The following is a 56,938-nucleotide window of genomic DNA, read 5'->3' on the forward strand; positions in this document are numbered from 1 at the left end:
GTGTCTGACGTATGAGCGATGCCTTCGTTAAGGCCAACCTGAACCTCTACGCGGTCCTGAGGAATCTGGAGGATCTGCCGGGTCTCGATCCGTCGGTCGCAGCGGCGATCCGCACCTGGGATATCTCCATTCAGTTTACGGTGATGCGCGGCCCCAAAGGGTACCTCGTGTTTAAAAACGGCGCCTGCTCGTTCGGCGAAGGGGTCCATCCGTCGCCAGACGTCCGTCTTTTTTTTACCTCTCCGGCCCACTTCAACAAGATGATGGACGGCAAATCGTCGCCCATTCCCCTGAAAGGCCTGACCCGGCTGAAATTTCTCATGAAAGATTTCCCCAAAGTCACGGACCGGCTGGAACATTACCTGAAACCCGACGCCGAAAAGATGAAGGATCCGGCCTACATGAAAATCAATACGACGTTCACCTTGAACACCGCCGTGTTTGCGGTGAAGGAGCTGGCAGTCCATGACCCCGTCGGCAAACTGAACGCCGCCCACATCATGAACGGCACCGTGCTGTTTGACGTGCAGCCCGACGGCCCCCAGGTTTTTCTGACCTTCCACGACGGAGATATTTTCGCAACCAAAGGCAGGCCGGACAAGCCCCTGGCCCTCATGCAGTTCAGGGACCTTCAGTCGGCCAATGATCTGTTGAACAATGTCAGTGATCCGTTTACGGCGGTGGCCGGCGGCGATGTGCTGCTGCGGGGACGCATTGCCATGATCGATGCGATCAATCAGATTCTTGACCGGGTTCCACACTATTTATCCTGAACGGGGAGGCATGAGCGATGACATCAACCTATCACTACACCAAATCCCAGGACCTGTTCCGCCGGGCGGCCAAAGTGATCCCCTGCGGGATTCCGGGCCACATGAGCCCCACGGTCAACATGCCCCCCACCGATTATCCGATGTATGCCGTCAAATCGGAAGGCGCCCGGTTCACGGACATCGACGGCAATGTTTTTATCGACTACCTTTGCGCCTACGGCCCCATGATTCTCGGCTACAACCATCCCGTGGTGGACGGGGCGGCCAAAGCACAGCTTGAAGACGCCAACCTGACCATGTGCGCCTCGCCCCGCATGGTGGAATTGGCCGAATATCTGGTGGATACCATCCCGGCGGCCCAGTGGGCGTTTTTTGCCAAAAACGGGGGCGATGTGACCAACTACGCCACCATGATCGCACGGTCCGCAACGGGCCGGAAAAAGATCGTGATGATTAAGGGCGGTTACCACGGGGTGGCGGCCTGGATGCAGGCCCCCGGCCACCACGGCGTGGTCGAGGACGATTACGCCAACATCGTCCGGATTCCCTGGAATGACGTGGGCGCGTTCAAACGGGCGATCGCCGACCATCCGGCCGACATTGCCGGATTCATTGCAACCCCCTACCACGTCCCCACCTTCTTCGACAGCGAACTGCCCGCCGAAGGCTACTGGCAGGAGATCCAGGCCATCTGCAACAACGAGGGCATCGTGTTGATCGTCGATGATATCCGCCACGGGTTCCGACTGCACATGGGCGGGTCCTGCGAGTATTTCGGGTTCACGCCGGATCTGATCTGCTTCTGCAAGGCCCTGGCCAACGGCTATGCCATCTCGGCCCTGGTGGGTAGAGACAGCCTTAAAAACGAAGCCGCCAAGGTCTTTTACACGGGAAGCTACTGGTATCAGGCCGTGCCCATGGCCGCGGCCCTGGCCTGCCTCAAGGAACTGAAACGCCTGGATGCCCCGAAGGTATTGATCGAAACCGGTAAAACCATCTTCGAGGGCATCGCGGATATCGCCAAAACCTATGGCTATACCCTCACCATTTCCGGGGCCTTTTCCATGCCGACCATCCGCATCGCCAACGACGACAGCCTGATGCTGCACCAGGACTGGTGCGCCGAATGCACCAAACGGGGCGCCTTCATCCAGTCCCACCACAATCTGTTTATATCCATGGCCCATCACGACGAGGCGGTGATCAACCAGACCCTCGCTATCGCAGATCAGGCCTTTAAAGCGGTTAAAGAAAAATACGGGGACGCATTTTAAGATTTTGGGCCTCCGGCGGCCCTCCCGGGGGGGCAGCTTTTAAAAAGCTGGGCAAATGGATTGAAAAAAATCATGGGCAGGGGCACGGCATGCCGTGCCCCTGCCAAACTTGTTTTGTCAAACTTTTTCAAAAAGTTTGGCCCCCGGCAGGGCCGCCGGAGGCACACCTTAAATCATAGACTGGAGGAGGCGACATGGCCATTTCGGATCAGGAGATCAGGGCGCTTGAGGAACGGGCGCGGGGGATACGTAAGGATATTGTCGATGTCACTGAATGGGCCGGAGGGGCGCACATCGGGGGAGGCCTTAGCATGGTGGAGATTCTGGTGATTCTTTATTTCAAGTACCTGGCCATCGACCCGGCGAACCCTGATATGGCCGAGCGGGACCGGGTGGTTTTGAGCAAGGGCCATGGCGGGGTGGGGTATGCGCCGGTTCTGGCCCGGCGGGGGTATTTTGATTTTGACATGCTCAGAACCTTCAACCAGTTCAAGTCCCCTTTCGGCATGCATCTGGACGGTCGCAAGGTCAAGGGGGTCGATGTGTCCACCGGTTCGCTGGGCCACGGCCTGTCCATGGCCGTGGGGCTGGCCCTGGGGGCGCGTCTCCAGAAAAAAAGCTGGAAGACCTACTGCATATTGGGTGACGGCGAGTGCAACGAAGGGTCGGTCTGGGAGGCGGCCATGTCGGCTGCCATGTTCAAGGTGACCAACCTTGTGACCCTCGTGGACCGGAACCGGCTGATGATCGACGGGAAAACCGAGGACGTCATGGCCCTGGAGCCCTTTGCCGACAAGTGGAAGGCCTTCGGATTCACCGTCAGAAACATCGACGGCCACAGCTTCAGGGAACTGGCCGAGGCCATCGAGTTTGCCCACGGTCACACGGACGCTCCAGTGGTCATCATCGCCAACACCGTCAAAGGCAAAGGCGTGGACTACATGGAAGACAATGTGAAATGGCATTACGGCAGCATGGATTCCAGGCTGGCCGAGGCAGCCCGGGCCTCCATCGACCGGATGGCCGGCGCGACCCTCAACTGATACCCCTGTTTTCAGGATGATATTCGAAGGAGATCTTATGAGCGAAGTCACAGGCACGACCTGGACGGTCTACGACGCCAACAAAATGACCCAGGCCGAGATTTACGGCCGGGTTTTATGTGAACTCGGTGAAACCCACCCCGCCATCGTGGGGCTCACCGCAGATCTTGCCAACTCCACCAAAATCGGGCTGTTCGGCGAAAAATACCCGGACCGTTTTTTCAACGTGGGCATTGCCGAGCAGAACCTGTTCGGCGTGGCGGCAGGTCTTGCCAAATCGGGACTGCTGCCCTTTGTGTCCACCATGGCGGCCTTTGTGTCCATGCGGGCCTGCGAACAGGTCAGAACCGACATCTGTTACCAGAATCTCGACTGCAAGATCATCGCCACCCACGGCGGTATCTCCTTTGGAACGGCGGGAAGCACCCACAACGCCCAGGAGGATCTGGCCATCATGCGGTCCTTTCCCAACATGACCGTCATCGTGCCCGCCGACGGCATTGAAACCGCCAACGCGGTCAGGGCCTGCGTGAAGCATCCCGGCCCCGTGTATATCCGGGTGGGCCGGGGATTCGAACCCACCTATTATCCGTCCGAAGACTACGGCTTTGAGATCGGGAAAGCGGTGACCGTCCATGAGGGCACCGATATCACGCTGATCTGCTGCGGCGTCACCGTGCTCCAGGCGGCCGAAGCGGCCAAGGTCCTGAAAGAGGAAGACGGGCTGAGCGTTCGGGTTCTCAACATCCACACCCTCAAACCCATCGATCAGGCGGCCATTCTCAAGGCCGTCGTGGACACCCGGCGGATCATCACCCTTGAAGAACACACGGTCATCGGCGGCCTGGGCTCGGCCGTGGCCGACGTCATCGCCGCAAGCGGCAAGGGCTGCGCCTTTGAAAAAGTCGGGCTTCAGGATGAATTCTCACTGGTCGGCTACCCGGAAGATCTTTACGCCCATTACAAAATGGACACGAGCGGCATCATCGAAAAAGTAAGGGAAGTGATGGGCCGGGACTTCGAGGAAGACGACGACTGGGAAGACGAGGTGTGACATGGCTGACGACAGAACCCTCCTTGCGACACGCATCATCCTTCGAGCCATTTTGCCGGTCATGAAGGTGGTTCTCTCCGATGACCCCGCCATGAAAAAACGTTTTGAATCCGTCACGGCCCGTGTCCAGTTCACGGCGAAAAACGGAACCGGAAGCCTGGGGGCCGCCCTGGTGTTCAATCGGGGGGAGCTGACCATCGAACAGGGCGTGGGAGAGCCGGCCGACCTCACCTTCTCCTTTGGCTCACCGGAAAAATTCAACGCCTTTCTGGCGGGAAAATCGGTGATCCCCATGATCAAAGGCGTGAAAAACATCCGTCTTCTGGCCAGGGTGGTGTCCCTGCTGCTGGCCATGAAGATTCTCCTGCCCACGGCCCGGCCCAGGACACCGGACAAAAAACGACTGAAAGTCAAGATGATCCTCTACATGATCACCACGGCCCTGAGCCAGTACAACAAAGGCGGCGATCCGGCCATGGCCGCCTGGACCGGCAAGCAGCCGGACCGGATCTACCAGATGTCGGTGGACAAGGAAGACGATATGGCCGCATACCTCCGGGTCAAAGCCGGAAAAACCAAAGCGGGGCGAGGCTTCTACACCCGGCGCAGACCCTTTGTCCACATCCGTTTCGCCGGCGTCGATGACGCCCTGCCCATTTTGCTGAACGACATCGCCTTCGTCGAAGCCGTGGGCCGGAATCTGGTCACCATCGAAGGCTCACCGGAATACGGCGCGAATCTCAATGATTTCATGCAACGCATCCAGGCCCTGGTGGTATAGTTTGGCTCTGTATCTTGACAAACATTTCAATGCCTCCGGCGGCCCTGCCGGGAGCCAAACTTTTTGAAAAAGTTTGACAAAACAGGCGATGGGGTTCATTCCAATGCACCCTGTCGCATCATCACTCCCCAACCCGTTTGTCCGGATTTTTAAAATCCGGTCCCCCGGAAGGGCCGCCGGAGGCACAATTTTCAAAGTCACAACAGGTAGGACGTCGGTTTCATCCATTTCTCATCCCTTTCGGTACACTGCCGGGAGACACAAGGAGGCCTGTCATGCTGAAAAAATGTGTTTGTGGTGTCATTGTCTTTCTATGTGCAACCGCCGGAAATCTTTTCGCCAACATCGACAACCTGTCCAACATGAGCGCCGAATGGATCAGGACTGGGAACCGCAACGCCGCCACCGATGCGGCGGACATCGTGATCTACAACCCCGGCGGCATCACCGAGCTTCCCGACGGATTCCAGATCAACATCGGCAACCAGACCCTGATGAGAAAACCCAGGCACAGCTACGATCTCACCGCCTACGGCATGGGCCCCGAGAGCCATGAGCAGGACGGCACCGACTGGTTTCTTCCCAATGTCTACGTGACGTACAACAAGGATAACTGGGCCCTGTTCGGCGGGTATTACATTCCCGGCGGCGGGGCGGTGGCGGATTATCCGGACGGGACGATCGAAACCGATATGATCGGAATGGGACTGGTACAGGCCATGGTTTTCGACGGGTACACCGGCGAGTCTCTGAAAGCCGAATCCATCTACAACACCCTGACCTTCGGCGGAACGTACAAAATCAACGAGACCGTCTCCGCAGCCGTCGGCCTGCGTTACATTCTGGTGAAAAACAACATCAAGGCGGGCCTGACCGGACTCACCGACCTTGGCGGCGGCGTATTCAACCCGACGCCCCTTACCGTCGATGTTGATGAAGAGGCCGACGGTGTGGGATTTCTGGCCGGTGTCAATGTGAACCTCACGCCTCGAATCAATCTCGGCTTCCAGTACCTGTCCAGGGTGGGGCTGGATCTGGAAACATCGGTGAACCGTGACGATCTGGCGTTCCTGGGTCTGTTCACCGACGGCGAGAAAAATCCCCGGGACCTGCCGGGCATGCTGGGCCTGGGCCTTGGCTGGGACCTGTCCGACGCCCTCTATGCGGAGATCAATTACAGCTACTGGTTCCAGAAGGACTGCGACTGGGGAAACGATGGCGCCGGACGGGACATCGCCCACATGGCCGGAGACGCCCAGTCCGCAGGGCTTACGGCATCCTACCGGTTCAATCCGGCGCTTCTTTTCAGTGCGGGTGCCACCTACACCCATTTCATGTGGAACGACATCGACGGATACTACGAGGCCAACCTGGGGTCCTACGATGTGCTGTACACCGACAACTGGCACATCGGAGGCGGAGTCGCATACTCCCTTACGGACCATGTGGTGATGAACCTGAGCCTGGGCCGAACCCTCTGGGAGGACAAGGACCTGACCAACTCTCAGCTCCCCGGCGTGACCATTGCCACAAAAAACAGCACCACCATCGTGGCTGTCGGATTCAACGTGGGATTTTAAGAGCTTTGCCTGCGGCGCCACCTGCGGGGAAATCAGCAGATTCGTCAACCACCCGTTCCTGTCATTGGAAAAGGCTGTTTTTTCAGATTATAAAAATGGACATGATAGGTGAACACCGCCTGCTCAGTGGTAATGGCCAATCCCGCCCAGTTGAGATCCCGGCCGACCTCTTTGCCTGCGGCGATCTGAACGCATTGCGGGTGATCATCGCCCGGAAAAGACAGATAGTATCCGATCTGAAGGGCTGGATTTTCAATGGCTGTTTCAATGGAGCATTCCTGCCAGGGCAGAAAATCATGACCCTCCCGGAGACCCGTTGCCGATTTCAATCTCGGAAAGCAGGTCCCAGGGACTTCGTTCAATAGAATCAGTTCTCCAAGGTGCCGGAGGGATTGCCCGTTGACGCTTATTTTCAAGCGATCAGCTTCTGCTGTGTAACGGACCCGGCAGTAGCCATAACTTTTGCCGGGTTTCATCGTGCTGCGAATCTGAAAAAGCTTGAAAAAGGCATTTCTGATTTTCAAACCGATTGGCTGGCATAGGGGCCGCTTCATATAAACACCGACCAGTTTTTCCATCATGATCCTGAAATAAGAGGGGGCTGCAACCCCTGAAATCTGCCAGGTATCCATTAAATTCAGATGATAAACGATTTCAAATGTTTCGGGGCTTATCACTTTTGAAGACCAAAGAGAGGGGAACAGGGTCAGGTTGTCTGATTTTATCACAGGAAGCCCGAACCCGGCGCATTCTCCGGCAAATACCTCCTTGTGATGACAAAGGGTAAGGCCCTTTGCCATCCCTTTGGTTTTCCCTTCTCCGGTTGACGAAGAGTGCATGAGAAATAGATCTTCTGAAATAGCTAACACGTTGACCTCGTATATGTGACCTGGCCTGAAACCATTCGGGGACCCGGGATAAATGTTTATCCGGGGCCCTTATCGCTTTGACTTGGACGGGTTACCGGAACCCTGCTTGGGTTTACGCCTGTCGTTGAACTGTTTATAGACACGTTCAATACGTTTTTTTAAATAATCTTCGTCAAACTCGGACTGAAAAACCATCCGGTTTTCATTTTCAAATGTCCAGTCAAGGGTTTTGTCCACGTGCATGACCCGATCATACAACCGTGTTCCGGGTAGCGGGTAGGGAATGGTGAAAGAGACTTCATCAAGCGGCAGGGAAAGGGCCCATTCAAATGTATTTTCGATGGTTTCGTACGTTTCACCAGGGTATCCCACGATGAAAAAGCCGGCGGTTCGGATATCGCTTTGGGCAAACAGTTCTATGGTTTTTTGCGCGTCATCGATCGTGGTCTTTTTGTTCATTAATTTCAGGATGTCATTATTGCCTGACTCCAGTCCGAAAAAGACCTTCCGGCACCCGGAATCCTGCCACAGTTCGATGTCTGACGGGGAAATTCTGTCCACCCTGGACAGACAAAACCATGCCATATCCAGTTTTTCCGAAATCAAACGGTGACAAAAGCACCGGGTATGATCCGGATCGAGGCTGAAGCAGTCATCGGCTATCCAGAGTCCCTCGTACCCTCGGGCTTTGATATCCCGGATTTCTTCAAAAATTCTGTCCATGTGGCGAAGACGAAGACGATTCCCAAAGATAGGTTTTGAACAGAAATCGCAGTCAAACGGGCACCCGTAACTTGTCATGATACTTGCCAGTGAAAGCTCTTCCCGATCATGCCAGAACTGTTGATAGTTTGAATGATCATAATCGTCGCGGTCGGGAATGGGAAGGCGGTCAAGGGCGTTTTTGTCAGAAGACTCGCTTGGGATCTGAACCACGGCGCCATTTTGATGATCGTTAAAATAAATCCCCGGATAGTTTTTGAGGTTTGTTCCACATCCCGAAAGACGATCCGGGGAACGCTCTGATCGCAGATAATCCAGGCAAAACCGGGGAAAAGAGACATCCGATTCACCGCGAAACACCACGTCAAAGGCCGTTGAAAAATGTTCGGGCTTCAACGTCGGTAACGGACCACCGCATGTCAAAAGGGCTCCCGGGAGAGCGCTTCGGATATTGGCGGCAAGCGTCATGGCGTTTTCCGACATGGACAGCATCACATAAATTCCCACGATCCGGGGATTGGCATGGATAATTTTTGAAATAACATCATCATGGTTTTTAAATGTGCAGTCAATGACGTGGGTGTGCAGGGCGTTCTTTCGTAAAACAGCGGCCAACTGGGCGATGCCAAGGGGATGGAAAAGCATGGCTTTGGGTGCATGGGTATAAAAATACGGGTATATCAGCAGGACATCCGTCTGGTCGGATTGGCCTGATCTGTTGTTGGGCAGGTTCAGCGGGAGTTTTGTTGCCATAATTACTGTTTCCTGGGCAGTCGGGTTGCGATTTCAGCAGCGTGTTTACGGTTTGTGCTGGAGATAAAATGGGCAAGGCCGGTTTTACCTGAATTCGTCGAGTTTTTATTCAGCTGATTTTCCAGGTAAGCACCCCTCTGCGTCAGGGCCTTGACCTGTTCGATCAAAGATAGAACCCAATGCTCGAGGGACTCTATGGAGCCTCGAACTGGTTTCGGTGTGGATATCCAATCTTTATTTGAAAAGGCTCAGTTTAATATCATGAAGAAAGCAATAACACACTATCAAGCGAAAGTCTGGATTTATTTCAATTATTTCAATGTGTTACGCATTTACATTTTTTTTTAATTATTTCAAACGGTTAGCCCAGCAAGATTATACCCTGTCAAAGGATGATGAACTCGTAAAAAGTCATCATAAGGATAGAAGGTCAGGTTGAAAACGTTGCCTAACCGCCCAACCACCCCTTGAATCAAATTCGACAGGCGCCAAGGTCAATCATGGAGCAGGGAAGGGCCCTGGCCCTAAGAAATCAGGGCAATTTTTTTAGCAAGCGGGTCTTCATTTTTACGATGCATCCGGCGTTTAGGCACAACGATCCCAGGGATGGTGGATGGCATGACGTTTTGATTGGGAGAAATGATTCAGGGAAAGCGTCTCAGGGCATAGACCCCCGATAGGCCGCTGATCGGATTGGGGATTTTTTCGCGTTTGTGTTTGAAATGGTCTTTGAAGTGGTCGTACATGCGGCTGACAAATGCTTTGGATCCGATGATCTTCGAGTCCGTGAAATAGCGGGTCTGTTTGAAAAACCGGTCGGCCGTCGTGACCTCGAAATTCTTATTTTCGGCCTTTGAAAATGTTTTTTTCAGGAATCGAGCTGCCTTAGATGAGGCGGTTGCTTGACCTTAGTGTTGTTTAGGATTTTACGGCATTGGGCTGTGGGGCCTATCTGTGATCACAGAGCTCGTTCTTGGATAGTCGGACAAATCCGATATCGTGGTTTACCGACGGGGTTTGGCGGCACCGGGTTTCCGTGGCATGCTTTGAAGCGATTCCCCTGAACGACTTGATTTGTTATCTGTTTCCAAGCGATGCTAATAATTATTTCTTCATGTCATGGAAACGACTTGACGGGAAAAACACTGTGGCGTACCATGCGTCCCATCCTTTTTTTGTGGATCTTGTTTTTGACAAATAAAGCATTAATCATTTAAATGGGGCGACATGTCGTTCGCATCTTATTTTTTTGATAATAGTGAATTATTAGATTTCATGGGTTTGAAGGCTCGAAAAAAGTGAATGCAATCAAGATAGAATCTAAATGTGCAAAAGAGACATTCAATGACTTGAACGATCTTTTGAGAAAACATAAAAAGCTTTATTACGTCCGATTTGGAGATGGCGAAATATTATCCATGCAGGGGAAGGACGACTGTAATTATACTTCGAGCGAGGCATTGACACATGAGCTGATCGAAGCATTTACGATTGATGATCCGCAATATTTGATTGCATGCGCTATAAATCCTCCCAAAGAAAGAAAAACGTCAAAAGGTGTTTTTAATATTGTGGGTCATAACCAAGAAATGGAAGATTTTTTGGTTGGGCAAAAATTAGTCACAAAAAAAATGTGTTATGAAAATGCCATTTGTTTTCATTACGCTGGGGTTTTTCATACCAGAAAGGCGCTCCTTTTTTTTGATGAACATATCAGGCCCAAGAAAAAAATGTTTATTGGAGGCACACCTAAGGATGTTGCCGAAAAGTTATACGGAACCATCCATTATTATGTGCAAGTCCCCATCAAAAACGCATATAACAGCATCGATGAGTGGTGGCCAGGGATTGAGCGAGATGTCGACGATGTTGATCTCGTCATTACAAGCGCAGGTGCGGCCAGTAATGTTATCTGTAAACGTTTGTGGGTTCTTAACAAAGAAATTCATCTTCTGGATATCGGGTCAATGATAGATGCCGTTGAAGGTTATATGTCTCGTAAATGGATCAGATTGCTTGGTCACAGAATTAACAATATGCTACCCATGGAACACAGAGACAACAGCCTTTCGTTTAAGATAAAATTTTGTTATAAAGATATATACTATTATTTCAGGCGGTTGTTTATTTGATTTAATCTTCTGTGCTGGATTGAGCAGAAACAACTGTTTCCATCATCTGTTTTTTATTGCGCTGCCGAGGTTTTATTACCCAGCCTCATGGGGCTCAAAAAAGGCGCCGCAGGCCATAGTTTTGCTAAGCTTTTTCAAAAGCGTCCAATACCCCGTCCACTTGCGGCGGGGTAGTTTATTTGTTTAATTTTTCCGGACCTTCCCGGTAACAATTCCTGCCAGCGATATAGAGTTCGACCTCCCCATACATTCTTCTATGATTATTATAGAGCACCAAACCTGTCACAAAAATCAGTGTTATGCGTGTATTCTTCACGGTTTTTTCAGAAAAGAAGCGGTTCGTCGGTGAAGAGGCCGTCGGCGCCCATGGCGAGGAGTGCCCGGCCGGTGGGGCCGTGGTTGACGGTGTAGGTGAGGACCTTTAAGCCGTTACGGTGGGCCCGGGCGATCTGGTCCGGGGTGAGGACGGGGTGGTCGGGGTTCCAGGAAAAGACGTTGTTGCGGACCATGAAATCGAGCAGGGCGTCGTCTAAGGGCCGGTGTTCGGTCAGAAGGGCGGTGCGCAGGCCGGGGACGGCCATGCGGGCGATCTGCTCGATGACCCGGGGCTCGAAGCTGGAGATGATCACCGATCGGGGGTCGAACCGGCCGGTGACGGATTCGATGACCTGACGCTCGACGGCGTCGGAGGGATGGTGGGCTTCGAAGGCTTCGGGTTTGATTTCGATGTTGAGGGCGCAGCGGTTCCGGCAGAGGTCGAGGACCTCGGTAAGGGTGGGGATCGGTTCGCCGGTAAAGACCGGGGAAAACCAGCGTCCGGCGTCCAGGGTTTTAAGTTCGGCCAGGGTAAACCCGGCAACCGGGCCGTGGCCGCTGGTGGTCCGGTCAAGGGTTTCGTCGTGGATGACCACAAGCTGCCGGTCCCGGCTCAGGCAGACATCCAGCTCGATCATGGCCGTCGGGATATTCAAGGCGGCCCGGAAGGCGGCCAGAGTGTTTTCCGGGTAACGGGCCCGGTAGCCCCGGTGGGCGATGATAAGGGGTTGGGAGGAGGGGCTGGTCATACGAACCTCATTTCAAGCCATCTCAAAAAAAATGATTTTGTGTGCCTCCAGCGGTCTTGCCCGTGGACAACCCTTTGAAAAGGTTGCCAAACATGTCTTTTTGTATTTTGTCAGCCTATTCGTATGCCGACAAACAATGGCTGTCTATGGAGCTTTCATCATCATGCGCCAACAGGTTGAATTAAAAACCTATTTGCCCGGCTTTTTAAAAGCCGGCCGCCGGAGGCAACCATCAACAAAATAATTTTGAGATGGGCTCTACAACGCCGCATCCCTTGAGGCAAGCGGCGTTGCGGGTTGCTATCGGCCGGAGGCGCAGCCCCGGCCCACATGAACCTTGTCGGGCACCCGGGCCGGAGCCGGGGTCGGAAGGGGGGCGGGGGCGACGTCCGTCGAGATGCCCGGGGTGTAATTGCCCTTGCTGTACATCTTCCGGTTGGCCTGAACCGCATCGAGAATATCCTGGTAGAAAATCAGTTCGTGGTTGTAGACCTTGATTTGGGTGATGCTTTTGTCGATGGAGCGTTTTTTACAGTCCTCACCCTTGTAACAGGGCACCAGTTCGATCATGCCCAGGTATTTTCCCTGTTCGAAGAGCCTGTAGACCCCGTAACGGATCATCTCACCGATTTTAAGGTTGTCCCTGCTCATTTCGTAGTCCAGAAGCACCCGTTTTTTCGTATCCCGGGCACTGGTGGCCATGATGTCGTTGTCGTCGATCAGGATATCGGTTTTTTCAAGAAACAGGCCTTTGCTGATCAGGGTTTCGTTTTTGATGTTTTTCCTCTCATCGTTTTTCAGGCGTTTGAAATCCGTGACCACAAAGCCCTTGAATTCACAGAGTCGTTCCAGGTTCAGGGTCTTGTTGTCCGTGGACACGGCGGCGAGGATCTTGTTGTCCTTGAGCTCAATGCCGTATTCTCCCTTGATGATGGGGAACCGGTAGGTGGCGATGTACTGGGCGTTGTCCTGGGTCTGTCGGGTCCCCCGGGAGACGTTTTTGTAATTCCGGCGGTTGAAGAAATGGACGATTTCACTGAAATGGATGCTGTTCCCCTCCTTTTCCCCCAGGCCGGTGAAGGCGCCCTTGTAGTAACTGAAATAGGCCTTGTTGAACGGGCTTTCCCGGTCATAGTCGGGAATTTTCAGGTAGGCGTTGATGTACTGGATGTCCGAGGGGAAAAAGTATTTCAAGCGCAGGGTCAGGAAATTCAGGTTGCCGCTGATGATCCGGAACAGGCGTTTGAGTTCGACCGTCAGGGGGAAATCGGTGAGTTTTCCTTCGATATCGATGAGCTTGACGGTGAAGTTCCCGGAAAAAATGTCCTTGTTCTGCAACAGATCGTAGGACATGGCAAAGTCCCCGGTTTTCATGTAGGAATAGGCCAGCATCTGGTAGATCTGGAGTTCCAGATCGGAGAAGGCCGATCCGGCATCGGGACTGTTGCCCGAGGTGCTCTTGAAGGTGACGTATTCCTCGAACAGGGCGTCGAGCTGACCTTCAAAGTGTTTGAGCTCCTTGGAATACCGGTCGATTTCATCCTGGGCGATGGGAGCCTCGTCCTCGATGTTCTGCCAGAACTTGGGATAGTCCCGTCGGATGAACAGTTCAATCCCTTCAAGAAAAATCCGGCAATCGTCAAAAATGCTCTGAAGGTAGGATGATTTCAGTTCCCGCATCTTGTCGGCGCTATCGGCGGATGTGGCCGTCGCCGCGGAAAAAACCGTTGAAAGAACCATAACCATTGTCAACAGGTGCCGTGTGAATGAATCCTTCATCGATGTCTCTTTCTCCTTGACGGGCCCGTGTCGGCCCCGTCATTTCCGTGCGTTTAAAGACCCTTGCTGATGTGTCTGATGATCCGGTCGGCGTTGAATTCCCTGGGTGTGACCGCGTCCGGGCTGGTCTGGTATTTTTTCTGAAATTCCAGAAACAGCTTCAGGTAGGCATCCGCGCCCGGAAGATCGAAAAAGGCCAACCAGCCGTCCGGGTCCCCGGAACGGGTCAGTGCCGCCTTTTCACAGGGGGCCATGAAGGCCCGTTTGGCGTGGTACATGGCCAGGGATTCATTGTAGGCGCCCTCTTTTCGGGAATAAAACATCGCAAGGGCGCTGTGAATGATCGAGGCGTATTCCCAGTGCTGGGTGGTCTTTGAAATCAGCATCGGGGTCAGCTGTTCGGCAATATCCCGATATTGATCGGAATTCTGATCAAGGCCCGACCGGCGTTTTTTGTCGAGGATATTAGCAAGTAAATAGGCCATAGTCAAACGGGAAGAACCCTTGATTTTCGGGTCGGACGGGTCTTCACTTTCCTGAAGGCGCATGGACAGAACCCCGTACTGGTAAAGCACGTCTTCCATCAGTTGCAGGTTGTCGATGCCGATGCCGAACAAAATCAGTTCATTGTAGACGATGCTCCGGTAGGGGATGTTGTAGGTGATGCGGGCGGCCGCCCCGTCGTAAAGCGCGTGATACAGCTCGAACAGTTCATAGCGGGGCAGGGAAAAGTTCAGGTCCCGGGTGGCGAAATACCCCCGCCTTGCCAGGTAGAGATTGACCAGAAAGGTGGTGTTGTTCAGATCCCGGGTGGCTTCCCGGGTATAGTGGGCGTAAAAGCCTTTTCGTCCAAGGCCGGTGCGTTTCTGAAGGTCGGCGAGCCGATTGAGAAGGGTCCGGGTCTGGGAATCGAGCAGGGGATCGTTTTCGTTGAAATCCCGAAGGTAGCGGCCGAAAAAATGGTACCGCAGGTATAGTTCGTACAAGGCATACAGGGTCCGGGCCGAGGGCGTGTAGGCCGTGGAACCGGTTTCCGCCTTGAAGTGCCGTTTCCACAGGCTGTCCAGCCAGTTCCAGGTTTTCTTGTCATACTGGGCGGACAAAAGGGCGCTTTGGGAGATGTCTCCCCACTTTCCCCCGAATTTTTCACATTCGAGCATCATGGCCAGGAAGTACACGTTCAGGTAAAGATCCGTGTGGGTGCGGAAGGGGAAACTGACGTCGTCGGTGGCCCGGAGCAGGGTTTTGCCCTGGACGAACACATCGGGCGCGTCCACGGCGTCCCCCTTGAGAAATTCCTTGAGATAGTATTCGGACAGGGTCAGGTACTGTTCGAGTTCCTTGTCCGTCACGGGGATGTCGTCGTACATGGACAGGTCTGCCGATCGGGTCAGTCCGTACTTTTCATGAAGGTAGTGAAGGTAGAGAAGAAAGTACTCGTAAGCCATGTCGAAGGCCATCCGCTGAGCCTCTTCTCCTTCCTTGGTGATTTCGATCTTCCGGGTCAGGGTTTCAATACGCGAGACGATGGTCTGAACATCGTCATAGGGCAGCAGTATGCTCCGGTCGGGGATATAGGACATCATGTCCAGATGGGCCCTGTCCGCCCGGGCGTGGATCAGGCCGCCGTGCTGTGTCTCTGCGCTGCGGGCCTGAGGCGCTCGGGCCGTCTGCTTGACCGTGTGCAGCAGGTAGATGCTGGTCGCCCGTTTTTTGAAATCATCGAGGTAGGCCGCATGACCTTCGCGCGTGCACAGACAGACGACGAACAGGGCGAGGCAGAGCGCGGCTTTGGGACGCTGAATCATAACAAAAATCCTTCGGGGTTTCTCAGGTTCTGGAGTCGGTTGTACAGCTGGATGTCTTCACTGGGGAGCAGCAGCCAGATTTTTTTGCCGAGTTTCAGGGCGATTTCCTGGTAGAATTCATACTGGCGTTCGAAATCGTCGATCTCGGTGCAGTTGTTGTTCAATGCGCCGGGAATGTCCCCCATGGCGTAGCCGGCGGACCGGGCGGCGGCCATATAATAGTTCCGGGCCAGGCTGTAGCTTTTTTCGGCCACCTTGAGGGCCCGGGTCTGAAGCTGCTTGTTGGACAGATAGGTGTTGGCGATGATCCGGTAGATGTCGTAACGGTCGTCATCGGTGTGTGCGACCAGGGAACCGAGCTGGTACTGCTCGTTGTGAATGAAGGTCTCCAGTTCTTCTTCAAATTTCATGATGTCGCTGATCTTGCCCTGGGCGGCCAGTTCCTTGAACAGAAGATCGTAGGCGTAAAGCAGATTCGTGTGGTTGATCTTTTTGTCGTCGGCCTTGACGAAGGCCGCCTTGAAATCGAACAGGCAGTTGTTCCGCGAGTTGGCCAGCGGAAAGCGGATCTGGGGCAGGTCCCTGTCATACAGGCCGAACTGGAGGTATTCGTAATAGTAGCTGATTTCTCCCCGGTAGCGGTGAAACACATGGTTGATGCTGGTGGATTTCTGTTCCTGGCCGAACACCTGGACCTTGCCGAACAGTTTTTCCAGGTCGGAAAAGACGATGGTGATCCTGTCCAGGGCATCGGCGTACAGATAGGCGACTTTTTTGTTGAAAATCTCGTTTCGCTGCGTGATCGAATAGGTGTCCCACACTCTGGCGTACTCTTTCATTTCCTCCAGGGGTTTGCGGCAGGAATACAGGTTGAAGAAAATCCAACCCGAGGGACAGACCTCCAGTTCGTCGAGGATTTCCTTGTATTTCATCCGGTCCTCGACCTTGATGCCCTGTTCGACCTGTTTGCGAAGCCAGGTTTTCAGGGCGGACATCACCACCACATCGACTTCCCGGTTGTCGAGCTTCAGTTTGTTCAGGGTGTCGCTGAACAGTTTTTCAACGCTCATCTGGCGGGCCCCGTCGTTGGTGAACAGCATCAGGGGGAGCATGGCCCGGTGGGACAGGGCCTGGTCGATCCAGGTCTCCCGGATGTCGTGGGCGATAACCTGGGCACTGATGGACAAGGGGACATTGGCACGGAACCAGGGGTAGCTGAACAGGGCGATGTGGGTGTCGATATCGGTAAAATAGCCGATGCTGTCGTTGAGCCAGGCCCGTTCATCGGCGGAGAAGATCTTTTCGTAAGGGGATTCGATGGCTTTGGCGCCCTTGATCCTCAGGTCGTCGAGCTCGGCGCAGACCTTGACGACGGCGTTGAAGGTCAGGATGTCCTCGGCGCCGAAATCGGGCGGCGTGTCGGGGGTCTTGTTCAACCGGTTGACGGCGGCGGTGATGCGGTTGATCAGTCCGTCCTGGGCGATGAGCAGATAATAGTAAAGGACCTTGTAGTAGTGCTCTTCCCGGGTGAACAGGGATCGGTTGGGATAGAAACCGTGTTCGAAGTAGTTTCTGAACCGTTTTGCCTCGGCTTTCCGGAAAAGGGCACACATTTCGAAATAAATGTAGTTGTAGCCGGTCAGGTTCTGTTTGTCGTCAAAGTAGATGTTGCTGAAAGGTTTGTCCGGATCTTCGCTGTATTCTTTGAGAGCGGCCTGGGCTTCCCGGGCCGTGACCAGGTCGAGGGTGCCGTCCGAACGGATCCCCAGATGGTTTTCAAGCAGGGTGAACAGGTTGGTCCGTTCCTCGGCCGACAGCTGGTCCTTGAGATAGAGTTTGCCGATTTTGGGAATCCATTCGCTGGGCTTTTCCTTGGCGGGCCCGGGCAGGGGCTCTTTTTTCACCACGGGGTTCAGCGTCTTTTTTTCCGCACTGTAGGCGGGGTTTTTGGCCCGGCGGGTTCGAGAGAAAGTGGTGGGCTGAGCCTTTTTCGCCGCCGGGGCCGGACCGGGCTGTTCCCAGGCCGGATCGGTATCGGTGATGGGCGTCAGGGCCGGGGCGGTAGAAGCGCTCAGGCCGAAGACCGCGACAACAAAAAGGACAAGCATACGATGTCTGTACGTCATGGTAAACCTCTATCTGGGTAACATACGTTCAAGGGCCGACACCACGTCGAAGGGGGCGTCGGCCGGTGAAAAGTCGATGATGATTTTCCCCTGGACCCCGTCCTCCACGATAAGGGTGCAGGTATAGCCCCTGACCTTATAGATGTAGGGACTTTTTGACGGATCCATGTTCCGGGCCTTTTTCATGATGGCCCGCTTGAGGGTTTTGACCCGTTCGGAATTGCCGATGAGGCTGCTTTTGATGATTACCAGGTCTTCGTCGGGGGCGTCCTCTTCGGCCGGGGCGATGTGCCGGATGGGCGCCTGGGGAGCGGCCGGGGCCATTCTGGGGCCGGCAGCCGGGAGGCCCGGGGCCTTTTCGGCCGGAACCGGGGGTTTATACGCCTCCCACTGGGTCAGGGTGGGCAGAGGGTCTTTGGAGGCCGGTGCGGAGGCGATCAGCGGCGCCGGAGCCGGGCTTCCCGCAGGCGCGGCCACCGCCCGACCCGTTCGGGTTATCTCGGGAATGGCGGTGAACGTGGAAGCCGAGGCCGTGACCCGGGGGGCGCGTGCCGCCGTGGGGGGCGGCGTGAGAGGTACGGATTTTAAGGCCGCAGGAATGTCCGCCCGGGCCTGGAGCGGCGCCTTTATCGGGTCGATGCGTTTGGGTTCAATGGGCCTTGCGTCGATTTTTTTTGCAGCGGGTGCAAGGGGCTTGATCTGGTTTCGGGCGATGGCCCTGGGCTCGATTTTTTTCGGGAGGGCCTTGAGCGGATCAATTTTTTTGGGCTCGATTTTTTTGGGGGTAATTTTTTTCGGCTCGATCTTTTTGGGAACGATTTTTTGGATTTCCCGACGTTTGGGCTCCACGGTTTTTTTGGCTGCGTCCTTGAGCACCTTGATCAGCGGGATGTTTTTCGGCACGGTGGGTTCGGGAGCTTTCTCGGTCTGGGGCAGGATGATGATGGTCTGGGTCAGTTTGAACAGCTTTTTGCTGGACGTGGTGACCTTGAGGCTGACGACGATCAGTACGGCCAGAAAGAAAATCACCAGAGACGGGCTGACCGGCCATTCGTTCCGGGGGGTCCGGGCCAGGGCCCGGGGCATGGGAATCCGTCCCGCTCCCCGTCCGTATTGCTGCATGCTCCGGATCATGGCCATGGTCAGTTCAAGCCGCCCGTGCGCTGGATGGTGATTTTATTGCCGTCCTCATAGACCTTCTCGATGACGGACATGGCCATCAGGGTGTCCTTGCTCAGGGAAAAAATATCCGGGACCAGGATGGGTCGCTGTTTTCCCTCCTGCCTCATGAGGGTCAGGCGGTCGATCAGCTGCTGGACGGAAACCGGTTCGGGCTCCACGGATTCCTCGGTGCCCCGCATGATCACGAACTGATAGGGGTTGGTTTCCGGAATGGTGGGCTTGAGTACCCGGATCTGGATGGACTCGAACGGTTGATCGAGCGAGGCCACGTTCCGGTTTTCAACCACTTTGGGCACGGTGATTTCACCGATATGAACCGGTTTTTTGCCCATGGTCGAGGCCTGGGTGAAGGCGATCAACAGAAGAAAGGCCAGGTCGGCAAAGGAAAACAGCCAGATTTTCGAATCTTCATACCTCATAGGGGGTCACACCTCGATCCTTCACGGCGTCCGCCGTTATATCAACTGGGACGTGATGCCCAGGGCCTTGTCGATCCGAACCTCAGACAGGTTGATCAGATTTTTTTTCATGACCTCGATCACAACGAAACAGGACAGGGCGATGAGGGTGGTGAACAGCGCCGCGCCAAGGCCGCTGGTGTTGAGGTTGCTGTTCGGGTCGGCCTTGGCCAGGAAAATCATGATCATGCCGAAGATGGTGCCGATGAAGCCCATGGGCGGGAGAAGGTTGCTGATCATGGTGATTTTGTTGACGAATTTTGTGTGAAAGGTGTTTTCGACCAGTTGAAAGGTCGCGTCGGCCAGGAAGGATTTGGAATACCCGTTGCCCTTGTGTTCCAGATGGGCGGAATAGAAGGTTTTGGCGGCCATGAGCATCAGGGGGTCGTCCAGGGAGCTTTCCCGGCTGATCTGGGCCTTCATCTGTTCGGGGGGCACCGGCCGGATATGCCGGTGGGCCCGGATGACCACCCACAGGGCGTTGAGAAAGAGTACGGCGCTGCCGATATAGACGATTCCCTGCACCAGCGCGCTGATGACATTGGGATACATTCTGAACAGGTGAAGGACGAATTCCATGGATGAAGACCCTCGTTGAAGCCGAAAAAAGTGTATGCCGGTTGTTTGGTCCGCTGGTCATGTGTCAGCACACTGTAACGCTGTTGGTGACCCGGAACGGATTCACTATTCCATTATGTTGATATCGACGGGATGTCAATATTAATTTTTTTGGAAAGCACCGGAAATACGGCATTATCCATGTTTGAACACCCGGTCTGTGTTTCCGTCTGAAAGAACAGGATGGCGGATGGTTGGCGGGGAGGGCGGGATGCGATCGGGCGTTCGGCCTGATCGTGTCCCGCCCGGTCGGTCAACTCGGAAGAAGTCCTTCGGGGGGAAGGGTGATGAATTCCGTTTGTTCCATGGCCAGTTCCAGTTGAAAACGATCATGATCGATGCTGAATGAAATCCGTCGGTTGTCCCTATAGTCCGAATCGATGCTCAGGGTGATGGTGCTGTTTAAGGCAAGGACTTTCGGCTGGCCGGAGACGGCGACCAGCTGAAACGTCTCGGCGATGCTCCGCATGAATTCCCCGATGATCTGGTTGACCACCTCGCCGATGCTGTCGGTGACCTCGTTCGAGGTGAAATGGCTGGACAGCTCGCTTTTCGGCATGCCCATGGACACCATATAGCTGGTATAGATGTTCATGGCCGCCGCCGAGGAAAAGTTGAACACCAGAAGCCCGTGATAGTCCCCGCTGACGGGCACGAAACAGCCGATATCCGGACGCATGGTGATTTTGGGGATGCTCTGGATGGTCGGGGAATAGGTGATGGTTTTCCGGGTGCTGGCCGTCAGAACGGTCTTGACGGCCTCGCAGAGAATGTTGGAAACCCGGTCAATGGTTTTGTAGGCGTAGGTCATGGCGGTCTCGTCTGCTCCCTGTGGACCGGGGTCCGGTTATCGGTTCAGAAGGGTTTGAAGCATGGTCTTGATTTCGGCCAGTTCACGGTTCATGGCGTCATGCTCTTTCTCCACCCGCTGAAGGGCGGTGAGCATATCGCCGTGCTGACGGTTCACGGATGTGAAGGCCTCAATCATGGCGGTGTGTTCCTGATGCACTTTGTCAAAGTCGTGTCGCAGAGCGTTTTTAGCGGTGTCGCTGTCCATAGAATCTCCTTCACGTTCGAACGGGTCAATGATGGGTCCATGCCGATCGGTCATCGACCGGGGGGACGGACGGTGTCGGCAAGGTCGCCAACGGCTTTCATGTAAGGGTCGAGCCCACGGTAGAAGATCGTGTTGTGGTCGGCGCCCTCGATTTTCAGCAGTCGCTTGTTTTCGGCCGGGGAATGGTGAAAAAGGGCCTCCCCGTCGGAAAAGGGGATGATGTGATCGAACTCGGCGTGGATGATCAGCGTCGGCGTGTCGATGGTTTTGATCTTTTCCAGGTTTTTCGGGCCGTTTTCCTCACACATCCCCTCCATGGGGTCGTCAAGCCCCAGAAGGTGCAGGAGGGGCATGATGAACGCGAACCCGCTTTCGATGATCAAAGCGTCGATGTGTCCGCATCGTTCCCGGGCGATTTCAAGGGCCGACGCGCTGCCCAGGGAACGCCCCATGATGATGAGTGCGCCCGTGTACCCATCGGCGCGGAGCTGTAAGCGGAGGTGGTCGAACAGGGCCGTGGCGTCGGACATCATGCGGCTGACGGTGGGACGCCCCGTGGACAGTCCGTAACCCCTGTAATCGCAGACGATGAAATTGATGCTCATGCCGGTGTACAGGGGGCCAAGATCATCGTAATCCGAAGCGATTTCGCCGTTGCCGTGAAAAAAGACGATGATGGGATCATGGGCGCCGGCGTGGTGAAACCGGGTGCCGATGCGGGTTCCGTCGTCCATCGTAACGAGCAGGTCGGACAGGGTCGGCCCCGATGCGGGGGCCCGCCGCTCGGCGCGGGGATGGAACAGCACGTCGAGGACGGCCGGGGTGTCGAAAACGCGGTAATCATGCTGATCCGGCTGGGTCATGGCCGTTTCTCCTTGAGAATGATCCGGGCATCGACCACATCGATGCCACGGGGGTGGACGATCACGGGGTTCAGGTCCATTTCTTCGATATCCGGATAGGCTTCGATGATGTCCGAGACCACCAGCAGCAGATCGCAGATGGCCCGTTTGTCCAGGGGAGGCGCCCCCCGGAATCCCTCGAGGATGGGGGCGGATTTGATTTCCCGGATCATTTTTCCGGCGGCCGACCGGGAGATGGGCAGAACGCGGAAGGACACATCCTTGACCACCTCGACCAGAATACCGCCGATGCCGAACATGATCACCGGGCCGAACTGCCGGTCGATTTTCGTGCCGATGATGATTTCGATGCCGCCCTCCATCATCGGGCAGACAAGGCAGCCGATGATCCGGGCCGTGGAATCGAAGGCCTTGGCGTTGGCGATGATCTCCCGGAAAGCGCTACGGACCTCCTGGTCCGATCCGAGTTTCAGGCGCACCCCGCCCGCGTCGCTTTTGTGCAGAATGTCCGGGGACACGATTTTCAGGACCACATCCCCGTCCACGTCCCGTGCGATTCGGACCGCATCGTCTTCGGTTTTCGCCAGCCGGTCCTGGGACACGGGGGCCCCGTGCATGCGCAGCAGATCCTTGGCTTCGTGTTCGAGCAGCACCCGTCGTTTTTCGTATCGGGCCAGGGCGATGACGTCGTCCCCCTCCTTGACGGCCCGGGCCCGCCACCTAAGTTCGAAGCTGGTCTTGGTCTCGTAGGTGGACAGGTAATGGCCGTAGCGGGCCAGTTCCGCCATGCACCGGCAGGCGATGTCCAGCGATTCGTACACCGGAACCCCGTAATAGCGCAAAAGTTCCAGGGAGTGGGGCTTGACGGCATTGTAAAGACTCTGAAGAATCAACGGTTTGCCCGTGGTACGAACCAGCTTGCCCATGCGGTGAGCCGCGTCTTCTTCCATGAATCTCAACTGTTCGGCGAACCGGATGCTGTACCCGCCGAACAGGCCGACGATCAGGAGTCCCCCGACGTTCCGGTCCTCTAGCAGAATCCGGGCGCAGTCGGCAAAAATCGACGGGTTGGCGTCGGTGCCGCCGGCCACGTCCACCGGATTGACCACCGAGGCGTTGGCCGGCAGGATCTCCCGGAGCAGGGCCTGGGTCTTTTTGCTGAGGGTCGGCAGGTCGATGCCGTTGTCGGACAGGAGGTCGGCGGCGATGGTGGCGTGCCCGCCCCCGTCGGCCAGGACCGCGATGCGGTTGTTTTTGATGGGCGGCAGGCTGGACAGGGTCTCGGCCACGGGAAAAAGTTCGGCGGGGTTTTCGATGTTGATGATTCCGGCCCGTTCGAAGCAGGTCCGGGCCACCTCTGAAATGCCTGCCAGCGCGCCGGTGTGGGACCCGGCGGATTTCTGACCCGTGGACGAACGGCCGCTTTTTAAAAGGATGATGGGTTTTTCCCGTGAGGTCCGGTAGGCCTGCTGAAGAAAGGTCCGGCCGTCTCTGAGGCCTTCGACGTACATCAAAATGGCCTTGGTGGCCGGATCGTTTCGGAAGTATTCCAGGTATTCGTGGAATTTGATGTCGGCCTCGTTACCCACCCCCACATAGCAGGAAAACCCCTTCTGGCTTTTGAGCATGGCTTCGGTGATGATGTGCAGGGCGATATTGCCGCTCTGGGTGATCAGGGCGATATCCCCCTTGGGCACATCCCGGATGCCCACGAGGTTCATGTTGGAGTGGGTGTTGATGATCCCCGAGGTGTTGGGGCCCACGAGGCGAATGCCGAACTGGGCCGCCGTTGACACGATTTCGTCTTCGAGTTTTTTCCCTTCGGCGCCCAGTTCACCGAATCCTCCGGCGATGATGACGGCGCCTTTGATGCCCTTTTTGCCGCAGTCGGACAGAATAAAAGGAACCGTCGGGGCCGGCGTGGTCACAAGCGCCAGGTCAATCGGCTCGTCGACGTCAAGGACGCCGGGATAACATCTATGCCCAAGAACCCGTGTCTCTCGGGGGTTCACCGGAAAGATCGTCCCCTCGTACCCGCAGTCGAGAAGGGTCCGGATGGCCTGGTAGCCCCGTTTGGTTTCGTCGCGGGATGCGCCGATCACCGCAATGGATTCGGCCTTGAATATCGGGTGAAGCGTTGTCATGTCATGTTCCTTTATACACCGGCCGCCGGTTTTCGGCAAAGGCCCTTACGCCTTCGTGCCAGTCGTCGGTTTTCATGCAGTCGACAATGGCCCGGGTCTCTGACTCCAGAACCTCGGCGATGCCCTGACGGGCAGGCTGCTGAAGCAGCCGCTTCACATGGGCCATGGAGCGGGGCGCCTTGGCGGCCAGACGCCCGGCGAAGGCAAGGGCCTCGTCCATCAGTGAGGCTACGGGAACGCTGCGATAGGAAAGCCCCATGGCCGAAGCTTCGACGCCGTCGATGATCCGGCCGGTGTAAACCAGGTCCTTGGCCCGGGTGAGACCCAGCAGTCGGACCAGGTGGCTCGACGAACCGCCGCCGATGCAGGTGCCCAGGCCGGTTTCCGGAAAGGCCAGGGTGGCGTCGTCGGCCATGAACATGAAATCGCAGCACAGCGCCATTTCGGCCCCGGCGCCCCGGGCGGCTCCGTTGACCACCGCAAGGGTGGGCAGGGGAAATTCGAAGATCCTTTGGCAGGTATCGTGGGCCAGGCGAAGATAGGCTTCTTTCTGCTCAAGGGTCCGTGTTCCGGCGCCATGCTCCTTGAGATCGGCCCCGGCGCAGAAGATCTGGCGGCGCTTGCCGTCTTTCTCCCGGACGGTGCCGGTGAGGATCACGCATCGCAGGGTCTTGTCGGCCTCGATTCGGGAAAGCGCATCGGAGATTTCACGGTACATCGCTTCAATGACGGCGTTCATTCGCTCCGGACGGTTGAGCGTGATCACCGCCGTCTGGCCGGAAACGCCGTAGAGCAGGGTGGTGTAGTCCATGCCGTAGGCTCCTTGTCGGGTGTCGTCGATTGGGACGGATGGTGTCGGTTGTGTCGGATTCGGATAAAGATGAAACCCATCCTACCAAATCCCGCAGGGCCGAGTCAAACCCAAGTTGCTTTTCCTGAATTTTTCACCGGGTTTGGCGTCAGGTCGCCGGAGTGAATCGGCCTTGTTTTGGTGTGGGGCAGGGAATTTTTTTTGAATTACGTCTATACTTGTTTAGAAAAATAATCTATAAATAGAGCAAGATACATCAGGTTGTAATCCTGTGCCCCGTTTGTCCATTCCACAGCGGGCGGCTGAAGGGCCGCCATACGGGAGGTTTCATGCGAATGCGCATCGCCCTGGTTATACTGATACTGGTCGCCGCTCTGTTCATGGGCTCTTGCGGAAAAGAAACCTTCTCAGGCGTGCTCGAAGGGTCCGCCGGTCTCAAGGATCATTCGGTTATGACCTATTCCCTCACGGTGGAGTTCAATGACGTCAAGGGCCGCGATGAATTTAACGAAAAGAAGGAAAAAATCGGTCATGCCCTGAGGTTGATTCTGATGCAGCGGAACCGGGACCAGATCGACAGCCGGATGCGGTTGATGTCGGTGGTCAACAAGGTGTTTGGCTCCCTGATGAGCGAGCCGGTCAAACGGGTGACCGTCGAATCGATACGCGTTGAACCATAGACTTTTTAAGAGCCCCTGATTCCGGGGGCGATTGGGGTAATATCCTGGCCAATTGGGGGGATCGGTTCATGGACAGATTTTTGTAAATTCGGTAAAATTGTTTTGTTTTAAACGGTTTGATTGTATCAATTCATAACGATTCAAAGGAGTTTGGCCATGCAGCATCCTATGCAGAGCGATGACCAGCTTGAAAAACGGCAGAGCAAGCGAAAGACCTGCCGGTATCTCCCCGTGGATTTTGTGTTCGATCAACGTCTTCAGCGCGGCGTTATCGCCGATATCAGTCGGGGCGGCGCGCGTATCGAAAATACCCTGAGCCTGCCGGCGGGCGGGACGACCACCATGACCTTCATGGAAAACCATGACAAGGGCCCCGTCAAAACCACCTGCCGGGTGGTCCGCGCCTGTGATGACGGATTCGCCGTAGAGTTTGACGCCCTGACGTCCTTTCAGGCCGATGCCATCGCAACCTTTGTCGACGAATCCTGACGGCTTCGTCAAATGTCCGATATCTGTGTTACCCGTCTCCCCGGTCTCTGCGGCGTACCCTAATTGCGCCTCATTCCTCGGGATGCGCAAGCCTTGATTTCGAACATTTTATAAAACAGTCTCAAATTTGACGTTTTACACGATCGTCATCAATAATCCCCTCTGAATTTTTCCTTGTCTTTTCGGATCTTTTTCTTGTTGTGCTTCCAGGAAAGTTTGTCCTGTCTGGCTTTGGCGGGGTTTCCGCCCAGATCGGGAAAGAAGCTTCCAGGGGTGGGAATCTGACGTTTCTCACCGCCCCGGGCTTTTTTCGGCCGGTCGCCGTCGTCATCGGCGGTGGCCGGCGGGGGGCCTGACAGGCAGCCTTCGGGAATGCTTCGGGCCAGATAGATCCCTTCCCCCGCGAAGAAAAAAACCACGCCCAGCTCTTCGGCCCGGCCGGTGTGAACCGTTAGGATCACCGGGCGGGCGTCTTTTCTCTTCCCCAGCCGTTCGGCCAGGTCCCGGTCCGCGGCCAGCACCACGTAGGGTTGCCCCTCATAGGGCAGAAGACCCTTTTGCATCACATGCCCGTGGGCGCGGCTCCTTATGCCGATAAACAGAAGTTTGGGGGCCTGGCCTTCGCAGGAGGGCAGGGTCAGCCTGTCCCGGTCCACGGCCCGGATCAGGTCATCCTGAATGTCCGCCGCAGGCTGTTTGACGGTCAGCGGCAGTTCAAGGAGGCTGCCTGTGGTCACATGGCGGAAGCCCTCTTCCTCCCGGACGGCCTTGAGGAGATCCTTGATTTTGACAAATCCGTTTTCATCGGGAACAAGCCCGAATTCATAGGGGTTTCGACCCAGTACATACGCGAGAAAGGTGTTAAGTTTTTCCCGTGACCGTGAGATATCCATGGCCGCCTTTTCGATCCGATGGTAAAAGAAAATGTTTTTGATTTTGCATTTTAAATGCTAAACCAACGGTTGGTTTAACTATCAATCGGAAAATGAGGAAATTGTCAATACAATTTCAGGATGAAAGGAACCCGGTATGACCACTGAAACCTCAGACCATCTATTCAAAGACGCCTTGGACGTCATTGTCGGAGGGGTGAACTCCCCGGTCCGGGCCTGCCGATCCGTGGGCACTCAGCCCCTGTTTATCGACCGGGCCGAGGGATCGACCCTGGTCGACGCCGACGGCAACCGCTATATCGACTATGTGGGCTCCTGGGGCCCCATGATCCTCGGGCACGCCGACCCCGGCATCACCCGGGCCCTTTCCGATGCCCTTGTCCGGGGCACCAGTTACGGCGCCCCCACCGAGCGGGAAATCGAACTGGCCCGGATGATCATCGACATGGTTCCCGCAGTGGAACTGGTCCGCATGGTCAACTCGGGTACCGAGGCCACCATGAGCGCCATCCGCCTTGCCCGGGCCTTCACGGGCCGGGATATGGTCATCAAGTTCGACGGCTGCTATCACGGCCATGCCGACAGCTTTCTGGTCGAGGCCGGCTCCGGCGTGGCCACCCTGGGTATCGCCGGCAGCCCCGGTGTCCCGGCGGACCTGATCCGCCACACCCTTTCGATTCCGTACAACGACGCCGAAAACGTCCGCGCCGTCATGACCGAGCTGGGGAGCCGCGTGGCCTGCATCATCGTGGAGCCGGTGGTGGGCAACATGGGGCTGATTCCCCCGGTGCCGGGATTCCTGGAAACCCTTCGGGAAGAAACGGACAAACACGGCAGCCTGCTGATTTTCGACGAGGTGATGACGGGCTTCCGCGTGGCGCCCGGCGGGGCTCAGGAACGATACGGCATCATGCCCGATTTGACCACTCTGGGCAAGGTCATCGGCGGTGGGCTCCCCGTGGGAGCCTATGGCGGCCGGCGGGATATCATGGAGATGATCGCCCCCAGCGGTCCGGTGTACCAGGCCGGCACCCTGTCGGGCAATCCCCTGGCCATGACGGCGGGCATCGAAACCCTTAAACGCCTAAAAGCCAAGGACTTTTACCCCTCTCTTTTTCAGAAAGCCGAGACCCTGACACGGGGCCTGAACGAGATTCTCGACCGTCTTGGCATCGCCGGGCGGGCATCCTGCGTGGGGTCCATGATGGGGCTTTTCTTCACGGATCGTGAGGTGAAAAATGCACAGGATGCGAAAACCTCGGACCTGAACCTGTTTTCCGCCTACTACCGGGGCATGCTGGCCAAGGGCGTGTACCTGGCCCCCTCCCAGTTCGAGGCCGGCTTCATGTCCGCCGCCCACAGCGACGAGGACATCCGGCAGACCCTTGCGGCTGCGGAGGAGGTCCTTGTCGGTCTTGTTAAATGATCGGCGGAGCGTTATGGATCTGACCCACAACATCATACCGGAGACGGTCGGCAGCGTCCACCTGATCGCCGTGTGCGGCACGGCCATGGGGGCGCTGGCCTCCATGCTCAAGGAGGCGGGGTACCGGGTGACCGGCTCGGACCAGACGGTCTACCCGCCCATGAGTGACTTTTTGAGGAGAAGGGGCATCGAGATCCGGGAAGGGTTCGGCCCCCATAACCTGTCACCCCGGCCGGATCTGGTGGTGGTGGGCAACGCCGTCAGCCGGGACAATCCCGAGGTCAGGGCCATGGTCGAGGCCGGGCTGCCGTTTTGTTCCATGCCCCAGGCCCTCAATCATTTTTTCGGCCGGGGACGAAAAACCCTGGTGGTGGCCGGAACCCACGGAAAAACCACCACCTCGTCGCTATTGGCCTGGGTGCTTCATTATGCGGGCCTGGACCCCACCTTCATGATCGGCGGGATTCTTAAAAATTTCGACAGCAATTACCGCATCGGCCGGGGCGATTACCTGGTGCTCGAAGGCGATGAGTACGACACGGCCTTTTTCGACAAGGGGGCCAAGTTTTTTCATTATGTTCCGGATTATTCGGTGCTGACCAGTGTGGAATTCGATCATGCGGACATCTTCAGGGATCTTCCCCATGTGATCTCCGTGTTCGGGCAATTTGTGGCCATGCACCGGCCCGGAAGCGTGCTCGTGGCCTGTGACGCCGACGCCCGCATCGACGGTCTGGCAGGCTCCTGCCCCGGCCGGGTCGAACGCTACGGTACAAACGAGGGCTCGCCCTGGCGGCCGGCCAACGTGGTCCACACGCCGCCGTTCATCCGTTTCGATGTGTTCAGGCATGGCGTTTTCTTCGGCTCCTTCAAAAGCCCTCTGCCCGGCATGCACAACCTTCTGAACTGTCTGGCGGTCATCGCCGTGGCCGATCATCTTTCCATTCTTCCGGCAACCATCGCCGAGGCCCTCGAACGGTTTGAGGGCGTCAAACGTCGTCAGGAAATCCGGGGCGTTAAGCGCGGAATCACCGTGATAGACGATTTCGCCCATCATCCCACGGCGGTGCGGGAAACCATCCGGGCCCTCAAACCCTTTTATCCGGACGGACGCCTGATCGCGGTCTTCGAGCCCCGGACCAACTCCAGCATGCGAAACGTGTTTCAGGATGACTATCCCAACGCATTCGACGGAGCCGATCTGGTCTGCATACGAAAACCGCCCCTTTTGTCCAAGATCCCCGAAGAGCTCCGGTTCTCATCGGAGAAACTGGTCGTCGACCTGCGCGCGTCCGGCATCGATGCCCATTATTTCGAAGACACCGAGGGGATCATCGCCTTTGTGACCGCTGCGGCACGACCCGGTGACGCGGTGTTGATCATGTCCAACGGGGGATTTGACAACATCCATTCACGGCTGCTCGATGCGCTCTGATATCGGATGGTTCCAAGGATAGTGCGGCCATGGCGTTTATGAAATTCTCACAGATCAGTCAGGCGGTGATCGAAACCGTTTTGGGCGCCTGGGACCGACTGTCCGGCCGAAGGGCCCGCAAGGACATGGCCATTGGCGCCGTGCTCAGGAAACGGGGAGTGATCACCGAATTTCAGCTGAACACCGCCCTGTCCGTCCAGAAGAGACGACTGAGTGAGCAGGGGGTGGCAATTCCTCTGGGTCGGATCATCGTGGAGCTGGGGTATGCCGACGAAACGTCGCTGGTGCGGGCCATCAATGCCCATTACCGTCTGTCCATCGGATCCCTTTCCGACAATCTCAAGGGGCTGGCCGGACGGGTCCGGGGAGGCCTGGCAGAGGAGATCGGCCCCATCAGGCGTCCGATCTGGTTCCAGCTGGCCCTGGTCATGACCCTGGGCCTTTTGTTTTTCAACGGGATTCTGGCCTCGGTGATTTTCAAACGACAGCGCGACCGTCTGTACAACCAGACCATCGATATGGGCATGGTCAGCCTGAATTTTTTCGGCAGTAACGCCGGTGTGCCTCTTCTTGAAGAAAACATCCTGGCCCTCAACACCCTCCTGAAAAACGCCGAAGGGGTCGACGGCCATCTGTACGCCTTTATCATCAACAACGACGATATCATCATGGCTCACACGGACCAGAGCCGGATCGGAACACGCTTCGAGCCGTTTCCCTCGGTGGATGCGGTGTTCGAGAAGGGGATGGTCACCTATTTTACCTATGACCTGGACGAGCATCACCACGTGATGAACATGAGCCTGCCCATTTTGTTTAAAGACAAGGAACTGGGCCGGGTCCATGTGGGCTTGTCTCTGGATTTCATCAACCGCCAGTATGACAACGAAAAAATCTTTCTGGCCGTCTGTACCCTGACCATCGTGTTTGCCGGGCTGATCGTGGCGGTGATCTTCGGGCTTCGGTTTTCACGGCCCATCTCCCGTCTGGTCCGGGCCACCGATGAAATCGCCCGGGGGAATTACGACTATCGGGTCCGTCTGAACCGTCGCGACGAACTGGGCGCCCTGGGCGCGGCCTTCAACCGGATGGGGGCCGAGCTCTCCCGTCAGGCCGTGATGAAGGAATCTTTCGGCAAATATGTCGGCGCCGAGGTGCTGGACCTGATCATGGACAATCCCGAGACCACCTGGCTCAAGGGCCGGAAGAACGACGCCTCCATTTTGTTTGCGGACATCAGGGGGTTCACCGCCTATTCGGAGACCCGGGATCCGGAAGATCTGGTCGAAGAGCTCAACGCCTATTTTGAGATCGCAACCCGGGTGATCATGGCCCACGGGGGGTATATCGACAAATTCATCGGTGATGCGGTGCTGGGCGTTTTCGGAGTGCCCGTCTACCGGAAGAATCATCCCGAACGGTGTATCCGTGCGGCCCTTGTCATGCAGGAGGAACTCGAACGCGCTTCCCGGAACGGCAATCCTCTGCTTTGCCGGGTGGGGATCGGTATCCGCTCGGGCGTGGTGGTGGCCGGCAACATCGGATCCCAGGCAAAAATGGAGTATACAGTGATCGGTGACAGTGTTAATATCGCGTCCAGACTTAACGGCTTCGCCATGCCCGGGGATATCATCGTGGATGAGAGCGTCCGTGACCGCCTGGGCGCAAGACTGAAAACCGTTCCCCTTGCCCCCCAAAAGATCAAGGGCCGGGCGGAGCTTGTACGGATCTTCAAAGTGACGGGCCTTTCCGACCCGTGACCGGAATGTGACCATGACGATAAAGACGGCCATCGGGTATCTTGTTTTTCCGGCGCTCCTGATGCTGTGGGGCTGTCACGCGGGGCCCGTATCGTATAGCGCCCGGGATTACGTGGTGGTCACGGCTGAAACCTCGGACACCCTGGAAAGCCTGGCCGAAACCTACCTGAACGACGCACGTCAGGCCTGGGTCATCGGTGATTTCAATCGCATCGATACCCTTCGGCCCGGCCTTCGCGTCATCATCCCCCTGACGCCGTTCAACCTTGGGGGACTGACCCCCGACGGATACCAGCTGGTGCCCATTCTGGCCTACGAACGGCTTCCCGACGGTTCCACCGCCCCGGACGGCACGAATGATCTTGATTTTGAAGGCCAGATGGCCCGTCTGAGTACCGGGCATTACCATGTGATCGAATTGTCCCGCTTTCTGGCATTCATGAACTATGACAGCCAAATCCCCACGCGGTCGGTGGTGATCACCATTGATGACAACCGTCGCGGTCCGGTTCTGGCGGCCTTGTCCGTGTTGAAGAAATTCGGCTACCGGGCCACCCTGTTTGTGGATACAGCCCGGCTGGGCCTTCCGGGCATGCTGACGCGGGAGGATCTTGTCGGGTTCAGGGAAAACGGGATCGATGTCCAGTGCCGCAGCGGATGGGAGATCGATGAAAGCATCGAGAACGGGCGGGTGACCCTCGAGGCGTATTTCGAACGTATCCGGGCGGACATTCCAAAGGCCCGGCAGACGCTGGAGGCTATCACCTCCCTGCCCTGCACCGTGTATGCCTGCCCCCCGGCCGGGGCCAATAACATTCTGGTCGAGTTTCTCAAACAATCGGGCTTCACGGCGGCCCTGGAGACCAACGGCCGGGCCAATCCGTTTTACATCGAACCCTACCATATCGGCAGGACGCGGGTGCCGTCACCGTGCTCGTCCGATGATTTTGAACGCATGCTGACGGTTTTCAGGACGATGAAGGTAAAATGACGCACAGGGCATGGTATACGGCGCTTCTGATCCTGATCACCGGGATTGGATGTGCCCTGAAAGACGGTGCGGTTCCGCCCATGATAGACGCAAAACCTGCGCCGCCTCTCATTCTTTACCAGCTCAAGGCCATGGACTACGAGCGGCAGGGCGACCATCAGCAGGCCCTGATTCATTATAAAATTGCCGAAGCCCTGATGACCGAACGCATTCTGGCCGCCACCGCCGCCGTGGGCAACCACGCCGAACACCACTTCCAGAAAGGACGGGCGCTCTTGGCTGAAAATCAGGACGCCGCCGCGGCCGAGGAATTCCTGAAGGCCCTGATTTTCGACGCCGGCCGGATCGATGCCCTTGAACAATTGAGAAAAACGACCGGCCCCCGGCGCACCCTGACATATACGGTCAAACAGAGGGATACCTTTGCCGCCATTGCCGGAGAGGTATACAAGAACCCGAACCTGGCCGACCTGGTCGCCTTTTTTTTCGGCCCGGATCGGGACAGGGACCTGACGCCGGGTGAGGTGTTGACCCTTCCTGTGGCGGAACTGTCGTTTACCCGTCGGTTTTTCAATTTTACACGGGACATCGCCCTGGCGAGAAAACGGTTCAAGCAAAAAGATTACGAACAGGTGCTGCCCCTGGCCGAGGCCATTCTCCGCCACCGTCCCGGCAATGACGAGGCGCTGTTTCTGATCAATTCGTCGTGTGACGCCCTGGCGGAGCAACTGGTCCGTGAACGGCGGTATCAGGAAGCCCTTGCCGTGCTCCGGAGGATCGACCCCCGTTTCCGAAACGTGAAGACGCGAATCAAGGAGATCGAAACGCTTCAGGCGAATGTGTTTGCCGCGGATACCGAAAACAAAAACGCGGCTCACTACCGAAAGGGCCGCGATCTGTTCAAGCAAGGCCGGCACCTCGAGGCCCTCGCGGCTTTTCAATCCGTCGATCCCGCCTATGCCGACGTCCAGGAACGGATTGCCGAGATCAGGGATCTTGTGAAACAGCGGGCTGAGATTCACTACAGAAACGGGGTTAAATGCTTCCTGAACGAAAACCTGGAAGGGGCCATCGCCGAATGGAAACAGGCGCTGGCGCTGGACCCTGAAAATGTCCAGGTTCGCAAGGACATGGATAACGCCCTTGAGTTGCTCAGAAAAATCAATGAACTTCAGTGAAAAAAACATGGGGGGCTTGCCATGAACCACTTGAATGATCATTGTCTATGGTGATATATTGCACAAAACACTACGTGACACGGACGGTCTCAGGAACAGGGTGCGGATTTTGACCCCAAAACGTCCCCGGTCACAGGTCATACACTCGTTTGATAAGGAAAAATAATGAGCAGACTTGAATGGAACGACGCCCTGAACATCGATGTCAGCGAAATCGACGAAAAGATGAAGGCGCTTTTTGAAGGCATCAACCGTTATCTGGATTATGAAACCAAACGGAAAAAGGAAGAGGACTACGATGAAATCGGTGAGGTGCTTGCCGATGTGTCCGAAGCCATAAGGCAGCATTTCACCAACGAGGAGCGGATTCTGACCCAGTACCGGTATCCCGAATTTGCCGGTCATAAGAAGGAACACCGACGCTTCGTCAAGAAAGTGCTGGCCTTCCGTCGGGTCTATTCCGAAGAGCCCGACAAGATTTATCGGGATTCGGCCAAATACATGCGTGAATGGCTGCTTCGGCATATCCGGGAAGACGATATGCGCTACGCCCCCTTTATCCGTGTCCAGAAATACCTGAACGATCACAGCGCCCACAACCGGCGCGGCCGCTAATCCGTCCCAGGGGCCCTTAAGGGGGCCCCTTTCACGTGCCCCCCTATGGTTACCCGATCAGGTTGTTAAGCAGTGCGGTCACTTCCGGGCAGCTTTCTTCAATGGCGAAAAGCCGGTCCCGATCGAAGATGTTCGAAACGGTGGGCTTGTCCAGCCCCAGATCCGATTCCCGGTCCACGCTTTCAAGAATAACGGCCATGGCATAGCAGGAGATGTATTCAAACATCAGATCCTCGGGGATGTCGAAGGGCTGGTCCGACGGCTGGTAACCGCTTTGCTCCTGGGCGATTTCCACGATCGAGGAGAGCATCATCATGGAATTGGCATCGCTCAGCACCTGGTCCTCGTCGATCTCGCCGCCCGCCGTCACGGCGATGGTCAGGAAGTTCTTTGCGGCCACATAGATCAAATCCAGCCACGTCTGGTCAAGGTTCTGCGGCAGCACTGCGTCGGCGCCCTTTGAAATCACATCGTCGATAAACTGGTTGAGCATGGTTTCGCCTTCCTTTTCGTTTTTGGAGTGTGCGAATCACGGCCGACGCTATCCGGCGGCCATGGCGCGGGGTACCCCCTCGGGCATCGTCACATGCCTTCTCTCATACACGATATCGGGGGGCTTGGGTATGATTTTCATGATGAAACCCTTCGGCGTTCCTGTGAAAAAGCTTGACAAGGGGCGTCATAGGCCTTTATTGTTCAAGTTAACTTTAACTTTATGCAATGGAGCGTCATGGGCAACGACACGGAACACTACACCATTTCGGAGCTGGCCGCCATGCTGGAGATCAGCCCGTCGACCATCCGGTTTTACGAAGACAAGAAACTGATCCATCCCGCCCGGTCGTCGGGCAATCAACGGATTTACAGCCGCAAGGACAGGGCGCGTCTCAAACTGATTCTCCGGGGCAAGCGCTTCGGGTTTTCCCTGGACGAAATCGCGGAGATCATCGGTTTCTGGGACGTGGAAGTCAATGAAATCAGCCAGATCGAGAAAAGTCTCAGCTACACGGACAAACGGATCGAGGAGGTCCGCTTGCGCCGGAATGAGCTGGATCTGCTCGAAGAGGACATGCTGGCCATGAAACACCATCTGCTCGATCGGCTCGAAGAGCTGAAGAGCCAAACCGGGGACACCGAACAGGAGGAGGGGTGATGTACGATTTTTTATTATCGGACGAGACGCTTAAAATCAGGGACGAGGCCCGGGATCTGGTCAAATCCGTGCCCCGGCAGATGCTGCTCGACATGGATCAGGATAAGATTCAGTTTCCCAAGGAATTTCTTCAGGAAGCCGGACGGCGTAACCTGATGGGTTGCCGTTATCCGGTCGAATGGGGCGGCCGGGGGCTGGACTGGGTCAGCACCGCCGTGGTGATGGAGGAGATCGGGGTCCTGGGTTACATCGTGGCCTGTGTGTTCGGCGTGGGGGCGGAACTGGTCTGTGACGCCATCATTCTCCACGGCACCGACGCCCAGAAGGAAAAATACGTCAAACCCCTGCTCAAGGGGGAAATTTTCGCCGCCGAATGCCTGACCGAACCCCGGGGCGGGTCTGATTTCTTCGGCACCGGCACCCTGGCCGAGGACAAGGGCGACCATTTTCTGGTGAATGGCCAGAAACGCTTCATCGTGGGCGGAGAGGGGGCCGACTATTTTCTGGTTTACGCCAAGACCGATCCCGACGCCAAGCCCCACAAGGCCCTGACCTGCCTGATCATCGACAAGGGGCCCGGGGTCCATGTGGAGTATCTTTACGGCCTGATGGGCTCCCGGGGGGGCGGGGCCGCCCGGATCGTGTTCAAAAACGCCAGGGTGCCCAAGGAAAACGTGGTGGGCCAGGTCAACAACGCCTATGCCGTGTTCAACACCATGATGATCCCCGAACGTCTGGGCACTGCGGCCATGACCATCGGCGCGGCCCGTCCGGCTCTGGATGTCGCCACGGGGTACACCACCCGGCGCAAGGCCTTCGGCAAAACCATCAACCAGTTCCAGGGCGTCAGTTTCCAGGTGGCCGAAGCGGCCATGCTGCTCGACGCCTCCCGAAGCATGATCTACACCACCGCCCGGGCCGTGGATGCGGGCATCGACCCCAACACCGTCCGGCGACTGGTGTCCGAATCCAAGAAATTCGTCACCGAAGCCTGCCAGAAGGTGGCCCACAACGCCATGCAGGTCATGGGCGGCATCGGTTACACCACGGTCTATCCCGTGGAACGGATTTTCCGGGATCTTCGGCTGGCCTCCATCTGGACCGGCAGCAACGAGGTGATGTCCATGATCATCGCCAGCGAATGGTACCGGGAATACCTGGAGCAGAAAAAACAAAACCTCGTCCGAGATTGTGAAAACGACGCTGCCGAAGCCTTTGCTCCGGACGAAAAAATCTACGAATAAAGCAGAACCTCAGGCTCATCCCCGCTGGGTAACGGTATCCCGGGACGGGGATGGGCAAACCCCTCACCGTTCGTTTGCACGTTCCAACGATCCGCCCATGTCTTTCCCTGTCTGACCAAGGAACAGGTTGACAAACGACGCACTAGTCCATTAATATGATCCCGCTTTTTCGGGGAATGGCCTGTTTTTTGGGCTGATTTTTTTGTTGATTGCAACCGTCGTGATCGGTCAGGGGGCAGTGTGAAAATTTCCGGTTTTTCATTTGTGAAAAACGCCGTCAAACTATACTATCCGGTCGAAGAATCCATCCGCTCCATTCTGCCGATCTGCGACGAATTCATCATCGCCGTGGGCCGCGGTGAAGACAACACCCGCGAGGTCATCGAAGCCATCGGCGATCCGAAAATCCGGATCATCGATACCGAGTGGAACAGCGTGGATGTTCTAAAAAAATTGATTCTGGCCCAGCAGACCAATGTGGCGCTTGCCGAATGTACCGGCGACTGGTGTTTTTATGTCCAGGCCGACGAAGTCGTGCATGAGGATGATCTGCCGAAGATCCAAAAGCGCTGTGAGCGGCACCTCGATGACCCCCGGATCGAAGGCCTCCTGTTCGATTATCTGCATTTCTGGGGAGACTACCATCATTATCAAAAAAGCCACGGCTGGTATCCGCGGGAAATCCGGATTGTGAGAAACAACATCGGCGTAACATCCGTTCGAGATGCCCAGTCCTTTCGATTGGGCGATGGAAAAAAACTGACCGTGGCGCCTGCGGATGCACGAATATTTCATTATGGCTGTGTCCGGCCGCCTTACCTGATGCAAAACAAGCAAAAATCATTTCGATCCATATACGATGGGAAACAGGCGGCTGAAAAACAATTTGAAAAACAGTCCAATGAATTCGATTATGGTGAAATGAAGGTCCTTCCCCGTTACAACCGGTCACACCCTGCGGTCATGAGGGAGAGAATTGAGGCGTTTAACTGGGGGGAGAAATTAAGAGACGAATATCGGCAAGGCGAACGCCGTCAGCTCCTGCGTAAACCGCATAAACATGAACGATTGAAAAACCGGGTTCTAACATCCATTGAACAGTCAACCGGCCTTGATTTTAATCACAAAAATTGGAAAAGATTGTTGAATCGTTAGTATTCAACTGGTTGTATTAAACATCGATTGGAATAATCATGGATGAACGTGTTGATTGGTCGACGATGACCGGAAAGACCGGTTTTTTTGTCTTTCTGGTGTTTGGGTTCAGTTTGTTTTTTTCAAAAGGATCCATGAATATCTGCCTGGGTGTTTTGATGCTGCTTTCGCTGGTTGAGCTGGTTTGGTTTAAACGATACAAATCTTTTTTCAACAATCCCTATGTCATTGCGTTTCTGGCTCCTTTGGCCATCGGCTTTGTCCTGAGTTTTTTTTCGACGGCAGGGATCAAGGGGCCTGTGTTTTTTCTTTCGCGTTATCGTTTTTTCTTTTTGATCGTTCCCTTTTCATTGTTTGTCACGGAACGAAAACATCTGAACCGGCTTTTTTTCATCATCGTTCTTTCGGGGTGTCTATCTCTGGTCTACGGTTTTGTGAATGGCTATATCATTCATTCGGATATCTCATTCAAGGGGAAGCACATCATAGGCAGAAGCTCAGACCTTCTTGCCTGCTTGAGCATGCTGGTGACGGTTGTTGTGTTTCAGTCAAACCGATCGGAACTGAAAGAAAAAAAATATCTGACCCTTTTGATGGTTGCTACGCTCGTTCTGGCCACATCGGCCCTGATGTTTATCGGTCAGCGCGGTGCGATGCTGGGTCTTTTTATCGGCTGGATGGTCTACGGCGTGTTCTTCAACCGGAAGTTTCTTGTGCTTATTGCCGGGTTGTTATGTGCGGGTTTTCTGATAGCAGAACCCAATGATTATGTCATGATTCGGATCAAGTCCATTCTGGATGAGAACCAAAAAGGCAACGCCATCAGGCTTGATCTGTATAACAGTGCCGTTCCTTATCTTGTGACCCGGCATTTTTTTTCAGGAACCGGTTCCAAAAACGATGGTCAGGACTATCTCGACTTTTTTGAAAAACAGGATCCGGCCTTTCAGGAAGATAATGCCAGGGCTTTGAAACACCCAGGGAATTTTCATAACAGTTATATGCAGATGGCGGCAGAAGGGGGGATTCTGTTTTTTATCAGTTTTCTTGCCGGTATGATTTATATTCATCACGCCATGATAACGGGCTTGAAAAACACGGAGCTACGGCTTCAATGCATGGCGGGTCTGGTGACCTCGGCCGGGGCCGCCGTGATCTTTTTTTTCCATGGCGAATTCTATCGCTATGGCGGGATTATTTATTATCTGACATTGATTTCAAGCGTTTGGGGCTATCGGGAAGGATTTCCCTGTCGTTGTGGGGGAGGCTCTGATGGGCGATAACGATTTTTCTGTTCTTCACGTCGATACGGAAAAAAACTGGAGGGGGGGGCAGCAGCAGGCGGCGTATCTGTTCGAGCGTATGCATGCCGTGGGCATGAACACGGCGATGGTCTGCAAAAAAGGGTCTTCCTTCGAAACCTATTGCAACAAACACAACCTGCCCTGCCATGCCATACCCATGTACGGTGAATTTGACATTACTGCGGGGTATAAAATTGCCGCTTTATGTCGTGAAAAGGGATTTCGGATTCTCCATCTCCATTCCTCCCATGCCTTGGCGTTGGGCTTGTGGGCCAAACTCTTCAATCGAAGCCTTCGGCTGGTTGCCGTCAGGCGGGTCGATTTTCATATTAAAAAGAATTTTTTGAGCCGCTTCAAATATTCAACTGCACTGCTTGATGTCATTGTCTGTATTTCTGAGGGCATAAAAAAGGTGCTTCTCGAAGACGGTCTCCCGGAAGAAAAGCTGGTGACGATTCATAGCGGAGTTGACATCACAAAGTTTCAATTTGCCCCGCTTTCCGGAAATATCAAAAAGGAAATGGGCATCCCCGACGATCACCGTGTGGTCGGAACGATTGCCGCCCTTTCGAACCATAAAGATTACCCGAATTTGCTTCACGCCGCCAGAAGACTTGTCGACCGCAATGATCATGTGACATTCTGCGCATTAGGGACAGGACCTGAAGAAAATAGTATTCACCGGTTGGCAGACGACCTTAAACTGGGGTCCCGGTTTATTTTTGCGGGCTTTCGAAACAATGTCGGGGATTTTTTGAATATCTTCGATGTGTTTGTCCTTGCGTCCTATGAAGAGGGTCTTGGGACGTCCATCCTGGATGCCCAGGCCGTGGGATTGCCTGTGGTGGCCTGCCGGTCAGGAGGGATCCCCGAGGTTGTCGCCGACGGGATTAACGGTATTCTGGTGCCCCCGCGTGATCCTGATGCATTGGCCGCGGCCATCGAAACACTGCTGAATGATCCGGACAAGCGAGCGTTATTCGGTCGCAGGGCAAAGCAAGATGTTGAAGCTTTTTCCATCGATCATACGGTTGAAAAGAATCTGCTGTTGTACAAAAGGCTTGAAGGGTTCCGTCAATGAAATTCTTGTTGATGACGAACGATTTCTACCCCAATAATATCGGAGGGATGACGCATTATTACACCGGTATTGCAGGCGGGTTCCCGAACGGGTCCCTGACGGTCCTGACGGTTCAGGCAGACAGGCCCTTTGAGGGCGATCAGAAAAACCAGTGCGTCGTTCGTGTGCCTGTCACAGGAAAACAAAGCGGTTCTTTTTTTTCAAAAAAGAAAATCAGAAACGAAGCCTTCCGGATCATCAGGGAAAACAAGATCGACGTTGTTTTATGCGGTAATGTCCGGCCCTATGGTGATATCGCTTTTGATCTTCATAAAAAAACAGGACTGCCCTATTATATTTTCTTCCATGGGAATGATCTGCTCAGAATCCTTAACCGGATGAAACGATTTTTTTTCAAACGGATTACTTATGGGAACATGCTTCGACACGCCGAAGGCTTTATTGCAAACAGCCGGTATGTGATGGATCTCATTCCGGAGCAATTTAAAAACGACAAATCGCTTATCGTGGCCAATCCCGGAGTCGATCAGAGTTTTGAACGTTTAACCCCTAAGCCGCCGTTTTCAAGCCCCGGCCCCAAACGTTTGCTTACCGTTGGAAGACTGACGCACCGTAAGGGCATTCAAACGGTTATCAAGGCACTTCCCCGCATCAGACAGGATTTTCCCGATGTGATGTACGATGTTGTCGGCCCCGGTGACCAAGCCTATTTTCGAAAAATCGTAGATGAATACGATGTCTCAGACCGTGTGACGTTTCATGGGTTCACATCCTATGAGGGTGTCAAGGACTGTTTGAAAACATGTGATGTTTTTATCATGGTATCCTATGAGTCGACCAAAAAATCCGACGTCGAAGGGTTTGGCATCGTTTTCCTGGAAGCCAATGCCTTTGGAAAACCGGTGGTCGGTTCACGGACCGGCGGCATCGAAGACGCCGTGATCCACCATCAAACGGGCCTTTTGGTCGAAGATCCGTTTTCCGAAAAAGAAGTGGCTGACAGCATTTTATGGTTGTTCAGGAATCCGGAAAAAGCGGTTGCCATGGGCCAAGCCGGATATGATCGGGTGAACGAGGCGTTTCGGTACGATGTGATCGTGTCACACATGACCGAACGCATAAAAAAAGATCTTGAATCACCCCGCTGACGAAACTTCTGAACACCTATGCCGATCCCAGCAGACGGATGACCTTCTCCAGATCCTCCGGTCGGTCCACGCCCACGGTGCGGTGGGGGGTAAGGATGATGCGGATGGGGATGTTGTTTTCCAGAAGGCGGAGTTGCTCGAGTTTTTCGATGTCTTCCAGGGTTCCTTTGTTAAATCCCACAAATTGTGTGAGGGCGTCCATGCGAAAGGCGTACAGGCCGATGTGACCGTAATAGTCGGGCGTTTGTCCGTCCCGGTCATAGGGGATGGGGGATCGTGAAAAATATAGGGCGGTCATGGTGTTTGAAAACACCACCTTGACCTGGTCCGGGTTTGCGGCCTCTTTCGCGCTGATGCGGACGGCGGGGGTGACGACCCGGACCGTGGGATCGGCAAAGGGGGCGAGAAGCTCGGAGAGGATCGAGGGGTCAAGGGCCGGTTCGTCGCCCTGGATGTTGACCACCACGGCATCCTCGGGCACGTCGAGCAGCCGGGCGGCCTCGAGAACCCGGTCGGTGCCGCTGGGATGATCGCTCCGGGTCATCACGACCGGGAGGCCAAGAGCCTGGGCTGCCGCCTCGATACGTGCGTCGTCGGTGGCCACCGCCAGCGTGTCAAAACAGCCCGATTCCATGGCCCGCTGATAAACGTGCCAGATCATGGGCCGCCCCAGGATATCGGCCAGGGGTTTTCCGGGAAAGCGGGTGGAGGCAAAACGGGCCGGGATAATGCCGTAGCAATTACGGGGCAGGTTCATGTGGGTTATCCTTTGAAATGAGCCAGAATCCTCGCGCAGGTCTGGCGGGTTCCGCCCTTTCGGGTGTCAAGATAATCGGAGGCACGCTGTCGGATGCGGTCCCGGGGAACGGCGTTCCGGATCTGAATCAGAAGCCGCTCAGCCGCCTTTTTTCCCGTGGGTTCCAGAATCAGAAGCCCCTTGTCAACGATGGCCTCGCCAACCCAGGCAAAATTCTCCCAGTGGGGACCGCACACGGGAACCAGTCCGCTTTGCAAGACTTCCAGAAAATTCTGCCCGCCCAGGGGCGCCAGGCTGCCGCCCACAAAGGCGGCCTGGGCCAGGGCATAGGCCGAGGCCAATTCCCCGAACCGGTCCCAGACGATCACCTGGCCGGCATCGGTTTTACCATCGAGGTCCGATCGACGGCGAAACCGGATGTCAAGGGCCGTCAGCCTGCGCGTCCAGGCGTCGACCCGGTGCATGTGGCGGGGAAACAAAAGAACCAGCACCTGCGGTTCCTGCCGGATCAGGGTCCGGATCAGGTCGACCACGGCCTCTTCCTCCTCCTCGCGAATCGACCCGAGCACCACCCGGGGGCGATCATCAGGAAACAGTCCTGCGAGAGGATTCACCTCCGTGACGGTGCTGTCTGACGCAACCCGGTCGAACTTGATATTGGGAACGACCCGGACCGGTGTGTTAGGAAACAGACTTTCGAACCGCCGGGCATCGTCATCGGACATGGCGCAGACCTCGTCGGGAGCCAGGGCCTGCCAGAGGCCGGGAAACAGGAGGTACCGTTTGAGGCTGCGATCGGTCAGTCGCCCATTGACGATCAGGATGGGGCACCCCTTGTTTTTCAGGGCCTTCAGCATGCCGGGCCACATTTCCAGTTCCACCAGCACCATCAGCCGGGGCCGGATCTGGTCCACGGCGTTTTCCATGATGTCGGGCCGGTCAAAGGGCGTGAACGACACGTCGATGTCAAGTGCCGGGCGAATTTTTCTGAGGGCTTGCCGCGCCTGTTTGAGGATATCAAACCCCTGGCGGGTGGCGGTGGTCAGCCGGATCCGGATGGGCATCGCAACATCCAGTGCGGCCAGGATGTCGGCGGTCAGATAGGCTTCTCCGGCCGAGGCGGACTGGATCCAGATGTCGGCGGGACCGTGGCCGTTTCCGGTCAGAAGCCGCTGGTCGATGCCGTCGGCCAGTCGGGGCCTTCGCCTGAGGAAGGGCAGGGCGAGAGTCCAGGCCAGGCGGTACACGAAGAACAAAAGGGTCATGGCGATCGATTCCCGCATACCTGCCTTTATCATGACAATGTCTGTCAGGACAGGTGGCGTTCCTGTCCGTGTGTGATCGATATATATTCTTGATCATCCAATGATCAAGGCCCGAGGGATCTTAAAAAAATCGGGAATCCGTGTCAATTGCAAATCTTAAATTGCATGGCCTGCCGGACTCTGATATAGAAGGCCATGTTTTTTTACTAAACAACTATTTAATATTTAAAAGGAAACCAAATTATGGCGATCAATCCGGAGCTTCTGGATATCCTGGCCTGCCCCAAATGCAAACAGCCGGTAACCCTCACCAAGGAGGGGGACGGTCTGGTTTGTACGCGGTGCAAGCTGGTCTACGAGATTCGCGACGATATCCCCATCATGCTGATCGATGAAGCCAAACCTTTGAAAGAATAGCGCATCGTATTATGAGTGTCCCAAAGACACCGGATCCGGCCAAGCTGGTCATCGGTCTGTACACCGGGGACAGGGAGCTGTTTCCCCTTCTGGCCCGGCGCCTGTCGGACCGGTTCGGCACAGCGGACGCCGTCAGTGCCTGGATGCCGTTCGATGAGACGGACTATTACGAACGGGAAATGGGGTCACCCCTGTTTCGACGCATGATGTCTTTTGACACCCTGATCAACCAGGATGATCTGGCCTCGATCAAGCGTGAAACCAACGCCCTGGAAACGGAGTTCGCACAGGAGGGACGGCGTCGGGTGAATCTTGATCCGGGTTATCTGCTGCTGTCCCGGTTCGTGCTGGCCACGGGTAAGGACTTCGCCCACCGGATCAGCATTGGCCAGGGGATTTACGCGGATTTGACCCTTCTTTTCAGGAACGGGGCCTTCGAAACCCTGCCCTGGACCTATCCGGACTATGCGGGTCAGGCCATGCGGACCTGGCTCCACCGTGTGCGGGATGTGTATCTTCAAAATCTCAAAAAAATGGAACCAATGCGATGATTAAAAGCATGACCGCCTTTGCCAAGTCCGAAGTGACCGAAGGCGCCCTGACCGTTTCGGTGGAAATCCGCACCGTCAACAGCCGTTACCTGGATTGCGTGATCCGTGTTCCCCACGGCTACCAGGGTATGGAAGACAAGATCAAGGAATGGATCGGCAGAACGCTTTCCCGGGGCCGGGTGGAACTCCGCTTGTTTGTCGGCGACGCCTCGGGCGACAGTGTGGCCTACGAGGTGAACCTGCCCAAGGCCCGGGCCTATTACCGGGCCCTTGACACGCTGAAGGGCGATCTGGGGCTGTCCGGCGACATCGCCCTCGCCCAGATTACCGGCGTTCAGGGGCTGATCACCGCCGCCGACGTGGCCGTGGACATGGAGTACCAGGCCGCTGTGATCGAACGATGCGTGAATCAGGCCCTGTCGGACCTTGATGCCATGCGGACCGCGGAAGGCGATTACCTGAAAAAGGATTTTGGTGCGCGGCTTGAATTTATCGAGGGGACCATCGACACGATCCGCCGGGATGCGTCGGATCTCGTGGCCGTCTATCAAAAACGTCTGCTCGAGAGAATCAAGGCCCTGTGCGAGGGCATCAGCGAGGTGGATCAGGGCCGCATCGCCCAGGAAGCCGCCCTTCTGGCGGATCGGAGCGATATTTCCGAAGAGCTGGTCCGGGCCGCAAGCCACGTGATGCAGTTTCGGGCCATCATGGATTCTGAAGAGGCCGCCGGACGCAAACTCAATTTTCTTCTTCAGGAATTCAACCGGGAATTCAACACCATGGGATCCAAGGTGGGGCAGGCTCAGGTGGCCCATCTGATCGTGGATGTTAAATCGGAGCTGGAACGCCTGAGAGAACAGGTTCAGAACATCGAATAACGGCCAGGGGCCGCCTCTTGACGAACGACGCATGGGAGACGTCTGACGCGGTACGACCGCGGTTTTCCCTATAAACACTGTCAGCCCGCCGGTTTTAAGGCCGGGCCAGGAGAAAGGCATGGAACAGGCATTATTGAACATCGGTTTCGGAAGCAGCGTGGTCGCCGACCGTGTGGTGGCCATCGTCTCACCGAATTCAGCACCGATGAAGCGTCTCAAGGACGACGCCAAGGACGAGAAACGGCTGGTGGACGCCACCCATGGCCGACGCACCCGGTCGATCATTGTGCTGGACAGCAACCATATTGTGTTGTCGGCCATCCAGTCCGAAACCGTCTCTCAGCGTTTTGCGGCCCTGCGGGACGGCGGGGGCAAAGGCGAATCCAAGGGCGAGACCAAAGGAGAGGCCAAGGGGGAATGATGCAGACCAATCCGTCTGAAACCGGCCATCTTTTCGTGATTTCCGCACCTTCGGGCACGGGCAAGACCACCTTGTGCCGTCTGCTGCTCGATGCCTTTGACACCATCGGCTATTCGGTCTCCCACACCACCCGCTCCCCCAGGCCGGGGGAGGTGGACGGAAGGGATTATTTTTTTGTCTCGACCGAGGTTTTCGAAACCATGATCCGGGACAATGCCCTGATCGAATGGGCCAGGGTCCACGGCAATTATTACGGTACCTCCTCGGCCTTCGTAAGGCAGTGTCTGGAATCGGGCCGGGATATTCTTCTGGACATCGATGTGAAGGGCGCGGCCAGTATCCGGGAACAGTATCCCGACGCCGTGACGATTTTCATCATGCCGCCGTCCATGGAAGCCCTTCGCGAGCGGTTGAACCGTCGGGCCACCGACAGTCCCGAGGTGATCGAAACACGGATCACGAACGCGGAGGAGGAAATCCGTCACAGGGACCTTTACCGTCACGTGATCGTCAACGATGATCTGGACAGGGCAAAGGACGAGCTGTTTGCTCTGATCCGCTCGTATCGGGACCGATGAAAGGGGCCTTACCCATGAAAAAACACGGGGACCGGCACGGCCGGAAAAACCAGCGGCCCGCGGGGCATGAGATACTCTACGGCATCAATCCGGTGACCGAGATGTTCCGGGCCGGACGACGAACCGTCTACGAACTGTTTCTGGCCGGAGATAAAAGCTCAGAGCGGATGGCCGAGCTGGAAGCGGCGGCCCTCGCCATGGCCGTTCCGGTGACCCGCCTGGATGGCCCTTCTCTGGCCCGCCTGGCCGGAAATGACGCCCATCAGAATGTGGCGGCCCGGGTCAGCGTCTATCCTTTTTCGGAGATGACGGATCTTTCGGCCGCCGGGACTCATTCGCAGGCTCCGCCCTTTGTCCTGCTGCTCGACAGCATCGAGGACCCCCACAACCTGGGGGCCCTGGCCCGGACAGCCCTGGGCGCGGGGGTGGATGCTGTTTTTCTTCCCAAAGACAGGGCCGCCCAGCCCACTCCGTCGGCGGTCAAGGCCTCGGCCGGCGCGCTGGAGCATGTGCGTCTGATCCAGGTGACCAATCTGGCCGGCACCATCCGGGATCTCAAGAAGGAGGGCTTCTGGGTCACCGGCCTTGACTCATCCGGTGAAATGGCATTATATGAAGCCGATTTCCGTGGCCCCACGGCTCTGGTGGTGGGCGGCGAGGGGCGCGGGGTCCGGGAGCTGGTCGGCAAACAGTGTGATTATCTGGTCTCGATTCCACAAAAGGGGCCGGTGAACTCGCTGAACGCCTCGGTGGCCGGGGCCCTTGCGATGTATGAAGTCGTCCGCCAGAGGCGCTGACGATTCGAACAGGAACGGGTAACCTCTCCGGCGTTCATGCCGGGAACATAAGGTGAAAGGATGAAGACCATGCAGAAAGGACATAAAATTGTCAAGAACAGTGACGGCTCGCTGACCGTACCCCATGACCCGATCATTCCCTTTATCGAAGGGGACGGCACCGGGCCGGATATCTGGTTCGCGACCCGGATGGTGCTCGACGGGGCGGTTGCGGCAGCCTATGGCGATACCCGGGAAATAAAGTGGCTGGAACTTCTGGTCGGTGAAAAGGGCTTTGAGAAAACCGGGCAGTGGCTGTCCGACGAGGCCCTGAAAACCATGGAAGACTACGTGGTGTCCATCAAGGGGCCCCTGACCACGCCGGTGGGCAAGGGCATCCGGAGCCTGAACGTGTCCATCCGTCAGAAACTGGATCTTTACGCCTGTGTGCGGCCGGTGCGTTACATCGACCCCGTGCCCAGTCCCATGAAGCACCCTGAAAAGGTCGATATGGTGATTTTCCGTGAGAACACCGAGGACGTGTACGCGGGCATCGAGTACGAAGCCGGAACGCCCGAAGCGGAAAAGGTGGCGGCTTTCCTGAAAAACGAACTCGGGGCGGACCTGCCCGATCATCCGGGTATCGGTATCAAACCCATGAGCGAGGCCAACACCAAGCGCCTGGTGGCCGCCGCCATCCGTCATGCCATCGATACGGGGGCAGAGAGCGTCACCCTGATGCACAAGGGCAACATCATGAAATTCACCGAAGGGGCCTTCAGGACCTGGGGCTACCAGGTGGCCAAAGAGCTGTTCGCTGATCAGACCGTCACCGAGGAAGAACTCTGGGATACCTACGACGGTAAGGTGCCGGCGGGCAAGGTGGTGATCAAGGACCGGATTTCCGACATGCTGTTCCAGCAGGTGCTGCTCCGGCCGGACGAGTACAGCGTCATCGCCTGCCCCAACCTGAACGGGGACTACATGTCCGACGCCCTGGCGGCCCAGGTCGGCGGGCTGGGTATCGCGCCGGGCGCCAATATCGGCGATACCTGCGCGGTCTTCGAAGCCACCCACGGCACAGCCCCCAAATACGCGGGGCTGGACAAGGTCAACCCCACCTCCCTGATCCTTTCCGGTGCCATGATGCTCGAATATATGGGCTGGAAAGAGGCGGCGGACAAGGTGGTCAGCGCCATCCAGACAACCATCAAAAAGGGCACCGTCACCTACGACCTGGCCCGGCAGATGCAGGGCGCCAAAGAGGTGAAATGCTCGGAATTCGCCCGGGCGGTGGTGGCCAATATGTAAAAAAAGGCGGCCTTCGGGCCGCCTTTTTGTTTTTGCCTCCGGCGGCCCTGCCGGGGGCCAACCTTTTGAAAAGGTTGCCAAACGTGTCTTTTCACATTGACGGCATGGCCCGCCGGGTGTTTCGGTCGGTTCGGGATGCGGTGTTCCCGCTGAAATGTCTGGCCTGCGGGCAGATGTTTGTGCGGCGGCCGGTGGGGGAGGGCGCGGGTGATTTTGCCCGGGAAACGGCTCTGGTGCTGTGCGAACGCTGCCGGTCCGAGTTTACGGCCATTGCCTCGCCCTTGTGTCCCCGGTGCGGGCTGATGTTTGCCGAGCGGGTGTCGGACGATCATCTGTGCGGGCGCTGCCTGACCCGGCCGGGGGCCCTGACCTTTGCCCGGGCGGTGGGCAGCTATGACCGGTCGTTGAAAAAGATCATCCAGGCGTACAAATACCGGAGCCGGCTGGGGGCTGCCGGGCCTCTGGGCCGACTGCTGTTCGATCTGTATCGCCGCTGCTATCCGGACGGGGGCCCGGATTTGATCATTCCCGTGCCTCTCCATCGAAAACGGTTTCGCAGGCGCGGATTCAACCAGGCTTACCTTCTGATCCGGAACTGGCCCTTTCCCAAAAAAAAAGCGCCGGGGATCACGGGGCCGGTGATCGTGAAAGACGGCATGATCCGCAGGCGCTGGACCGAGCCCCAGGCCGGTCTCGACCGGAAGACCCGGCGATCGAACATCAAGGGGGCCTTTGCCGTCGCGGCAGATCTGGATGTCCGGGGCAGGCACGTGCTTCTGATCGATGATGTCTACACCACCGGGGCGACCGCCGAGGAATGCGCCTCGGTGCTGACGAAAACCGGGGTCCGTCGGGTCGATATCCTGACCGTGGCCCGAACCGTGTAAGGGGGTGCCGCCATGAAATCCTTTACCGCAGGCGTCGTTCAATGGGACGTGGCGCTCGGACGCGTCTCCGATAATGTGACGACGGCCATGGACCGGCTGACCATTCTGGCCGATCGGGGCACGGATCTGGCTGTTTTGCCCGAGATGTGGTCCTGCGGCTTTGACCTTGAAAATCTTACTGCCCATGCCGCACACACCCCGGCTATTCTGGACAGGCTCGGCCAGATGGCCGCATCCCGTCACATGGCCATCGCGGGGTCTCTGCCCGAAGCCGTGGGCGATCGGGTGGCCAACACGTTTTATCTGATTGACGATTGCGGTCGCATCGCCGCAGCCTACAGGAAAATTCATCTGTTCCGGCCGGGCAGCGAGCATCTTCACTTCACGGCCGGCGATGCGACGGTCACGGCGGATCTGCCCATGGGCCGCCTGGGGCTTGTCACCTGTTACGACCTGCGGTTTCCCGAACTTTCCCGGATGCTGACCGTTGCCGGAATCGACTGCCTTCTGGTCGCGGCCCAGTGGCCCCGGGTCCGGTCCGGGCATTGGGACGTCCTGCTTCGGGCCCGGGCCATCGAAAATCAGGTGTTTGTCATCGCCGCCAACCGCTGCGGATCGGATCCCCATCTGGATTATGCCGGTGGGTCCTGTATCATCTCGCCCTGGGGGGAAACCCTTGCCCGGGCCGATGATCGGGACACCCTGATCGAGGCGAGGCTCGATCCCCAGGCCCTTACCCGGGCCCGGGAGGCCATTCCCTGCCTTAAAGACCGGCGGCCCCACGCCTACGGGGAGATGCATCGTGACTGAGATCAGGAAACAGGCCATGACCGTCTACCGCCATCCCCATCTTGCCGAGGACAGGAGGCTCATTCACGGTCATTTCACCCGGGAAGGGGGTGTCAGCACGGGGCCGTTTGCCTCGCTGAATGCCGGCGGGGACGTGGGTGACGAGGCCGGGGCCGTTGCGGAAAACCGCCGCCGGATCACAGCATGTCTGGGCGGCGGAACGCTTATCACCCTCCGGCAGGTTCACGGCACGGAGGTGCTGGTCTTGTCAGGAAACAGCGTCCCGGAGGAGCCGATGGCCGCCGATGCGGTGATCACCAATGAGCCCGGCATTCTTTTGACCATCCAGACGGCGGACTGCCAGGCCGTTCTGGTTCATGATCCGGTCCGGCAGGTTGTCGGCAATATCCATGCGGGATGGAGGGGCAGCGTCGGCAACATCATCGGCAAAACCATTGCAGCCATGGTCCGCCGTTTCGGTTGCAACCCGGCCGATCTCCGTGCAGGGATAGGACCGTCGCTGGGTCCCTGCTGCGCCGAATTCGTGAATTACAAAACCGAACTGCCCGAAACGTTCTGGGCGTTCAAGGATCAGCGTGACCATGTGGACTTCCGGCGCATCAGTGAAACCCAGCTCGAAAACGAGGGGCTGATGCCGGAGCACATCGCCGTCATCGGTCTTTGCACCAAATGCAACAAGGATTTGTTTTTTTCCTACAGACGGGATAAGGTGACGGGACGTCTGGCCCATGTCATCGGGCTGGCGCATTCATGATTACGGAATGAAAGAAGAAGAAAGACGTATGGCTCAGGAAAATGTAGAGGTATTGTGGAACGAAGAGGTGGCCCCCGGTTACATGCACATGGGGCTTTCCAGCCGGACGGCCTGTGCGGATGCGCAGCCGGGCCAGTTTGTGATGCTGAGGACCGATCAGACCAAAGACCCCCTTTTGCGGCGTCCGTTTTCCATCCATCAGGTGATCGAGGAAGACGGCAGGCGGGTGGGGCTCGAACTGTTGTACAAGGTGGTGGGGCCCGTGACTGAACGCATGGCCCGGATGGAGAAGGATCAGAATCTTGATATGGTGGCGCCCCTGGGCCAGGGCTTCCGGCTTCCCGAGCGATCGAAAAACATCATGATCGTCGGCGGCGGCATCGGGGTGGCGCCTTTGGTGTTTCTGGCTTCCCGGCTTTGCGCTCAGGGTGTGGATCCGGCCCGGTGCCGGGTGCTTGTCGGCGGGCGATCCCGTGACGATGTGCTCTGCGCCGATCATTTTATCGGCCTGGGCATGACCGTGATGACCGCCACCGACGACGGCAGTCTGGGCCGGTCTGGGCGGGTGACGGACCTGGTCGTCGAGGCCCTGGACAAGGAAACCTCGGATGTGATTTACGCCTGCGGCCCTCATCCCATGCTTGTGACGCTGGCCGAATTGGCCCAGGCCAGAGAGGTGGCCTGTCAGCTGTCCGTGGAAACCCTGATGGCCTGCGGCATCTGTGCGTGCATGGGCTGTGCCGTGGCCCCGAAGGAAGACGACGGCACCTATCGGCACGTGTGCAAAAACGGCCCGGTGTTTGACGCCCGGGATCTGAAATGGCAGGATCATGCCTGAGAAGGATAACACCATCAGCTATGAGCTGACGTCCCGGGTCCGGGCTGCCGGTTGAGCGGCGAAACTGGATCCAGGGGTCCTGGAGCGAATTGTCTGCGGACTGCATGTCAAGGGGCATCCCGATCTTCTGGTGGGGCTGGATACGCCGGATGATGCGGGCGTGGTGCGTCTTACCGATGAGATCGCCCTGATTCAGACCCTCGATTTTCTTACGCCCATCACCGATTCACCCTATGATTTCGGGCGGATCGCCGCCGCCAACTCGCTCTCCGACGTCTATGCCATGGGCGGTGTGCCCATAACCGCCATGAACATTGTCTGCTTTTCCGTGGACGAGTTTCCCGAATCGGTGCTCCGGGAAACCCTGGCAGGGGGGCTGGAAAAAATTCATGAGGCCGGAGCCCTTCTGGTCGGCGGCCACAGTGTGGATGACCGGGAATTCAAGTACGGACTTTCGGTGACGGGCCGGGTTCATCCCTCCCGGGTCCTGACCAATGCCGGCGCCCGTGTCGGTGATGCCCTGATTCTGACCAAGCCCCTGGGCACCGGCATTCTGTCCACGGCGATCAAGGGAAAGTTCGCCGACGATGGAGCCGTGAAACTGCTGGTCGATACCGCGTCCGAACTCAACCGGACGGCGGCGGAGATCATGGCGGCCTTCGATGTGTCAGCCTGTACCGATGTCACGGGTTTCGGTCTGGCGGGCCATGTGCTGGAGATGGCCCGGGGAGGGAAAAAGAGTTTCCTCATTCATGGCTCGCTCGTTCCCATGCTCGATAAGGCCAGGGAATACGCCCTGTTGGGGCTGATTCCGGCGGGGGCCTACAAAACGCGGAGTTTTTGTGAACACCGCATCCGGATTGCCGAAACGGTCGATGCCGTCACGGCGGATCTGATGTTCGATCCCCAGACCTCGGGCGGACTGTTGCTGTGCCTCCCCGAAGCCCAGGCCGCAGACTGCCTTGCCCGTATGCATGACCGGGGTGTTCCGGCGGTGGTCGTCGGATGCGTCGAGAACGACCATCCCGAAGGCCTGGTCCGCGTCGTCTGATGTGGGAAACGGTGTAAAATAAAATGGATGGAAGCCCTGTATCTTGTGATTAAGCGTTGACTTGATCACCATCCTGTGTTAGGTGCTTTTTCTTGATAATCATGTTGCAATCATGATCGATGTGCCCTGTCCGAGGTATCCATGAAACGAGAGACCGTCCGCGCAATGAAAGAACTCGCGTATTACAGCAGTCTCGGACTTCAGGTGGCGCTGTCGATCTTTATCGGCCTGTTTTTCGGGCGCTGGCTGGATGGTGTGTTTGGCACCTCGCCTCTCTGGATGATGGTTTTTCTTGGGTTCGGCATTGCCGCCGGGTTCAAAAACATTCTTCTGGCCCTCAAGAAAAGCAGGTCGCTGTAACGGGGTAAGGGTATGACCGGCGTCCAGCAACGCATTCTTGGATTCGTCACCAAAAGCAACTGGTTCATTTTTCTGGTGGGGGGGCTTCTGGCCCTGATCAACCTGGACCGGGGGTTTGCCCTGGGGGTGATCACCGGTGCATTGATCGTGACGGTGAATTTTCACCTGCTGGCCCGGACACTGAAGACATCCCTGGCGCCGGGGCGTCTGTCCTCGCGCAACGTGATTCTGGCCAAGTACTATATCCGCTTTGCCATAAGCGGTCTTTTGATTTTTGTTCTGATTTCCAGGCATATTGTTGATCCGCTGGGGCTTGTGCTCGGGCTTTCGGTGGTGGTCGTGAGTATCACACTGGCAACCATGTGTGAATTAACGAAACATCTTTTCAGGGAGGCGGTTTAGGGATGACTCATCCATTTATGTTCTTGGTCGATTTATTTGATGTCAATGGAAGCCTTTATCATTATGCCCATCTTTACAAACAGGTCCCCTACACCTGGCTGATCATGCTGATTCTGATCGGTCTGGGCGCCCTGGCCGCCAAAAAGGTGACCCTGGTACCGTCCAAGGGCCAGAACGTGTTCGAAGTTCTGATTTCAGGCATTGAAGACTTCATGGTCGACATCGTCGGGGAAGAGGGCCGCTGGTTCCTGCCCCTGGCCGCCACGATTTTCATCTTTATCTTCGTCAGCAACCTCTCCGGACTGATTCCCGGTTTCTTTCCCCCCACCGCCAGCATCAACACCAACCTGGGCTGCGCCGTGGTGGTCTTCATCTTTACCCACTATCTGGGTGTACGGCACCATGGGGCTCATTATGTCAAACATTTCATGGGGCCGGTCTGGTGGATGGCACCCCTGATCATGCCCATCGAAATCATTGGGCACCTGGCGCGCGTTCTGTCCCTGACCTTCCGTCTTTTCGGCAACATGGCCGGACACGAACTGGTTCTGATGATTCTGTTCATGCTGGCGGGTGCCTATTTCGCACCGCTGCCCATCATGGCTCTGGGTATTTTCGTGGCCTTCGTCCAGGCCTTCGTGTTCTTCCTGCTGTCGATCATTTATTTCTCAGGATCCATCGAACACGCACATTAAAAGACGGTTGCACGACGCTTTAACGGATTCACGGTCCGCGGCTTACGAAGATTATGGGATATTGGAAGAAGCCGGACACATAACTCATATACACTCATGAAGGAGAAAGAAGATGGATGCATTACAGTTTTTCGTAGTCAGCTCGTTCGCAGCAGCACTGGCCATCGCCATCGCAGCATTCGGTTGCGGTCTTGCCCAGGGTATGGGTCTCAAAGCCGCCGTTGAAGGCATCGCAAGAAACCCCGAGTCTTCCGGTAAGGTCACCGTTACCATGCTGATCGGTCTCGCCATGATCGAATCTCTGTGTATCTACGCTCTGGTTGTTGCCCTGATTCTGATCTACGCTCATCCCCAGGCAGCCACCATCGCAGGCCTTCTCGGCGGTCACTGATTTTTACGTGTCTGACTGATTGGTTCTTCATGGGCCATGCCTTTTACGGGCATGGCCTTTTTTTTGATGCTTCGCGTGTGTATGGGATGCGGTTTATCTGTTTCGCAGGACAGACATGCGATTGCTTCGGCCTGAAAAGAGGCTTGACCCCTGAGGCCGAGATGTCTATAGTAGCCGAGTAAAACAGTGTTCGAATTTCACGATGCGATGCCGGGTTGACGGTGCCCCGGTTTCTAACCGTCCGTTATTGAGGAGACGACATCCATGCCTTATCTGCGGTTGATGTACGGGAATAAACTCATTGATCAGTACGCCATTGAATATGGCAGTCCCCTGACCATCGGACGTAAGGAAACGAACCATATCGTCATCAACAATCTGGCGGTCTCGGGTGTCCACGCCCGCATTGAAACCACCCGCGACGGGGTTTTCCTGACCGACCTCGAAAGCAAGAACGGAACCTTTGTCAACGGCAAGACAACCATAAGGTGTCAGTTGAACGAAGGCGATGAAATCGTTGTCGGCAAACACAAGATGATTTATTCGGAAGCCGAAGGGGGCAAAAGGGTGTCGAATATCACCCCGGCCATTGCCCCTGCGGCAGCCGGTCTCGATGAAACCATGGTGCTCGATACCAGCAAACACCGGGACATGATTTCCAATATCCTGACCGGGGCCGCATCCGCCGGGACCGTCAAACGCAAGGCCCCCATTCCCGTGCTTCTTTACGTGAAAGGCGGGACGGGGAAGGTGGTGTTGCGCCAGAAATTCACGAGGATCGGGAAGGAACCGGCCAACGATATCGTGGTCAAGGGTCTGTTTATCGGAAAACGGGCCGCCACGGTGACCAAACGTAATGACGGGTATTATGTGGCCCACATGAACGGTCTGGCCCGGACCCGGGTCAACGGGAAAAAAATCAAGACCGCCCAGAAACTCGAACACGGCGACATCCTGTCCGTGGGCAAACTGAAAATGAAATTTCTGTCCAAGCCGAAAAAAACGACCTGATTCCGCCGTCTGTTTACCTTATTATATATTACCCGAACATGTGCCTGAGAAATTGACCGGTGTGGGACTCCGGGCATCGGATGATGTCCTCGGGGGTTCCTGCGGCCACGATGTATCCGCCCGCATCGCCGCCCTCGGGGCCGATGTCGATGATGTGATCGGCGCATTTGATCACGTCCAGATTGTGTTCGATGACGATGACCGTATTGCCCGCATCGACCAGGCGGTTGAGCACCGAAAGCAGTTTGCTGATGTCTTCGGTGTGCAGGCCTGTGGTCGGTTCGTCTAAAATATACACCGTTTTTCCCGTATCTTTTTTCCCCAGTTCCCTGGCCAGCTTGATGCGCTGGGCCTCACCGCCGGAGAGGGTGGTGGCGGGCTGGCCCAGATGGATGTAGCCCATCCCCACGTCCTTGAGGGTTTCCAGCTTTTCACGAATGGCGCCGATACCGGTGAAAAAGGCCAGGGCCTGGTTGACCGTCATGTCCAGAATGTCGGCGATGGTTTTTCCTTTGTACCGGATCTCCAGGGTTTCCCGGTTGAACCGTTTGCCGTGACAGACATCGCAGGGCACGTAAACGTCGGGCAGAAAATGCATTTCGATTTTGATGATGCCGTCGCCGGTGCAGGCCTCGCAGCGTCCTCCTTTGGCATTGAAACTGAACCGGCCCGCTTTGTATCCCCTGGCCCGGGCGTCCTGGGTTTTTGAAAACAGGTCCCGGATCACGTTGAAGATGCCGGTATAGGTGGCGGGATTGGAACGGGGGGTTTTCCCGATGGGTGACTGGTCGATGTCGATGACTTTATCGACGGCCTCGATGCCGGTAATCCGGTCATGGCTGCCGGCCACGATTCGGGCCTGGTGAAGATGCTGGGCCAGGACCCGGTAGAGGGTCAACAGGACCAGGCTGGATTTGCCCGATCCGGAGACACCGGTCACGCAGGTCAGGCATCCGGTTGGAAAGGCGGCATCGATGCATTTCAGGTTGTTTTCCCGGGCGCCGTGGATGGTGATGGCCCCCCCGGCCTTTGGGCGTCGTTTATCGGGAATATGAATCTTTTTTCGGCCTGACAGGTACTGACCGGTCAAGGACCTTTCGTCGGCCAGCATCTCTCGGGGCCTGCCCGAGAACATCACCTCTCCCCCATGAATGCCCGCTCCGGGGCCCATGTCGATCACATGATCGGCGGCCAGAATCGTTTCCTCGTCGTGTTCGACCACCAGCACCGTGTTGCTCAGGTCCCGGATCTGTTTGAGGGTGGCAATCAGCCTCAGATTGTCCCGCTGATGGAGGCCGATGCTCGGTTCGTCAAGCACGTAAAGGACTCCGGTCAACCTGG

At 56.3% G+C, this 56,938-nt stretch carries 57 protein-coding genes (1 of these 57 running past the window's edge); 38 read left to right on the plus strand and 19 right to left on the minus strand.

Translation table 11 applies throughout. From position 1 onward, the window contains the following. Window positions 1–11 precede the first annotated feature (11 nt). The 6 genes from ACYQ11_RS04770 to ACYQ11_RS04795 all read left to right on the plus strand — a co-directional run bounded on the left by ACYQ11_RS04770 (window position 12) and on the right by ACYQ11_RS04795 (window position 6,505). Window positions 12–773, plus strand: coding sequence for a hypothetical protein (locus tag ACYQ11_RS04770; protein WP_459922606.1), 762 nt, complete (start codon window positions 12–14; stop codon window positions 771–773). A 17-nt stretch (window positions 774–790) separates the two neighbouring features. Then, a complete protein-coding gene (locus tag ACYQ11_RS04775) occupies window positions 791–2,047 on the plus strand; it encodes an aminotransferase class III-fold pyridoxal phosphate-dependent enzyme (RefSeq protein WP_459922607.1) in 1,257 nt (418 codons plus the stop codon). Between the two features lie 194 nt (window positions 2,048–2,241). Beyond that, the gene (locus ACYQ11_RS04780; protein WP_459922608.1) at window positions 2,242–3,090 is read left to right on the plus strand and encodes a transketolase; all 849 of its coding nucleotides are present in this window, start codon (window positions 2,242–2,244) and stop codon (window positions 3,088–3,090) included. A 37-nt stretch (window positions 3,091–3,127) separates the two neighbouring features. Further along, complete coding sequence (locus ACYQ11_RS04785; protein ID WP_459922609.1) at window positions 3,128–4,144, plus strand: transketolase family protein; 1,017 nt, start codon at window positions 3,128–3,130, stop codon at window positions 4,142–4,144. Between the two features lies 1 nt (window position 4,145). After that, window positions 4,146–4,925, plus strand: a complete 780-nt coding sequence (locus ACYQ11_RS04790) for a hypothetical protein (protein WP_459922610.1) — start codon at window positions 4,146–4,148, stop codon at window positions 4,923–4,925. A gap of 275 nt (window positions 4,926–5,200) precedes the next feature. Then, window positions 5,201–6,505 carry an OmpP1/FadL family transporter gene (locus ACYQ11_RS04795; RefSeq protein WP_459922611.1) on the plus strand — a complete coding sequence of 435 codons (1,305 nt, stop codon included), beginning with the start codon at window positions 5,201–5,203 and terminating at the stop codon, window positions 6,503–6,505. 44 nt (window positions 6,506–6,549) lie between these two features. Here the strand turns inward: ACYQ11_RS04795 and ACYQ11_RS04800 are convergent, their stop codons facing one another. Next, window positions 6,550–7,374 (minus strand): hypothetical protein, encoded by an 825-nt coding sequence (locus ACYQ11_RS04800; protein ID WP_459922612.1) that lies wholly within the window; start codon window positions 7,372–7,374, stop codon window positions 6,550–6,552. A 69-nt stretch (window positions 7,375–7,443) separates the two neighbouring features. Beyond that, complete coding sequence (locus ACYQ11_RS04805; RefSeq protein ID WP_459922613.1) at window positions 7,444–8,850, minus strand: B12-binding domain-containing radical SAM protein; 1,407 nt, start codon at window positions 8,848–8,850, stop codon at window positions 7,444–7,446. Window positions 8,851–10,148: 1,298 nt separating this feature from the next. Here ACYQ11_RS04805 and ACYQ11_RS04810 point away from each other — a divergent pair. Continuing rightward, complete coding sequence (locus tag ACYQ11_RS04810) at window positions 10,149–10,982, plus strand: GT-D fold domain-containing glycosyltransferase (protein ID WP_459922614.1); 834 nt, start codon at window positions 10,149–10,151, stop codon at window positions 10,980–10,982. A 323-nt stretch (window positions 10,983–11,305) separates the two neighbouring features. On the opposite strand, the gene ACYQ11_RS04815 is transcribed toward ACYQ11_RS04810, so the two are convergent. From ACYQ11_RS04815 to ACYQ11_RS04870, 12 genes are all read right to left on the minus strand, one after another. After that, window positions 11,306–12,046, minus strand: a complete 741-nt coding sequence (locus ACYQ11_RS04815) for a glycerophosphodiester phosphodiesterase (RefSeq protein ID WP_459922615.1) — start codon at window positions 12,044–12,046, stop codon at window positions 11,306–11,308. A 300-nt stretch (window positions 12,047–12,346) separates the two neighbouring features. Continuing rightward, a complete protein-coding gene (locus ACYQ11_RS04820; protein WP_459922616.1) occupies window positions 12,347–13,825 on the minus strand; it encodes a hypothetical protein in 1,479 nt (492 codons plus the stop codon). Between the two features lie 53 nt (window positions 13,826–13,878). Continuing rightward, on the minus strand, window positions 13,879–15,633 hold the full coding sequence (locus ACYQ11_RS04825; protein ID WP_459922617.1) for a hypothetical protein: 1,755 nt from the start codon (window positions 15,631–15,633) through the stop codon (window positions 13,879–13,881). Further along, the gene (locus ACYQ11_RS04830) at window positions 15,630–17,759 is read right to left on the minus strand and encodes a hypothetical protein (RefSeq protein WP_459922618.1); all 2,130 of its coding nucleotides are present in this window, start codon (window positions 17,757–17,759) and stop codon (window positions 15,630–15,632) included. The genes ACYQ11_RS04825 and ACYQ11_RS04830 overlap by 4 nt, the downstream gene beginning before the upstream one ends. Before the next feature lie 9 nt (window positions 17,760–17,768). Continuing rightward, entirely contained in the window at window positions 17,769–18,899 is a 1,131-nt protein-coding gene (locus ACYQ11_RS04835; RefSeq protein ID WP_459922619.1) for a hypothetical protein, read from the minus strand. A 2-nt stretch (window positions 18,900–18,901) separates the two neighbouring features. Beyond that, complete coding sequence (locus tag ACYQ11_RS04840; RefSeq protein WP_459922620.1) at window positions 18,902–19,360, minus strand: hypothetical protein; 459 nt, start codon at window positions 19,358–19,360, stop codon at window positions 18,902–18,904. Window positions 19,361–19,396: 36 nt separating this feature from the next. After that, window positions 19,397–19,978, minus strand: a complete 582-nt coding sequence (locus tag ACYQ11_RS04845) for a MotA/TolQ/ExbB proton channel family protein (RefSeq protein ID WP_459922621.1) — start codon at window positions 19,976–19,978, stop codon at window positions 19,397–19,399. A 292-nt stretch (window positions 19,979–20,270) separates the two neighbouring features. Continuing rightward, entirely contained in the window at window positions 20,271–20,828 is a 558-nt protein-coding gene (locus ACYQ11_RS04850; protein WP_459922622.1) for a DUF3334 family protein, read from the minus strand. A 36-nt stretch (window positions 20,829–20,864) separates the two neighbouring features. Continuing rightward, entirely contained in the window at window positions 20,865–21,074 is a 210-nt protein-coding gene (locus ACYQ11_RS04855) for a hypothetical protein (protein ID WP_459922623.1), read from the minus strand. A gap of 50 nt (window positions 21,075–21,124) precedes the next feature. Beyond that, complete coding sequence (locus tag ACYQ11_RS04860) at window positions 21,125–21,937, minus strand: alpha/beta hydrolase (RefSeq protein ID WP_459922624.1); 813 nt, start codon at window positions 21,935–21,937, stop codon at window positions 21,125–21,127. Further along, a complete protein-coding gene (locus tag ACYQ11_RS04865) occupies window positions 21,934–24,081 on the minus strand; it encodes an acetate--CoA ligase family protein (protein ID WP_459922625.1) in 2,148 nt (715 codons plus the stop codon). Before ACYQ11_RS04865 ends, ACYQ11_RS04860 begins: the two co-directional genes overlap by 4 nt. Before the next feature lies 1 nt (window position 24,082). Beyond that, window positions 24,083–24,892: an enoyl-CoA hydratase/isomerase family protein gene (locus ACYQ11_RS04870; protein WP_459922626.1), complete on the minus strand. Its 810-nt coding sequence runs from the start codon at window positions 24,890–24,892 to the stop codon at window positions 24,083–24,085. Between the two features lie 329 nt (window positions 24,893–25,221). Here ACYQ11_RS04870 and ACYQ11_RS04875 point away from each other — a divergent pair, with 329 nt between their 5' ends. Next, window positions 25,222–25,572 carry a hypothetical protein gene (locus tag ACYQ11_RS04875; RefSeq protein ID WP_459922627.1) on the plus strand — a complete coding sequence of 117 codons (351 nt, stop codon included), beginning with the start codon at window positions 25,222–25,224 and terminating at the stop codon, window positions 25,570–25,572. Between the two features lie 156 nt (window positions 25,573–25,728). Continuing rightward, entirely contained in the window at window positions 25,729–26,061 is a 333-nt protein-coding gene (locus ACYQ11_RS04880; RefSeq protein WP_459922628.1) for a PilZ domain-containing protein, read from the plus strand. Window positions 26,062–26,210: 149 nt separating this feature from the next. Here ACYQ11_RS04880 and ACYQ11_RS04885 read toward each other — a convergent pair whose 3' ends face one another. After that, entirely contained in the window at window positions 26,211–26,954 is a 744-nt protein-coding gene (locus ACYQ11_RS04885; RefSeq protein WP_459922629.1) for an RNA 2'-phosphotransferase, read from the minus strand. Window positions 26,955–27,090: 136 nt separating this feature from the next. On the opposite strand from ACYQ11_RS04885, the gene hemL reads away from it, so the two are divergent. The 6 genes from hemL to ACYQ11_RS04915 all read left to right on the plus strand — a co-directional run bounded on the left by hemL (window position 27,091) and on the right by ACYQ11_RS04915 (window position 34,359). Next, entirely contained in the window at window positions 27,091–28,380 is a 1,290-nt protein-coding gene (hemL, locus tag ACYQ11_RS04890) for a glutamate-1-semialdehyde 2,1-aminomutase (protein WP_459922630.1), read from the plus strand. Window positions 28,381–28,393: 13 nt separating this feature from the next. Then, on the plus strand, window positions 28,394–29,815 hold the full coding sequence (gene mpl, locus ACYQ11_RS04895) for a UDP-N-acetylmuramate:L-alanyl-gamma-D-glutamyl-meso-diaminopimelate ligase (protein WP_459922631.1): 1,422 nt from the start codon (window positions 28,394–28,396) through the stop codon (window positions 29,813–29,815). A gap of 29 nt (window positions 29,816–29,844) precedes the next feature. Further along, window positions 29,845–31,575, plus strand: coding sequence for an adenylate/guanylate cyclase domain-containing protein (locus ACYQ11_RS04900; protein ID WP_459922632.1), 1,731 nt, complete (start codon window positions 29,845–29,847; stop codon window positions 31,573–31,575). Between the two features lie 13 nt (window positions 31,576–31,588). Then, window positions 31,589–32,566 (plus strand): polysaccharide deacetylase family protein, encoded by a 978-nt coding sequence (locus tag ACYQ11_RS04905; protein WP_459922633.1) that lies wholly within the window; start codon window positions 31,589–31,591, stop codon window positions 32,564–32,566. Beyond that, window positions 32,563–33,744 (plus strand): UDP-N-acetylglucosamine--peptide N-acetylglucosaminyltransferase SPINDLY family protein, encoded by a 1,182-nt coding sequence (locus tag ACYQ11_RS04910; RefSeq protein WP_459922634.1) that lies wholly within the window; start codon window positions 32,563–32,565, stop codon window positions 33,742–33,744. Before ACYQ11_RS04905 ends, ACYQ11_RS04910 begins: the two co-directional genes overlap by 4 nt. A 165-nt stretch (window positions 33,745–33,909) precedes the next feature. Continuing rightward, window positions 33,910–34,359, plus strand: a complete 450-nt coding sequence (locus ACYQ11_RS04915; protein WP_459922635.1) for a bacteriohemerythrin — start codon at window positions 33,910–33,912, stop codon at window positions 34,357–34,359. 49 nt (window positions 34,360–34,408) lie between these two features. On the opposite strand, the gene ACYQ11_RS04920 is transcribed toward ACYQ11_RS04915, so the two are convergent. Further along, window positions 34,409–34,852, minus strand: a complete 444-nt coding sequence (locus tag ACYQ11_RS04920) for a hypothetical protein (RefSeq protein ID WP_459922636.1) — start codon at window positions 34,850–34,852, stop codon at window positions 34,409–34,411. A 237-nt stretch (window positions 34,853–35,089) separates the two neighbouring features. On the opposite strand from ACYQ11_RS04920, the gene ACYQ11_RS04925 reads away from it, so the two are divergent. The 6 genes from ACYQ11_RS04925 to ACYQ11_RS04950 all read left to right on the plus strand — a co-directional run bounded on the left by ACYQ11_RS04925 (window position 35,090) and on the right by ACYQ11_RS04950 (window position 41,444). Next, window positions 35,090–35,512 (plus strand): MerR family transcriptional regulator, encoded by a 423-nt coding sequence (locus ACYQ11_RS04925; protein ID WP_459922637.1) that lies wholly within the window; start codon window positions 35,090–35,092, stop codon window positions 35,510–35,512. Further along, window positions 35,512–36,756: an acyl-CoA dehydrogenase family protein gene (locus ACYQ11_RS04930; RefSeq protein WP_459922638.1), complete on the plus strand. Its 1,245-nt coding sequence runs from the start codon at window positions 35,512–35,514 to the stop codon at window positions 36,754–36,756. The genes ACYQ11_RS04925 and ACYQ11_RS04930 overlap by 1 nt, the downstream gene beginning before the upstream one ends. 264 nt (window positions 36,757–37,020) lie before the next feature. Next, on the plus strand, window positions 37,021–37,911 hold the full coding sequence (locus ACYQ11_RS04935; RefSeq protein WP_459922639.1) for a glycosyltransferase: 891 nt from the start codon (window positions 37,021–37,023) through the stop codon (window positions 37,909–37,911). 434 nt (window positions 37,912–38,345) lie between these two features. Continuing rightward, window positions 38,346–39,194 (plus strand): O-antigen ligase family protein, encoded by an 849-nt coding sequence (locus ACYQ11_RS04940; RefSeq protein WP_459922640.1) that lies wholly within the window; start codon window positions 38,346–38,348, stop codon window positions 39,192–39,194. Continuing rightward, entirely contained in the window at window positions 39,184–40,296 is a 1,113-nt protein-coding gene (locus tag ACYQ11_RS04945; RefSeq protein WP_459922641.1) for a glycosyltransferase, read from the plus strand. The genes ACYQ11_RS04940 and ACYQ11_RS04945 overlap by 11 nt, the downstream gene beginning before the upstream one ends. A 47-nt stretch (window positions 40,297–40,343) precedes the next feature. Next, complete coding sequence (locus ACYQ11_RS04950; RefSeq protein WP_459922642.1) at window positions 40,344–41,444, plus strand: glycosyltransferase family 4 protein; 1,101 nt, start codon at window positions 40,344–40,346, stop codon at window positions 41,442–41,444. Window positions 41,445–41,460: 16 nt separating this feature from the next. Here ACYQ11_RS04950 and kdsB read toward each other — a convergent pair whose 3' ends face one another. Together kdsB and ACYQ11_RS04960 are read right to left on the minus strand one after the other, a co-directional pair. Next, the gene (gene kdsB, locus ACYQ11_RS04955; protein WP_459922643.1) at window positions 41,461–42,201 is read right to left on the minus strand and encodes a 3-deoxy-manno-octulosonate cytidylyltransferase; all 741 of its coding nucleotides are present in this window, start codon (window positions 42,199–42,201) and stop codon (window positions 41,461–41,463) included. Between the two features lie 5 nt (window positions 42,202–42,206). Next, window positions 42,207–43,484 carry a 3-deoxy-D-manno-octulosonic acid transferase gene (locus ACYQ11_RS04960; protein ID WP_459922644.1) on the minus strand — a complete coding sequence of 426 codons (1,278 nt, stop codon included), beginning with the start codon at window positions 43,482–43,484 and terminating at the stop codon, window positions 42,207–42,209. 225 nt (window positions 43,485–43,709) lie between these two features. Here ACYQ11_RS04960 and ACYQ11_RS04965 point away from each other — a divergent pair, with 225 nt between their 5' ends. From ACYQ11_RS04965 to ACYQ11_RS05045, 17 genes are all read left to right on the plus strand, one after another. Continuing rightward, complete coding sequence (locus tag ACYQ11_RS04965; RefSeq protein ID WP_459922645.1) at window positions 43,710–43,883, plus strand: Trm112 family protein; 174 nt, start codon at window positions 43,710–43,712, stop codon at window positions 43,881–43,883. Window positions 43,884–43,894: 11 nt separating this feature from the next. Next, the gene (locus tag ACYQ11_RS04970) at window positions 43,895–44,434 is read left to right on the plus strand and encodes a DUF4416 family protein (protein ID WP_459922646.1); all 540 of its coding nucleotides are present in this window, start codon (window positions 43,895–43,897) and stop codon (window positions 44,432–44,434) included. Then, the gene (locus tag ACYQ11_RS04975) at window positions 44,431–45,312 is read left to right on the plus strand and encodes a YicC/YloC family endoribonuclease (RefSeq protein WP_459922647.1); all 882 of its coding nucleotides are present in this window, start codon (window positions 44,431–44,433) and stop codon (window positions 45,310–45,312) included. Before ACYQ11_RS04970 ends, ACYQ11_RS04975 begins: the two co-directional genes overlap by 4 nt. 118 nt (window positions 45,313–45,430) lie before the next feature. Then, window positions 45,431–45,733, plus strand: a complete 303-nt coding sequence (locus ACYQ11_RS04980) for a DUF370 domain-containing protein (RefSeq protein ID WP_459922648.1) — start codon at window positions 45,431–45,433, stop codon at window positions 45,731–45,733. Then, entirely contained in the window at window positions 45,730–46,311 is a 582-nt protein-coding gene (gmk, locus tag ACYQ11_RS04985; protein ID WP_459922649.1) for a guanylate kinase, read from the plus strand. The genes ACYQ11_RS04980 and gmk overlap by 4 nt, the downstream gene beginning before the upstream one ends. A 14-nt stretch (window positions 46,312–46,325) precedes the next feature. Then, window positions 46,326–47,108, plus strand: a complete 783-nt coding sequence (gene rlmB, locus ACYQ11_RS04990) for a 23S rRNA (guanosine(2251)-2'-O)-methyltransferase RlmB (RefSeq protein WP_459922650.1) — start codon at window positions 46,326–46,328, stop codon at window positions 47,106–47,108. Window positions 47,109–47,168: 60 nt separating this feature from the next. Then, window positions 47,169–48,398, plus strand: coding sequence for an isocitrate dehydrogenase (NADP(+)) (gene icd / locus ACYQ11_RS04995; protein ID WP_459922651.1), 1,230 nt, complete (start codon window positions 47,169–47,171; stop codon window positions 48,396–48,398). 83 nt (window positions 48,399–48,481) lie between these two features. Beyond that, on the plus strand, window positions 48,482–49,285 hold the full coding sequence (locus ACYQ11_RS05000) for a ComFC family protein (RefSeq protein WP_459922652.1): 804 nt from the start codon (window positions 48,482–48,484) through the stop codon (window positions 49,283–49,285). 12 nt (window positions 49,286–49,297) lie between these two features. Further along, entirely contained in the window at window positions 49,298–50,095 is a 798-nt protein-coding gene (locus tag ACYQ11_RS05005; RefSeq protein ID WP_459922653.1) for a carbon-nitrogen family hydrolase, read from the plus strand. Then, window positions 50,088–50,849 (plus strand): peptidoglycan editing factor PgeF, encoded by a 762-nt coding sequence (gene pgeF, locus ACYQ11_RS05010; RefSeq protein ID WP_459922654.1) that lies wholly within the window; start codon window positions 50,088–50,090, stop codon window positions 50,847–50,849. Before ACYQ11_RS05005 ends, pgeF begins: the two co-directional genes overlap by 8 nt. 28 nt (window positions 50,850–50,877) lie before the next feature. Then, complete coding sequence (locus ACYQ11_RS05015) at window positions 50,878–51,687, plus strand: dihydroorotate dehydrogenase electron transfer subunit (RefSeq protein WP_459922655.1); 810 nt, start codon at window positions 50,878–50,880, stop codon at window positions 51,685–51,687. Next, complete coding sequence (gene selD, locus ACYQ11_RS05020; protein WP_459922656.1) at window positions 51,680–52,738, plus strand: selenide, water dikinase SelD; 1,059 nt, start codon at window positions 51,680–51,682, stop codon at window positions 52,736–52,738. Before ACYQ11_RS05015 ends, selD begins: the two co-directional genes overlap by 8 nt. 141 nt (window positions 52,739–52,879) lie before the next feature. Then, window positions 52,880–53,098, plus strand: coding sequence for an AtpZ/AtpI family protein (locus ACYQ11_RS05025; protein ID WP_459922657.1), 219 nt, complete (start codon window positions 52,880–52,882; stop codon window positions 53,096–53,098). Window positions 53,099–53,110: 12 nt separating this feature from the next. After that, entirely contained in the window at window positions 53,111–53,500 is a 390-nt protein-coding gene (locus ACYQ11_RS05030) for an ATP synthase subunit I (RefSeq protein WP_459922658.1), read from the plus strand. Between the two features lie 2 nt (window positions 53,501–53,502). Beyond that, a complete protein-coding gene (atpB, locus tag ACYQ11_RS05035) occupies window positions 53,503–54,195 on the plus strand; it encodes a F0F1 ATP synthase subunit A (protein ID WP_459922659.1) in 693 nt (230 codons plus the stop codon). A 112-nt stretch (window positions 54,196–54,307) separates the two neighbouring features. Continuing rightward, window positions 54,308–54,586 carry an ATP synthase F0 subunit C gene (gene atpE / locus ACYQ11_RS05040; protein WP_459922660.1) on the plus strand — a complete coding sequence of 93 codons (279 nt, stop codon included), beginning with the start codon at window positions 54,308–54,310 and terminating at the stop codon, window positions 54,584–54,586. Between the two features lie 264 nt (window positions 54,587–54,850). Next, window positions 54,851–55,597: an FHA domain-containing protein gene (locus ACYQ11_RS05045; protein ID WP_459922661.1), complete on the plus strand. Its 747-nt coding sequence runs from the start codon at window positions 54,851–54,853 to the stop codon at window positions 55,595–55,597. A 28-nt stretch (window positions 55,598–55,625) separates the two neighbouring features. Here the strand turns inward: ACYQ11_RS05045 and uvrA are convergent, their stop codons facing one another. Continuing rightward, window positions 55,626–56,938, minus strand: partial view of an excinuclease ABC subunit UvrA gene (gene uvrA / locus ACYQ11_RS05050; RefSeq protein WP_459922662.1) — the 3' portion only. Its footprint extends 1,525 nt past the window's final position; only the last 1,313 of its 2,838 coding nucleotides appear in the window; its start codon lies off the right edge, out of view — the gene reads right to left on this strand; the stop codon is at window positions 55,626–55,628.

Source organism: Desulfatiferula olefinivorans (assembly GCF_054657895.1).

Coding starts and splice junctions, on each gene's coding strand:
- ACYQ11_RS04945 (WP_459922641.1), top strand. CDS start 39,184: ATGGGCGATAACGATTTTTCTGTTCTTCACGTCGATACGGAAAAAAAC.
- ACYQ11_RS04865 (WP_459922625.1), bottom strand. CDS start 24,081: ATGACAACGCTTCACCCGATATTCAAGGCCGAATCCATTGCGGTGATC.
- ACYQ11_RS04805 (WP_459922613.1), bottom strand. CDS start 8,850: ATGGCAACAAAACTCCCGCTGAACCTGCCCAACAACAGATCAGGCCAA.
- hemL (WP_459922630.1), top strand. CDS start 27,091: ATGACCACTGAAACCTCAGACCATCTATTCAAAGACGCCTTGGACGTC.
- ACYQ11_RS04915 (WP_459922635.1), top strand. CDS start 33,910: ATGAGCAGACTTGAATGGAACGACGCCCTGAACATCGATGTCAGCGAA.
- ACYQ11_RS04885 (WP_459922629.1), bottom strand. CDS start 26,954: ATGGATATCTCACGGTCACGGGAAAAACTTAACACCTTTCTCGCGTAT.
- ACYQ11_RS04770 (WP_459922606.1), top strand. CDS start 12: ATGAGCGATGCCTTCGTTAAGGCCAACCTGAACCTCTACGCGGTCCTG.
- ACYQ11_RS04830 (WP_459922618.1), bottom strand. CDS start 17,759: ATGACGTACAGACATCGTATGCTTGTCCTTTTTGTTGTCGCGGTCTTC.
- mpl (WP_459922631.1), top strand. CDS start 28,394: ATGGATCTGACCCACAACATCATACCGGAGACGGTCGGCAGCGTCCAC.
- ACYQ11_RS04820 (WP_459922616.1), bottom strand. CDS start 13,825: ATGAAGGATTCATTCACACGGCACCTGTTGACAATGGTTATGGTTCTT.
- ACYQ11_RS05030 (WP_459922658.1), top strand. CDS start 53,111: ATGACCGGCGTCCAGCAACGCATTCTTGGATTCGTCACCAAAAGCAAC.
- atpB (WP_459922659.1), top strand. CDS start 53,503: ATGACTCATCCATTTATGTTCTTGGTCGATTTATTTGATGTCAATGGA.
- ACYQ11_RS05045 (WP_459922661.1), top strand. CDS start 54,851: ATGCCTTATCTGCGGTTGATGTACGGGAATAAACTCATTGATCAGTAC.
- ACYQ11_RS04965 (WP_459922645.1), top strand. CDS start 43,710: ATGGCGATCAATCCGGAGCTTCTGGATATCCTGGCCTGCCCCAAATGC.
- ACYQ11_RS04780 (WP_459922608.1), top strand. CDS start 2,242: ATGGCCATTTCGGATCAGGAGATCAGGGCGCTTGAGGAACGGGCGCGG.
- ACYQ11_RS04860 (WP_459922624.1), bottom strand. CDS start 21,937: ATGACCCAGCCGGATCAGCATGATTACCGCGTTTTCGACACCCCGGCC.
- ACYQ11_RS04850 (WP_459922622.1), bottom strand. CDS start 20,828: ATGACCTACGCCTACAAAACCATTGACCGGGTTTCCAACATTCTCTGC.
- ACYQ11_RS04775 (WP_459922607.1), top strand. CDS start 791: ATGACATCAACCTATCACTACACCAAATCCCAGGACCTGTTCCGCCGG.
- ACYQ11_RS04905 (WP_459922633.1), top strand. CDS start 31,589: ATGACGATAAAGACGGCCATCGGGTATCTTGTTTTTCCGGCGCTCCTG.
- ACYQ11_RS04835 (WP_459922619.1), bottom strand. CDS start 18,899: ATGGCCATGATCCGGAGCATGCAGCAATACGGACGGGGAGCGGGACGG.
- ACYQ11_RS04910 (WP_459922634.1), top strand. CDS start 32,563: ATGACGCACAGGGCATGGTATACGGCGCTTCTGATCCTGATCACCGGG.
- ACYQ11_RS04845 (WP_459922621.1), bottom strand. CDS start 19,978: ATGGAATTCGTCCTTCACCTGTTCAGAATGTATCCCAATGTCATCAGC.
- ACYQ11_RS05025 (WP_459922657.1), top strand. CDS start 52,880: ATGAAACGAGAGACCGTCCGCGCAATGAAAGAACTCGCGTATTACAGC.
- ACYQ11_RS04825 (WP_459922617.1), bottom strand. CDS start 15,633: ATGATTCAGCGTCCCAAAGCCGCGCTCTGCCTCGCCCTGTTCGTCGTC.
- ACYQ11_RS04950 (WP_459922642.1), top strand. CDS start 40,344: ATGACGCATTATTACACCGGTATTGCAGGCGGGTTCCCGAACGGGTCC.
- rlmB (WP_459922650.1), top strand. CDS start 46,326: ATGAAAAAACACGGGGACCGGCACGGCCGGAAAAACCAGCGGCCCGCG.
- ACYQ11_RS04920 (WP_459922636.1), bottom strand. CDS start 34,852: ATGCTCAACCAGTTTATCGACGATGTGATTTCAAAGGGCGCCGACGCA.
- ACYQ11_RS04870 (WP_459922626.1), bottom strand. CDS start 24,892: ATGGACTACACCACCCTGCTCTACGGCGTTTCCGGCCAGACGGCGGTG.
- ACYQ11_RS04795 (WP_459922611.1), top strand. CDS start 5,201: ATGCTGAAAAAATGTGTTTGTGGTGTCATTGTCTTTCTATGTGCAACC.
- icd (WP_459922651.1), top strand. CDS start 47,169: ATGAAGACCATGCAGAAAGGACATAAAATTGTCAAGAACAGTGACGGC.
- ACYQ11_RS04975 (WP_459922647.1), top strand. CDS start 44,431: ATGATTAAAAGCATGACCGCCTTTGCCAAGTCCGAAGTGACCGAAGGC.
- ACYQ11_RS04790 (WP_459922610.1), top strand. CDS start 4,146: ATGGCTGACGACAGAACCCTCCTTGCGACACGCATCATCCTTCGAGCC.
- ACYQ11_RS04980 (WP_459922648.1), top strand. CDS start 45,431: ATGGAACAGGCATTATTGAACATCGGTTTCGGAAGCAGCGTGGTCGCC.
- ACYQ11_RS04930 (WP_459922638.1), top strand. CDS start 35,512: ATGTACGATTTTTTATTATCGGACGAGACGCTTAAAATCAGGGACGAG.
- ACYQ11_RS04925 (WP_459922637.1), top strand. CDS start 35,090: ATGGGCAACGACACGGAACACTACACCATTTCGGAGCTGGCCGCCATG.
- ACYQ11_RS04815 (WP_459922615.1), bottom strand. CDS start 12,046: ATGACCAGCCCCTCCTCCCAACCCCTTATCATCGCCCACCGGGGCTAC.
- ACYQ11_RS05015 (WP_459922655.1), top strand. CDS start 50,878: ATGGCTCAGGAAAATGTAGAGGTATTGTGGAACGAAGAGGTGGCCCCC.
- ACYQ11_RS04855 (WP_459922623.1), bottom strand. CDS start 21,074: ATGGACAGCGACACCGCTAAAAACGCTCTGCGACACGACTTTGACAAA.
- ACYQ11_RS04880 (WP_459922628.1), top strand. CDS start 25,729: ATGCAGCATCCTATGCAGAGCGATGACCAGCTTGAAAAACGGCAGAGC.
- gmk (WP_459922649.1), top strand. CDS start 45,730: ATGATGCAGACCAATCCGTCTGAAACCGGCCATCTTTTCGTGATTTCC.
- ACYQ11_RS04840 (WP_459922620.1), bottom strand. CDS start 19,360: ATGAGGTATGAAGATTCGAAAATCTGGCTGTTTTCCTTTGCCGACCTG.
- ACYQ11_RS05005 (WP_459922653.1), top strand. CDS start 49,298: ATGAAATCCTTTACCGCAGGCGTCGTTCAATGGGACGTGGCGCTCGGA.
- ACYQ11_RS04960 (WP_459922644.1), bottom strand. CDS start 43,484: ATGCGGGAATCGATCGCCATGACCCTTTTGTTCTTCGTGTACCGCCTG.
- ACYQ11_RS04900 (WP_459922632.1), top strand. CDS start 29,845: ATGGCGTTTATGAAATTCTCACAGATCAGTCAGGCGGTGATCGAAACC.
- ACYQ11_RS04785 (WP_459922609.1), top strand. CDS start 3,128: ATGAGCGAAGTCACAGGCACGACCTGGACGGTCTACGACGCCAACAAA.
- ACYQ11_RS04970 (WP_459922646.1), top strand. CDS start 43,895: ATGAGTGTCCCAAAGACACCGGATCCGGCCAAGCTGGTCATCGGTCTG.
- ACYQ11_RS04875 (WP_459922627.1), top strand. CDS start 25,222: ATGCGAATGCGCATCGCCCTGGTTATACTGATACTGGTCGCCGCTCTG.
- kdsB (WP_459922643.1), bottom strand. CDS start 42,201: ATGAACCTGCCCCGTAATTGCTACGGCATTATCCCGGCCCGTTTTGCC.
- atpE (WP_459922660.1), top strand. CDS start 54,308: ATGGATGCATTACAGTTTTTCGTAGTCAGCTCGTTCGCAGCAGCACTG.